Source organism: Sphingomonas segetis (genome assembly GCF_009720245.1).
In the GTDB taxonomy this organism is placed as follows: Bacteria; Pseudomonadota; Alphaproteobacteria; order Sphingomonadales; family Sphingomonadaceae; genus Sphingomicrobium; species Sphingomicrobium segetis.
The window spans coordinates 1-52401 of sequence record NZ_WJSQ01000001.1; the positions used below are offsets into that span (position 1 = coordinate 1).

Here is a 52401-nt window from a genome sequence, read left to right on the forward strand (position 1 = left end):
CTGCGGCGGCAGCTGGGCCTCCGGGCGGCCCCCGACACTCGCGCGCTCGAGATAGGCGCGCTGCATCTTGCGGTGCGCCTCGGCCACGCCGGGATCGGCGGAACTCAGCGCCAGCTCCTGCTCCTCGGCGGCGCGGCGGGCGAAATAGATGCGGTCGTCGTCTGCCATGGCGCGCCTCCTGCAGGGAACGTCGACAGTAGCAGAACAGCCGCGAAAAGTCTTGCGCCTCAGGCCTGCCGGGCAGTCGCCACGGCCGTGGCCCGCGCGATCGCCTCGACCAGCGCGCGCCGCGCTTCGTCGGCATCTCCCCAGCGGCCGACGCGCACCCACTTGTCCGGCTCCAGGTCCTTGTAGTGGGTAAAGAAGTGCTGGATCTGCTTCATCACGATCTCGGGCAGATCCTCGTGCCCGGCGACCTCGGAATAATAAGGGAAGGTCGAATCGACCGGGACGGCGATCAACTTCTCGTCCCCGCCGTGCTCGTCCTCGAGGAACAGCACACCGATCGGGCGCGCCCGGACGACCGAGCCGGGAATGAACGGCGAACGCGCGACCACCAGCGCGTCGATCGGGTCGCCGTCGGGCGAGAGGGTGTGGGGGACGAAGCCGTAGTTGGCAGGGTAGCGCATCGGCGTGTGGAGGATGCGGTCGACGAACAGGGCGCCGGATTTCTTGTCGAACTCATATTTCACGGGCTCGCCGCCGACCGGCACTTCGATGATGACGTTGATCGTGTTCGGCGGGTCGTCGCCGATCGGGATGAGGTCGATGTTCATGGGCTTGTTCTCAGGGCAGCTGGCCGCCGCTCCTAAACAGCGCCAGGCCAATGAACAATGCCGCGACGCCTGCCGCCGCGCTGCCCACGACATAGACGGCCGCCATTCCGTAGCTGTGGCGCTCGACCAGCACCGCCGCGTCGAGCGAGAAGGTGGAGAAGGTCGTGAAGCCGCCGAGGATGCCGGTCGTGAGGAACAGCCGCAGGTGCTGAGGCACGCCGGCGCGATAGGCGAAGTAGCCGGCAAGCAGCCCCATCGCGAACGAGCCGGCGACGTTGACGATGAAGGTGCCGGACGGGAATCCGGGGCCGAACAGCTTCGCCGCGCCGATGTTGACGCCGTGGCGCATGGCTCCGCCGATGCCGGCGCCGAGAAATACGATCAAATACAGCATAGACCTCCACCTGCAGCACGAGTGCGCCCGCAGGAGTCATCGGCCGGTCGGCGGTTAAAAGGGAGACCCCATTCCCTGCGGTCAGGTTAGCAGGCGAATGGTTACGGGCAAGCTACCTGGCGCAGGTTGGGATGATTTGCCGAACCTTGGTGCAGCTTCGCCACGTCCGGAGCGCCCCGCAACCAAGAAATGGCAGTTTCCCGGGCTTGGCACGCTTCATGAATAGAGTTGAGCAGGAGCCGCGAGGCGACTGAAAAAGGGACCAATCAACATGTCTGCATCATCCGCAAAGCGCACCATAATCGCCATTTCCGCTGCACTCACGCTGAGCGCCGCGACAATCGGCGCGACCGTCAGCCCTGCGCTGGCCGGCACTATCCAGTTCGCGAGTGTCGCACGTGGATAAGTTGGAAGCAGAGATGCCGACCGATCTTCTCGCGAGCTTGCTGATGGAGCGGGCCAGCGTCCCCTCGCCGGCTCGCAAAGCGGACGGCCTGCCGGCGAAGATCCATGCGGTGATGGTGCTGACCGCCCTGTCGACCTTCGGGACGCTGGTTATGGGTTACCAGTTGCTTTTTTCTCATCAGTTGTTCGCATGACCGCGCCCGTCGCCGCGCCGAACCGCAAGCCGGAGCGGTATTCGACTGCCCACAAAGGGATCGCGATGTCGAAGTCGCTGAACAGACTTGCAGCCAACCCGTGGGCACTATCGTGCGCCAGCTTCCTGCTGACGGCGATCCTCATCCGGTCGGATTGGATCAATCTCTTCTGAGCGAAGAGCGAGCTCGATCTGCCAGGGTCTGAAATGGGTGGGACGCCGACGTCTGAATTCAGCTCACCTCCGACCGAACAGTTTCTCGATTTCGCCGTGGCCGAGTTTCACCCAGGTCGGGCGGCCGTGGTTGCATTGGCCCGAGCGCGGGGTGATTTCCATTTCGCGCAGGAGGGCGTTCATTTCGGCGACCGAAAGGACCCGGCCGGCGCGGACCGAGCCGTGGCAGGCGATGGTCGCGGCGACGAGGTCGAGCTTGTCGCGAAGGCTGAGCGGGCCACCGAGGTCGGCGATCTCGCCGGCGAGGTCGGCGAGCAGGCCGGCAATGTCGGTTTTCCCGAGCGCAGCGGGCACCGAGCGAACCAGCATCGAGCTGGGTCCGAACCGCTCGGCCTCCAGGCCAAGCTCGGCGAGGTCGGCGGCGGCGCCCTCGAGACGGTCGCAATCGGGCTCTTCCAGCTCCACAACCTCGGGAATGAGGAGCGCCTGGCGAGCGACGGTCCCGCCGTCACGCGCCGAGCGCATGCGCTCGAGCACCAGCCGCTCGTGCGCGGCGTGCTGGTCGACGATCACGAGGCCGTCCTCGGCCTCGGCGACGATGTAGGTTGCGGCGACCTGGCCTCGGGCGACGCCGAGCGGGAATCTCGGGACGGGTTCGTCCGCAGCCTCGGCACGCGCGGCGGGGGGTTGGGTGAAAAGGCGGTGGTCTTCGGCCACGCCCGTCATTCCCGCGAACGCGGGAACCCAGTTTTCTTGTTTGGCTGGGTCCCCGCCTTCGCGGGGATGACGATTGAGGGCGGCATCGTAAATCGCGCCCGTCGTCCACATCACCGGAGCGGCGGCCTGCTCGCGGGCGGCGCTGCGTCCGCTCTCCTCGTCGAGCGCGTGGCGGAGACCGCCGACGATCAGCCCGCGCACCGCCGAAGGATCGCGGAAGCGGACCTCGGTCTTGGCCGGGTGGACGTTGACGTCGACCTCCTCGAGCGGGACCTCGAGGAACAAGGCCGCGATCGGGTGGCGGTCGCGGGCGATGAGGTCGCGGTAGGCGCCGCGCAACGCGCCGACCAGCAGTCGGTCCTTCACCGGCCGCGAGTTGACGAACAGGAACTGCCGGTCGGCGACGCCGCGGTTGAAAGTCGGAAGGCTGATCACACCCGTCAGCCGCATCCCCTCGCGGGCGCAATCGATGCCGATGCCGTGCCGCTCGAGCTCGTGCGTCAGGATCTCGGCAACGCGCGCCGGCGGCTCGGCGGGCGCGAGCGTAAGGATCCTCCGGCCGTCATGGTCGAGCGTGAAGCCGGCGTCGCTCCGCGCCATCGCCAGCCGCTTCACCGTATCGAGACAGGCGGCGTATTCGGCGCGTGGGCTGCGCAGGAACTTGCGGCGCGCCGGGACCTTGTCGAACAGCCCCTGGACCCGCACCCGCGTCCCCGGCGGGAGCGCAGCGGGCTCCTCTCCTGACGCCTGCCCGTGGTCGATCTCGATCCGCCACCCGTCCGAACCACGCGCGCGGCTCTCCAGAGTCAGACGCGACACGCTCGCGATCGACGGCAGCGCCTCGCCTCGGAAGCCGAAGCTCGTCACGCGGTCGATCGCGTCACCCGGGAGCTTCGAGGTCGCATGGCGCTCGAGCGCGAGGCGCATTTCGTCGGGCGCCATGCCGCGGCCGTCGTCGGCCACTTCGATCTGCTCGAGCCCGCCGGCATGGAGCCGGACCGCGACCTGATTCGCCCCGGCGTCGAGTGAATTTTCCACCAGCTCCTTGAGCGCGCTCGCCGGGCGCTCGACGACCTCGCCCGCGGCGATACGATTGATGAGCTCGGCAGGCAGCCTTCTTATTGACATGTTAACCATTCCTAGCTCATTCCGAGGCCGCCGGCGAAGCACTGATTTTTCGGAAAAAATTCAGAGCGCATTCAATGGGAAGTATTCAATTCGGGGTTAAGCGGCGGGAGCTGTTTTCCGCGGCTTGAGGGACTCTAGGCGAGACGGGGTAGGAATGTTCTGGAATCGTTGGTTCAAGTGGATGTCGCACGACATGGCGATCGATCTCGGAACCGCCAATACGCTCGTATATGTCCGCGGCCGCGGGATCGTCCTCAACGAGCCGTCGGTCGTCGCCATCGAGACGATCAACGGGGTCAAGAAGGTCAAGGCGGTCGGTGAGGACGCCAAGCTGATGATGGGCAAGACGCCCGACCAAATCGAGGCGATTCGCCCGCTGCGCGACGGCGTCATCGCGGACATCGACGTCGCCGAGCAGATGATCAAGCACTTCATCCACAAGGTGCACGGCGGCAAGATGCGCGCCTGGCGCTTTCCGGAAATCGTGATTTGCGTCCCCAGCGGATCCACGTCAGTCGAAAGGCGGGCGATCCGCGACGCCGCCTCGAACGCCGGCGCCAGCGCCGTCTTCCTTATCGAGGAGCCGATGGCCGCAGCGATCGGCGCCGACATGCCGGTGACCGCGCCGATCGGCTCAATGGTGGTCGACATCGGCGGCGGCACCACCGAGGTCGCCGTCCTCTCCCTGCGCGGCCTCGCGTACACCACGTCGGTGCGCGTCGGCGGCGACAAGATGGACGAGGCGATCAGCTCCTACGTCCGGCGCAACCACAACCTCCTGATCGGCGAAGCCACGGCCGAGCGGATCAAGAAGGAGGTCGGGATCGCCAAGCCGCCGGTCGACGGGATTGGCAAGACGGTCCACATCAAGGGCCGCGACCTCGTCAACGGCGTGCCCAAGGAAATCTCGATCAACCAGGGCCAGATCGCCGAAGCACTGTCGGAGCCCGTCGGGACGATCGTCGAGGGCGTGCGAATCGCGCTCGAGAACACCGCTCCGGAGCTCGCCGCGGACATCTGCGACCAAGGCATCGTCCTCACCGGCGGCGGCGCCCTCCTCCAGGGCCTCGACGAAGTGCTTCGCGACGAGACCGGCCTTCCCGTCACCGTCGCCGACGACCCGCTGACCTGCGTCGCGCTCGGCACCGGCCGCGCGCTGGAGGAAGAGCAGTTCCGCGGCGTGCTGCAGACCGCATAGCGGAGGGCTGAGCGGTGGCGACCGCGCGCCCCGGCTGGTCGCGTCGAGCCCAGTACGGGCTGTTCTTCAGCTTCCTGGCGGTGATCGCCGGGATCGTGATCGGCCTCATCCTTCTGGCGGTTTCGCTGATCGCGCCCAAGACGTTCGACGGGCTGCGCGGCGTCGCGCTCGACGTCACCGGGCCGGTCGCCACCGCGCTTCATGAAGTCAGCGTCACGGCGCAGGGCCTCGTCACCGGCGCCGACGATTACTGGGACGCCGCCCGCCAGAACGGCGAGCTCAAGCGCGAGCGCAAGGCTATGCTTCAGCGGATGGTGGAGGCCAAGGCCATCCACCAGGAGAACCTCCAGCTAAAGGCCGCGCTGCAGCTGCGCCAGCGCGTCCGCGACACCGTCGCGACCGGGCGGATCGTCGGCTCCTCGTTCAACAGCCCGCGTCGGTTCGCGATCCTTTCGGCCGGATCGAGGGACGGAGTCGGAGAAGGCATGCCGGTGCGTTCGGCCAGCGGGCTCGTCGGGCGGATCGTCGATGTGGGCGACTTCGCCTCGCGCGTGCTCCTCGTCTCCGACCGGACGAGCATCGTCCCCGCCCGCCTGCTCCGCAACGGGATCCCGGTGATCGTGCAGGGGCGCGGCGACGGCACGGTCGAGATCCGCCCGCTCGAGGTCGGACGCAATCCGTTCCGGCCCGGCGACATCATCATCACATCAGGGACCGGCGGCCTCTACCCGCCGTTGGTGCCCGTCGCCCGCGTGGTCACGCTGAAGGACGACGGCGGGATCGCGCTTCCGCTGTCCGATCCGGCGACCACCAGCTTTGCCATCGTCGAACCGGCATTCGAGCCGACCGCGATCGCCGCCGAGGCCGAGCCCGCGGCCGATACGGCGCCCTGATGGTCCGCGCGGCGCTTTCCTCGCCCAAGAGGTTTGGCCATGCGCCGCGCCCGCTGGCGCTGTTCGTGCCCGCCGCGACGGTGATTGCAGCCTCGCTCCTGTCGGCGCTCCCGATCGTCTCGACGAGCGGCTGGTTCCCCGATTTCGGCTATCTCGCGCTGATTAGCTGGCGGCTCCTCCGGGCCGACCCGTGGCCCGCCTGGTGGGCGGCTCCGCTGGGGTTCGTCAACGACCTGTTCACGGGATATCCGATAGGCTTTTCAATAGCTTTGTGGAGTGCCACGATGCTGGCGCTCGATCTCGTCGACCGCCGCACCTTGTGGCGCGACTATTGGATCGAATGGATGGTTGCGGCGGTGCTGATCGCGCTCAACGAGTGGCTTCACTGGCGCGTGGCGCGGCTGATCGGCGCAGATATCCCCTTCTCGATGATGCTCCCGCAGCTGCTGATCTCGGTCTGCGCCTTCCCCTTGAGCGCCTGGGCCGTTTCGCGCGTCGACCGCTGGAGGCTCGGCCGATGAAGCCGATCCGGATCACCAGCACGCACCAGTCGATCACCTTTTCCCGCCGCATGATCGTGCTCGGCGGGGCGCAGGTCGCGGTCGGCGGATTGCTCATCGGCCGGCTCGGCTGGCTCGCCGTCGCGCAGAACGAGAAATACCAGCTGCTGAGCGAGAGCAACCGCGTCCAGCTGATCCCCGTACCGCCGCGGCGCGGCTGGATGATCGACCGCTACGGCAAGCCGATCGCGATCAACCGGGCCAGCTTCCGCGTCGACATCATTCCGCAGCAGCTCGACAAGGGACGCGATATCGTTCCGGAGCTCGCCCGCCTGCTCCAGCTCGATGAGGAGGAAGTCGCCCGGATCAGGACCGAGCTTGCCGAATCACGGGGCTTCCAGCCGGTCCAGGTCGGCGAGAATGTCACCTATGAGCAATATGCCGGCGTAACCGTCCGTCTTCCCGATCTACCGGGCGTCCAGGCGACGCGAGGCTATTCGCGTTACTATCCGGACGGCCCGGCCGTCGCTCACCTCGTCGGCTATGTCGGCAGCGCCAATGCCAAGGAATATGAGGCCGAGGACAAGAACCCGCTCCTCATCATCCCCGGCTTCAAGATCGGCAAGCAGGGTCTGGAAAAAACGCTCGAGCCCTATCTCCGCGGGACCCCCGGCGGCCAGCGCGTCGAGGTGACCGCCCGTGGCAGACTGGTCAAGGAGCTCGACCCCAAGCCCGACCGGAGCGGCGAAACCGTCCAGCTGACGATCGACGAAGGGCTGCAGCAATATGCCGCCCGCCGCATGGGCGATCAGTCGGGCGCCCTCGTTGCGGTCGATGTGACGAGCGGCGACGTGCTCGCCTATGTGTCGATGCCCGCCTTCGACCCCAACAGCTTCAGCGAGGGCATCGGCCGGACGGAATGGAAGATGCTGTCCGAGGACGATCACCTCCCGCTCCTCAACAAGGTGGCGCAGGGGCTCTACCCGTCAGGATCGACGATCAAGCCGGCTATGGCGCTCGCATTCCTCAAGCAGGGGGTCGATCCCAAGCGGCGCGTGAACTGCCCGGGCGGCTACCAGATCGGGAACCGCTATTTCCGGTGCGACGCGGTCCACGGGCCGATGGACATGCATTCTGCGGTGGAGCGCAGCTGCAACACCTATTTCTGGGCCACGGGCCTGATCACCGACCCCCAGGCGACGACCGACATGGTCAATTACCTCGGCTACGGCGAGGAATTCGACCTGCCCATCCCGACCCAGCGCTACGGCACTATGCCAAGCCCGGAATGGCTGGAAAAGAAATACCACCGCAAATGGCAGGGGTACGATACTGCCAATACGTCGATCGGCCAGGGATATGTGCTCATCAACCCGATACAGCTGGCGGTCATGCCGGGACGGCTGGCATCCGGAAAGCTGATTCAGCCGCGGCTGCTGATGGGCAAGCCGCGAAAACCAATCCCGGCGCTCGACGTCGATCCGGAGCATCTGGAATTCGTGCGCAAGGCGATGGGGTCGGTCGTCAACGATCATGGCACCGCGGTGGGTTCGAAGCTGCCGCTCGACGGCATCCTGATGGCCGGCAAGACCGGAACCGCCCAGGTCTTCCGCCTTGGCGAGCGCGGCCACCAGTCGAATTGGGCATTGCGCGACCACGCGCTGTTCATCGCCTTCGCACCGGTCGACAAGCCGCGCTATGCCATCGGGTGCATCATCGAGCATGGCGGGTTCGGAGCTTCCGCAGCGGCGCCGATCGTTCGCGATTCGATGACCTATCTGTTCGACAAGCAGAAGGCCTTCGCGGCGCTCGCTCCGCTGGAGGAGCAATGGGGCGGGACGCTGGCTGAGCGCAACGCTCGCCAGCTCGCCGATTTCAAGTCAGCCTCGCGCGCCACGCAGGCATGATCACCTCGGCGATCATCCCGCGGCCGCTGGCGCGGCTGCCGTGGCGCTTGATCTTCCTCGTCGCCTCGATCGCCTCGTTTGGGCTCATCGTGCTCTATTCGGCCGCCGGCGGATCGGTGCAGCCCTGGGCGATCAAGCAGGGTGTCGTCTTCCTGTTCTTCCTCGGCGTCGCGGTCGGCATGTCGTGGATGAGCGAGGCGACCATCAAGTCGCTCGCCTTTCCGGTTTACGGCGTCACCCTGGTCATGCTCATCGGCGTCGAGGCGCTCGGCTTCGTCAGCAAGGGCGCGCAGCGCTGGCTCGACCTCGGGCCCGTCCGCCTGCAGCCGTCGGAATTCATGAAGCCGGCGATCGTGCTGACGCTGGCGCGCTTCTACGAGCTCGTGCCCGCCGCCGAGATCCGCAAGTGGCGCGCGATCTGGCCGGCCGCGGTGCTGCTCGGAGTCCCCGCCTTCCTGATCCTCGTCCAGCCCGACCTCGGCACCTGCATCATGGTCGTCCTGTGCGGCGTGACCGTGATGTTCCTTGCCGGACTGCCATGGTGGGTGTTCGCGGCGCCCGCGGGCATGATCGCGGTCGCGGCGCCGATCGCCTACCAGTTCATGCACGGCTACCAGAAGAAGCGCATCGACACTTTCCTCAATCCCGAAAGCGACCCGCTCGGCGCCGGCTATCACATCGCCCAGTCGAAGATCGCGATCGGCTCGGGGGGGATCTGGGGCAAGGGCTTCCTCCACGGCAGCCAGAGCCACCTCGACTATCTGCCCGAGGGGCATACCGACTTCGTCTTCGCGACCATGGCGGAGGAATGGGGGTTCGCCGGCGGCGTCCTGCTGATCGCGGCTTTCGGGTTGGTGATCCGCTGGGGGATGAAGGTCAGCGCCAATTCGCGCACCCGCTTCGGCCAGCTCGCCGCGGCAGGGCTGTCGGCGACGATCTTCTTCTACGTGTCGATCAATCTCATGATGGTCATGGGCCTGGCGCCGGTGGTCGGCGTGCCGCTGCCGCTGGTCAGCTTCGGCGGCTCGGCGGTGATGACGGTGATGCTGTGCCTCGGGCTGCTGATGGCGCTGGAACGGCAGCAGCGCACCCGCTCAGGCCTGGCCGGATAGTCTTGAAGCCGGGCGGTTGCGCCCCATTTAAGCGCATGCTACCGGCGCCGCCGCTCAAGGCGCGAATGGAGCCGCCGGAGCTTCCGCCTGACGGCAGTGGACGCATAGCTCAGTTGGTAGAGCAGCTGACTCTTAATCAGCGGGTCCTAGGTTCGAGCCCTAGTGCGTCCACCATTTTTTCTCTCGTGTTATCAGTAATTTGTGGTTTCGATGCCGTAACCATTCCCTACGTTTTGCCGTGCCTTGGGCTTCCTTTCATCTGAACGTAGGGGAAAACGTAGGGCGATTATTCGACGAGCAGAGTCGGTCCAGCGGTGAAGCGGCACTAGCCCCGCTGATGCCGTCAATCACACAGTCAGCGGGTCTAAGCATCACACCCCAGCAAGTATTGGGGAGAGCACTGGTCGAGGCGACCCCCCGGTGTTGCCTAAACATCCCGATCCGCACATCCTATCGCTGCTCGGTCGTGAAGGTGCGTTCGTGGGGGGCAGCGATGTCTAGCGCTGATGTTGATGTGGCCGATGCAGCGGAGAAGAACGACCGGGACATTCCGCCGCTACAAATGCCGAAGAAGCAGGAACTCTGCACCGTTCAGCTTCGCAGATTTCTCAAACGGCATTTCAAGGTTTTCGATTTTTTCTTTTTCGGCCTGCACCTTGCGTCCAAGTCCGATGAAGCGCGGGCAAGGGCAGTCAAGGCGTTGGCGTCCGTCGATCCAGAACGGTATGCCGCCGATCTGAAGGCCATCGAAGAGGAGCCGTCCCCTACTCAGAAGAAACTCAACGAATTCGGTGACCTGCAAGGCGAAAACATTGTCATCCGAACGGTAGACAATTTCCTCAGCTATCTCTCCGAAATCATCCAGCAAGCGATCATCAAGCGTCCCGAGATTTTGCGCTCCGAGGAGACGATTAAGGTCGAAGATGTTCTAAGATTTTCTCGCTACTCCGACTTGATTGCATATCTCGTCGAGAGAAAGGTCAATGACCTAAGCTATTCGAACATAAAGGACGTTGAGCGGTTCGTTCGCAAGCGAACCGGCCTTCAAATGTTTGAGAACGATGAAGAGCGAACGCTGCTGATATTGGCTATCGAGATACGGAATATCTACACGCACAACCGGAGGGTGGTTTCCGAAACGACGCTGCGCAAACTGCATGGCCTAAAATATGATTGGAAGCTTGAGAAGGGTAAGCACTTCGGGACGGGATACGATGAAATCGTCGTCCTTTCGAACAACCTGATCTTGGTCGCCCGTCGGCTCGATGAGTCATTCTCGAAGAAGTTCGGCATTCGGAGAAAGCGATACGGATCATACGATAAGTCGACGAAACGGCGTTGAACTATAGGGATCACGATTATGGGGGTTCTGAGAAAGGCTTGGTCTGGGATCAGCCATGCTTTCACTCTGCAATCGTTGCTGCTGCTTCTGTTCCCAACGGGCATCGTCGTTGGGTTGGCCCTATGGCTGTCAACGCTCACTGCGATTGTGCGATTGTTTGCGCCGCTGTCCTACCTTCTGGTTGCGTTGCTCGCGATCATATTGGCGCTCGCCGTCGCCGTCGCACTCGTCAGTGTGGCCAAGCAACTGGGCTGGAAGCCGAACAGGCGACCGACACGGGCGAAGCTGCCGACCAGAGACGCGCCACTGCCGGATGTGGCGATGTATGTGGCACGGCAGTCTGCCTGGGGCATAGCAAACGTGGTCGGCAACACGCCCATGCAGATCATCCATAACGAACTGATGGATCGCATCTGCGAAGAAGAGTTGACGGTTTGGGGGCGGATTGGGCAGATGGCGATCGACCGGATTAGCACGCACGATTTGCAGATTTCCCAGATGCATGCCGGTAACGGCACAATCACCCGAGGGGGTGAGTGGGGTGTCACCGTGTTCACCGATGTCCAGCTGAACTGGAAGCAGGTTCGACGGACGTGGCCGAAGCCGTCTCGGTGGGATCGGCTCTTGACCGCCTTGAACGTAGGACCCGCGAAGAAAACGTAGGGAAAAACGTAGGGAATTGCCATCTTTCCAGTCCCCTTAGGGCCCTTTATGTCCCTTCTCGCAATGCCAAATTATCCGCAGAAATCTCAGAAAACTGCTGATTTTTCTCCGATGGACAGGAAACTCTTAATCAGCGGGTCCTAGGTTCGAGCCCTAGTGCGTCCACCATTTTTTTCAGATACTTGGCGAAAGTCTGAAACGTGATCGTGGGGCCGAAGCAAGCACCACGGAAGCACGGAATATCGGTTTCGCACGGCCTGCATTGATTCGTGCGGAGCGGAAGCCTTGGAAAGCTCACAACGGTCACTCATGACCAAAGCGTGAAAATGTCATGGGTACACCAGCGGGCAAATGTCTGCCTGCGTGAACCTTACCGGCAAGAACTCATTTTCTGAGGAATTCGTCGGGCCATTCCGTATCAGCATAGCTTATGATCAGCTTCGATGAGGCGATTGAGCTCGTCGACGTCCTGGATTTCTAGGTGATCCGCTTCTCTGCCTCGGCGAGATCGTCCGCGGAATTGATGTTGAAGAAGGGATCCTTCTGACCGGCGGCCCATTCGACCTCGATCGCGCCGACCAGCGCCGAAAAGCCCTTCAGCGACCGGCCTCCGCTCAAAACATAATCATCGACTTTCTCGAGCGTCGACGCGCGCCACAAGCCGCACACCGGATGCGCATGCCCGCCGCTGCTCGCGATCGCGCAGCCGAAGTCCTCGATTGCGGCACGGAGACGGTCGAGCAGGTCGGGCGGCAGGAACGGCATGTCGGCGGGGATGGTGAGCAGGAAAGGATAGCCTTTGGTGCGGACAAACTTCAGGCCCGCTGCGAGTCCACCAAACGGCCCTTCGACGGCGTCGTCCTGGACAATCTCGGCATTCACCGATGGGGCCTGCGCGAAATCGCGGACCGCAACCGCAACGACGTTCGACCAGCATTGAGCGCGATCGAGTGCCCAGTTGATGAGCCGCCTTTTCCCGAGCTGGCGCAGCGGCTTTGCGCCGCCGATGCGCCGCCCCTCGCCGCCAGCGAGTATAACCACCGCAACGTCCGTCACGTGAACAGCAACTTCGCGCCGGCCACCGCCAACACCGCTCCAAGCGTCCTCAGCAGCCATGGGCGGGGCAGCCGCTCGACGCCGAGCCAGGTTCCGAGCAGCGCGCCGGTGAAAACCGACCCCAGGAATATCGGGAGCTCATGCGGCAGGCGACCGACCGACGCCGCGTTTCCCGCGAGACCGGCCGCCGAATTGAGTAAGATGAACGCGGCTACCACGCCGGAGGTGCGCCTCGGTTCTTCCCAGGCGTTGAGAATGACAAGGGGACTGAGGAAGATTCCGCCGCCGGTTCCAGTCAGCCCCGCCAACAAGCCGAGGACTCCCCCGGCAGGTAATGTGACCCAGTAGGACGGCGCGCGAACTTCGCGCTCGGCAAGGAACTTCGGCTGCCACAGGAGCCGCAGCGAGCCCAGCCAGAGCAAGATTCCGATCAGCGGTTTATAATAGATTGCTGGCAAGTGGATTCCGCCACCGACGAACGCGGCCGGAAAGGCGGTCAGCGCGAAAGCTCCCAGCAGCTTCCAGTTGGTCAGCCCCCGGGTCCAGTACCGCCACGTGCCGAAGCCGGCGACGAGCAGATTCAGCGCCAGCGCCGTCGGCTTCATCGTCTCCGGCGCGACCGAGAACAGCGCCATCGCGGCGATATAGGCCGACGCGCCGCCGTGGCCGACGGACGAGTAAAGCGTCGCGCCAAGTGCAAACAGCAGCGCCAATGCAAGAACTGTGGTCGAGTCCATGGCCGGTTCTAATGCGTTTGTTCCGTCGACGGAAAATGCTCGACGGTCAGGCCCCGGATGCAGCCAGTAGCTCGAGACGCCGAAGCTCGAGGATCTCGATCTGGTGGACCGAGCAGAGACGGATCAGGTGATCCCGCCGGAAGCTGGACAGGACCCGGCTCACCGTTTCCTTTGTCAGGCCGAGATAGTCGGCGATATCAGACCGGCTCATCGGCAACTGCACCATGGTGCCGACCGAGTCCGAAGTGCCGGCGGCCCGCCCGGCGAGGACGATGAGGAAGGTCGCGAGCCGCTCGATCGCCGTCTTACGCCCGAGAAGCATCATCTGCTGATGCGCCGAAGCGAGCTCGTGCGCGGCCATTCGATAGAGCTCACGCTCCATTGGCGAATGATCCTCGACGAAGCCGTCGAAACGGGTTCTTGGGAACCAGCACAATTGGGATGCCTCGACCGCCTCGGCGCTGAACACATGCTCGTCGTCCATGCTGATTCCCAGGAAATCTCCGGGGGAGACGAAACCGGCGACGTGACACCGGCCATCGGCGAGCAGGTTGTAAAGCTTCAGCGTGCCCGTGGTCAGGGTAAACACGCGCGAGACGGGATCGCCCTCGTGGAACAGCACCTGGCCGGAGCTGAGCCTGACCGTCCTTCCAAGACTCTTGAAACTGGTTAGGTCAGCGCAGTCCAGCACGCCGCAGACAGCCTTGTCCCGAACTTTACAGCCCGCGCACGGGTGGTCGGCGGGGAGATCTTCAAGATGACGTTTTGCAGGCGTAAGCATGCGACCGTCCTCTCCGGTGACGTGGATCACCTGATAAGGTGATCTGGCTCACTCCGGCATAAGGAGAGTCCCCTAGCTAGTGCTGACAGACGGGATTCCAGGTCTCTCTTCGTCTCTGCGGCGATGGTGGTGATCGTGCGGCTCGTGCTGCTCGCAATGGTGATCGACGCGCGCGTGCATGATCGTCGAGATGAAGGCATAGCCGGGATCATCGGTGCGCTGGATGTTGCCGACGACGGTCGTCCAGCTCTCGCCGTCCTCATAAGCCATGAACCTGCTGACGGTGTCGGCGACGAACCGCGGCAAGTCCATTCCCGCGCGTGCCGCTTCCGTCTGGAGCAACGGCGCAAACTCTGGTTCCCGGATGAAGACATCCTCGGGGAAGTCGCTTTGCGCCGTCATGGCCAGCTTGATGACTTTTCCGAGCAGCATCATTGCACCAGCGGGCTGTCGGCCGCGGCGAGCTCAATGCCTTGGATCGAGGCTCCGGCTGCCAGCAATTGAAGATATTGAGCAACCGCGCGGTGCTTCGAGGCGGTGCGAAGGCGGTTCTCAATCCAGGGCTTGGCCTGTTCCAGCGGCAGCTGCTTTGCAGCGACGCGGCGATCAAGGCGGACAAGGTGGAAACCGTGGCGCGATTCCACGACGCGCATCGAACCCACATCCATCGTAGCCATCGCCCGCTCGAGCTCCGGATTCGTATCGCCCTTCGTCACCTGACCAAGCGAGCCGCCCTGCTCTTTTGACGAGCAGGCCGAGTGCGCCTTCGCCAGTTCGCCGAACCGGCGCGGGTTGCGTCCGAGTTCCTCGTGAAGGACTTCGGCTTTGGCTCTCGCCTCGGCGCGAGCGGCTTCATCACCCTGGCGGGCCGGGAAGAAGATGTGGGCGGCCTCGTACAGCGGCGAGGTCATGAAGCGGAGCGTATTGCGGCGGTAATAGCGCGCGATTTCTTCTTCCGTGGGCTCCGGGACGCGGATCTCCTGCTCGATCAGATTGGCGATGCGCTCGTCCTCGTTCGCGCCGGCGATTTCGCGCTGGCGAGTACGCTGAACGAGCAGCTCGCGGACGACGAGCGCGGTAGCGGCCTGCCGTTCGGCGTCATCCCGCGACCGGCTTGGATGGTGCTGCATCTCGCGACCGATTGCGTCCTGGTCGATCGCCACTCCGTTCACGCTGATCATCTCAAGCCGCCTTTTTCCGGCGCACGGGTGCGGGGCTAAGAACCGGCCGCGCGACATATGGCGGAAGGTCCTCATCGGCTTCCCGGGCGACCGCGCGGCGTTTGGTCCGAACCACCTGGTAACGGCGCGCGAGATAGCCGAGCGGAACGCTCCACACGTGCACCAGCCGGGTAAACGGGAAGATCAGGAAGATCGTGAAGCCGAGGAACATGTGCAGCTTGAAGACCAGCGGCACGCCCGCGATCAGCTCCGGCTGCGGGTTCAGGACGACGATACCCTGAACATAATTCATGAATTGCACCATCATGTGCCCGTCCAGGTGGCCGAGGCTCAGCGGGATGGTTGCCATTCCGAGCGACAGCTGAGCGAACAGGAGCAAAAGCACGGCGATGTCGCTGACGCTCGAGGTCTTGCGGATCCGGCTGTCGAACAGACGGCGGTGGAGAAGCATCACCAGCCCGATGAAGCAAGCGGTGCCGCAGACGCCTCCGACGACGATCGCCATCATTTGCTTGAACGAGTGGCTTATGCCGAGGAACTCGAAAATGACGACAGGAGTCAAAAGGCCGACCGCATGGCCGCCCAAAATCCCGAGGATTCCGACGTGGAACAGGATCGAGCCCCACACGAGCTCCTTGCGGCGGAGGAACTGGCTCGACTTCGATTTCCAGCCGTACTGGTCAGTGTCGAACCGAACGAGGCTGCCGATAAGGAAAATCGAAAGCGCAATGTACGGGTAGACGCCGAACGCGGCGGTGTTGAGGGAATCCTGCATTCCTACGCTCCCGCTCTCGCCAGTTGGGCCGCTCGACTGCGAACGGAGTCACCCGAATAGGAGCAATCCTTAAGCGCCGACCCGGCGGTGAAATCGACAGGGTCCTCGGCCCATTCGCGGTCGAGCTCCTGGAGGTCCTTCGGGTCCTCGGGCTCGCTGGCCAGGATCGCTTCCACTTCCGCATCATCGGCCTCACGGTGCGCGAGCGTTACCAGCGCTCCGAGCAGAGCGGCATAAGTAGAATGCCGCTCTTCCAGGCGGATTCTCAGCGCCTCGATAATCTCGATCGCGTCCGTCAGGTAGCGGCGCGCGTGGACTTCCGGAATCACGCTCAGGAATTCGAGAAAGAGAGGCAGATAGTCCGGCATCTCGGCCGCATCCAGCTCGAACCCGTTCATCCGGTAGATCAGCGCAAGATTGACCATCGCCTGGCCGCGATCGCGACTCTCCCCATGGCTGTGCTCGTAAAGGTGGAGCGCCAGCCGCTTGGAGCGGTCGAACAGGCCGATCCAATATTCCTGCGCATCCATGATATCGCTCCGACGCAGCCGCTCGATGAAGACGTTCACACCCTCCAGCTCAGCGGCCGGGATCGCCCGCTCCTCGCCGATCGCCTGCTCGACCTCGTCGAGCGCCGACTGAAGTTCGGGCGTCGGATAATCGAGCAGCGCTCCAAGCGCTTTCAGCGTAATCATGCCGCCCTCTGCTTCTTGCCTGGGATCGGAACATGGCCCGGCTTCTTTGGCGAGCCGAAGAGGCTCGGTTCGGTCCGTCCGCCGCCGCTGCAGCCGTTGCCGAAGCTGAAGCCGCAGCCGCCGCGGATTTCGTGCGCGTTCTCGCTGACCTCGCGGTGCGAGGTCGGGATCACGAACCGATCCTCGTAATCGGCGAGCGCGAGGTAACGGTACATTTCGTCGACCTGCGTTTGGCTGAGCCCGGCTTGATCCAGAACCGCCATGTTGGCGCGCCCGTCGACTTCGCGATCGCGCATGTGGATTCGCATCGCAAACATCTTCTTGAGCGCGTCGACGACGGGCTCTTCCTTGCCGGCAGTCAGCAGGTTGGCGAGATATTTCACAGGCACGCGGAGCTTGGCGATGTCCGGAATCTCGCCGTCGAAACCGATGTGGCCGCGTTCGGCGACATTCTGGATCGGCGACAGCGGCGGCACGTACCAGACCATCGGCAGGGTCCGGTACTCAGGGTGGAGCGGGAAGGCGATCTTCCACTCCATCGCCATCTTCCAGATCGGCGACAGCTTCGCCGCTTCCAACCAGTTATCGGCAATGCCGTCGAGCTTCGCCTGGGCGATCACTTCGGGGTCATTGGGATCGAGGAAGATCTCGAGCTGCTTTTCGTAAAGGTCCTGCTCGTCCTCTGTCGACGCAACCTCCTCGATGCGGTCGGCGTCGTAGAGTATGACCCCGAGATAGCGGATGCGCCCGACGCACGTTTCCGCGCAGACCGTCGGCAAGCCGGCTTCGACGCGGGGGTAGCAGAAGATGCACTTTTCGGCCTTCCCGCTTTTCCAGTTGTAGTAGATCTTCTTGTACGGGCAGCCGGAGATGCACATCCGCCAGCCGCGGCACTTGTCCTGGTCGATGAGGACGATCCCGTCCTCCTCGCGCTTGTAGATCGATCCTGACGGGCAGGCCGCGACGCAGGTCGGGTTGAGGCAGTGCTCGCACAGCCTCGGCAGATAGAACATGAAGGTCTTCTCGAACTGGCCGTAAACCTCCTTCTCGATGTCGGCGAAGTTCGAATCCTTCGACCGTTTCGAAAATTCACCGCCGAGGATTTCCTCCCAGTTCGGGCCCCATTGGATCTTCTCCATCCGCTCGTCCGTGATCAGCGAGCGCGGCCGCGCGGTCGGGAAGGTCTTCATCTCCGGCGCCGATTGCAGATGGTCGTAGTCGAAGGTGAAGGGCTCGTAATAATCGTCGATCTCCGGAAGGTCCGGATTGGCGAAGATGTTGGCCAACACCCGCCAGCGAGCGCCAATGCGCGGCTCGATCTTGCCGTCCTTCTTGCGCCGCCAGCCGCCGTTCCACTTCTTCTGGTTTTCCCATTCCTTGGGGAAACCGATCCCGGGCTTGGTCTCGACGTTGTTGAACCAGGCGTATTCGACGCCTTCTCGGCTGGTCCACACGTTCTTGCAGGTGACCGAGCAGGTGTGACAGCCGATGCACTTGTCGAGGTTGAGGACCATGGCAACCTGAGCGCGAACTTTCATGACTCGATACTCCTCAGGCGGCCGCAACCGGCTCAGCCGGCTCGTCCATCCAGTCGACCTTGCTCATCTTGCGAAGCACCACGAACTCGTCACGGTTGGAGCCGACGGTTCCGTAGTAATTGAAGCCGTAGGCCTGGTGCGCGTAGCCGCCGATCATGTGCGTCGGCTTGACGATCGCGCGCGTCACGCTGTTGTGAATCCCGCCGCGCATGCCGGTGATCTCCGACCCCGGCACGTTCACGATCTTTTCCTGAGCGTGATACATCATGCACATGCCGGACGGGACGCGCTGGCTCACCACGGCGCGGGCGTTCAGGGCGCCGTTGACGTTGAATGCCTCGATCCAGTCATTGTCCTCGATCCCGACGCGTTTCGCGTCTTCCTCGCTGATCCACACGACCGGCCCGCCGCGATTGAGCGTGAGCATCATGAGATTGTCGGAATAGGTCGAGTGGATGCCCCACTTCTGGTGGGGCGTAATGAAATTCAGCACCAACTCGCCATTGCCGTTGCCGCGCTTGCCCAGCACCGGCTCGATGGCCTTGGTGTCGATCGGCGGCTTGTAGGTGGTGAAGCCCTCGCCGAACGCGCGCATCCACGGGTGGTCCTGGTAAAGCTGCTGTCGACCGGTGAGGGTTCGCCACGGGATCAGCTCGTGAACGTTCGTCCAGCCAGCGTTGTAGCTGATCGTCTCGCTTTCGATCCCTGACCAGGTGGGTGAAGAGATGATCTTGCGCGGCTGCGCCTGGACGTCGCGAAAGCGAATCTTCTCGTCCTCGCGGGCACTCGCGAGATGCGCGTGCCCGCGACCGGTGAACTCCGATAACGCTTTCCACGCCTTCACCGCGACTTCGCCGTTGGTCTCCGGCGCTAGGCTCAGGATCATTTCGCAGGCGTCGATGTCGGTGTCGATCTTAGGCCGTCCGTCTTCATCCTTGCCGTTCAGTGCGGCCAGGAAATCGACCTCATGGTCGGTGTTCCAGCTGATCCCCTTGCCGCCATTGCCGAGCTTCATGAGCAGCGGCCCGATCGAGGTGAAGCGCTTATAGGTCTCCGGATAGTCGCGCTCGACGGTCACGACTGCCGGCATCGTCTTGCCGGGCAGCGGGTCGCATTCGCCCTTCTTCCAGTCCTTGACGTCGAGCGGCTGGCCGAGCTCGCCGGGCGTGTCATGCTGCAGCGGGACGAGCACCACGTCGGTTTCTTTGCCAAGGTGGCCTTGGCAAACTTCCGAAAAGCTCTTCGCGATTCCCTTGAAGATCTCCCAGTCGCTGCGCGCGCCCCAAGCCGGGTCCACCGCTTTCGACAGCGGGTGGATGAACGGGTGCATGTCGGACGTATTTAGGTCGTTCTTCTCGTACCAGGTGGCGGTGGGAAGGACGACGTCGGCATAGACCGCGGTCGTCGACATCCGGAAGTCGATCGCCACGAGCAGGTCGAGCTTCCCTTCCGGCGCTACGTCGTGGAACACGACTTCGTCCGGCCGCTGCCCGCCGTCTTCGCCCAGATCTTTCCCCTGTACGCCATGCTGCGTGCCGAGCAGGTGCTTAAGGAAATATTCGTGCCCCTTGCCGGACGAGCCGAGCAGGTTCGAGCGCCACACGAATAGATTGCGGGGGAAGTTCTTCGGATTGTCCGGGTCCTCGCAGCTCATTCGGAGCTTGCCGTTCTTGAGCTCGCGAGCGACCTTCGTAGCGGCGGCCTCGCCCTTCAGCTTGCGGCCGATGTCGAGCGGGTTGGTTTCGAGCTGCGGTGCCGATGGAAGCCAGCCCATGCGTTCCGCGCGAACATTGAAATCGATGAGCGTTCCCGAAACGTCGATGTCGCTGGTCGGCGATGCGATCTCATCGGTCGCCAGCTTCTCGTAGCGCCACTGGTCGGAGTGGGCATACCAGTAGCTGGTGCCATTCATGTGCCGCGGCGGCCGGTGCCAGTCGAGCGCGAATGCAAGGGGAGTCCAGCCGGTCTGCGGGCGAAGCTTCTCTTGCCCGACATAGTGCGACCAGCCGCCGCCCGACTGACCGACGCAGCCGCAGAACACCAGGAGATTGATGATCCCCCGGTAGGTCATGTCCATGTGGTACCAGTGGTTGAGACCGGCCCCGAGGATGACCATCGACTTACCGTTGGTCTTCTCGGCGTTGGTGGCGAAATCGCGCGCGGTGGCGATAATCTGGTCGCGCGGCACGCCGGTGATCCTCTCAGCCCAGGCCGGAGTGAACGGCACATCGTCGTCAAACGAGGCGGCGACATCGCCGCCGAGACCCTGGTCAACGCCGTAGTGCGCGATGATGAGATCGTGGGCGGTGGCCACCAACGCCTCGCCGTCCTGCAACTTCAATCGCTTCACCGGCACGTTGCGGCGAAGAACGTCGCCGTGATCCGTACTTGTGAAATAGGGACTCTGCGGGCCTGAACCGAAATAGGGAAAGTCGACGCCGACGATTGCTTCCCAACGGTCGGCGAGGCTCAGCGCCAGCTTGACCTCGCGGTCCTTACCGTCGCGCTCCTCGAGGTTCCACTTGCCCTTTTCGCCCCAGCGGAAGCCGATCGAGCCCAACGGAGTGACGATCTCGCCGCTGGTCTCGTCGATCGCAACGGTCTTCCATTCGGGATTGTTGGCCTCGTCGAGCGAACCGTCGAAATCGGACGCGCGGACGAAGCGCTCGGGGACATAGCCGTCGCCGCGCTTCACCAACCGGACAAGCATCGGCATGTCGGAATATTTGCGGCAATAATCGCGGAAATATTGGGCCTGCCGGTCGACGTGATATTCCTTGAGCACGACATGACCGAGCGCCATTGCAAGCGCGCTGTCGGTGCCCTGCTTGGGCGCCATCCACAGGTCGGCGAATTTTGACGCTTCGGAATAGTCGGGGCAGACCACGACCGACTTCGCGCCCTTGTAACGGACCTCGGTGTAGAAGTGCGCGTCGGGGGTGCGGGTCTGGGGGACGTTCGAGCCCCACAGCATCAGGAAAGTCGAATTGTACCAGTCGGCGCTTTCCGGAACGTCGGTTTGCTCGCCCCAGGTCTGCGGGCTGGACGGCGGAAGATCGCAATACCAGTCGTAGAAGCTGAGGCAGACTCCGCCGATCAGCGACAAATACCGTGCGCCGGCCGCGTAGCTGACCATCGACATGGCCGGGATCGGCGAGAAGCCCGCGACACGGTCGGGCCCGTAGGTCTCCGTCGTATAGACGTTGGCGGCGGCGATGATCTCGTTCGCTTCGTCCCAGGTGACGCGGACGAAGCCGCCCATGCCGCGCGCCTTCTTGTAGCGGGCAGCATATTCCGGGGTTTCGACGATGGTCTTCCACGCTTCGACCGCGTCGGCGCTTTCCGCGCGCACGGTCCGCCACAGCTTGACCAGCTTCTTGCGGATCATCGGGTGCTTGACGCGGTTCGCGCTGTACAAATACCAGCTGTAGCTGGCGCCGCGCGCGCAGCCGCGCGGCTCATGGTTGGGAAGGCCCGGCCGGGTGCGAGGGTAATCGGTCTGCTGGGTTTCCCAAGTGACGATTCCGTCCTTGACGTAGATCTTCCACGAGCAGCTTCCGGTGCAATTCACGCCGTGGGTCGAGCGGACGATCTTGTCGTGGCTCCAGCGGCCGCGATAGCCGTCCTCCCAGCTGCGGTCCTCGTTGGTGACGACCCCGTGGCCGTTCGAGAAGGTGCCTACGTTCTTCCTGAGGAACGTCAGCCGGTCGAGAAAGTGGCTCATCAAAATCCCCGGAATGTGCCGCGCCGCCGTCGAACAAGTCGGTCGTGTCGGCCATCGATTCAGATCATGGTTCGCAATGCAGATGCGGTGGCCGCGGGAGAATACGGAATATCCCTGATGCTCGCCGTGGCGGCGGCGCTATTCGGCTGCCACCACGCCAGCGTAGAGGTGCGGTCGGATCGCCTGCGTTGCGATACCTGCGGGCGCATGAGCTGGCGGCGGGCCCGCTCCCAACCCTTCCATTTCCGGCAGCTGAGGCAGGTTACGAAGCTGCGGGACCCTGCGCCGCTCCATGCGCCGGACGGCGAGGTGCATCCACAGCATCGCCCCGGAAACAAGGAGAAAGAGCAGCATGAAGCAGCTGGTCCACACCCCGGTCAGGTCGGCCATAGCGCCGAAGGCGATCGGAAGAGCAAAGCCGCCCAGTCCGCCGATCATTCCGACCAGACCTCCGACTGAACCGACGTTGTCGGGGTAATAAACGGGAATGTGCTTGTAGACCGCGGCCATTCCGAAGCTCATGAACAGGCCGAGGACGAAGGTCAGCACGGCGAACGGAGCGACGCCCATCGCAAGGGTGAACTCGATCGGACCATCGATTCCCTGAACGACGTAGCGTGTGGTCGGATAGCTCAGCAGGAACGTCGTGATCATCGACACGCCGAAAGTCGCGTACATGATATTGCGCGCGCCGAACTTGTCCGAAAGCCAGCCCCCGACAGCCCGGAACACGCTTCCCGGCAGTGAATAAGCGGTGGCCAGGAAGCCGGCGGTCGCGACCGACAGCCCGTATGCGCCGATGTAATAGCGGGGCAGCCACAGCGCGAGCGCGACGAAGGCGCCGAACACGAAGGCATAATAGATCGCGAAGCGCCACACCTGCAGCTTCTTCAACGACTCCAGCTGAGTGGCGAGCGGGATCCTCGCCGCACCGCGCCGTTGGCTCGCAGCGATCGGATCGTCCCTGGTGAACAGGTAGAATGCGATTGCGACCGCGGCGAGCGCGACCGCCCATATTCGCGCGACCGTCACCCAGCCGAGCGCCACCATCACGAACGACGAGAAGTTCGTGATCGCCGAGCCGAACGTGCCCATCCCGAAGATTCCGAGCGCCGTTCCGGTCCGCTCCTTCGGAAACCAGCGCGCGACATAAGCGACGCCCGCGGCGAAGCTGCCCCCCGCCAAACCCATGACGAGAGCGGCGGCAAGGAACTGCGGATAGGTGTGCGCGTACGACAGGCCGAATGCGGCCGCGGCGGCGATGGCCATAATTAGCGACATGACGATCCGACCGCCGAACCGGTCGGCGAGGATTCCGATGAAAAGGCGCGAGATCGACCCCGTGAGGATCGGCGTTCCGACGAGAAGCCCGAACTCCGTATCGGAGAGTCCCAGATCCTTCTGAATTTTGATTCCGATGATCGAAAAGATCGTCCAGACGGCGAAGCAAGCAGTGAAAGCGACGGTGCTCGCGGCGAGTGCCCAGCGGCGCTGCCCTTCCGAAACGCCGGGATGCTCAACCATAGAATTCTCCATCTTTGATGCGCCGGATGAATCTTGCCGGCCGCAAATATGGTGGAGCGGTCAGATCGTTGATTTCGCGCGCCGTTACGATCAGGAATTATACGGAGGAGAGAAGCGAATGAGCGACCCCCGCGACATCAGCGACGCGCCGCAAGTCGAATTGCCCGGCACTGCAGGACAGGTAGCCAGGGACAATCCGGATCTCTGGCGCACATTCCAGGCGCTCGGCGAGCAAACAGGGAAGGCGGGCCCGCTCAACGAGCGCGAGCAGCGACTCGTCAATCTCGCGCTCGCGATCGGGGCGGACAGCGAGGGCGCCACTCATTCCCACTCGCGCCGCGGCGTCGCCGAAGGCCTCTCCGCTGAGGAGCTGGAGCATGTGGCATTCCTGGCGATCACCACGCTGGGCTGGCCGCGGGCAATCCGCGGCCTCACGTGGATACGGGATGTGGCGCGGCGAGGTGCGAAGAGCTGAAATCCAGCTGCACCGTCCATAAAAGCCCCGGCCGAGCAAGATGGGGTGGCCGGGGCTTGATACGGGGGGTCGGGCGAGAATTCGTCCGACCTCGGTTGCAGTACCGAAAGGGGAGCGCTCGGCACTGAGGCATTGCTAGACGCATTCGAGGGCGCTGCGATGATCCAGATCAGATCGATCGCGGCCTAACCGCCAGTTACCGACATATGCCTTGCGACCGCCGGTTTCGGTTCCTGAATTCTGAACTGGTGCCCCTTGGGCTTTCCCGCGAGCAGCTGGCCGAGCGCGCGATCGACTGCCACAGCCCCGCCGCCGCGAAGTAAATCACGCAGCTCCACCTTTTGTTCGTGACCAAGGCAACCATAAACCGTGCCGGTCGCCGCAACGCGGATGCGGTTGCACCCGTCGCAGAAATTGTGCGTTAGCGGCGTGATCAGGCCGAGCCGAACGCCGAGCCCCTCGACCTCGAAATAGCGCGCCGGCCCGCCGGTGCGGGCAATGGACGGAACGAGCTCGAAGTCGCGTGTCAGCCGCTCGCGGACCTCGCTCAGCGGCAGGTAATGCTCGGTCCGGTCCTCTTCGACCTCACCCAAAGGCATGGTCTCTATCAGCGTCAGGTCGAAACCTCGCGAACCGCACCAGCGCAGCATCGGCGCGAACTCGTCATCGTTGAGGCCCCTGAGCGCGACCATATTGATCTTGATCTTGATCCCCGACTCGTCCGCGGCATCAATGCCGTCGAGAACCTGAATCAGGTCGCCTCGCCTCGTGATGTGCCGGAAGCGGTCAGGATCGCGGCTGTCGAGGCTGACGTTGATCCGCCGAATACCCGCATCGAATAGCGGCTGCGCGTGATGCGCCAACTGCGTCCCGTTGGTGGTCATGGTGAGCTCGTCGAGGCCGCCGCCGATTCGTGCCCCAAGCGCAGAAACGAGCTGGTCGACGCCCTTGCGAACGAGCGGCTCGCCGCCGGTGAGCCGGATTCTTTTGACTCCGCGCGCAATGAAAATATCGGCGAGCTCGACAATCTCCTCGAGGTTGAGCACATCGCTCTTCGGGAGGAAGGTCATACGCTCGGCCATGCAATAGCGGCAGCGGAGGTCGCAGCGGTCGGTGACCGACATGCGGACGTAAGTAATCCGCCGGCCAAAGCTGTCGATCATCGGATTGGAGGGATTCACGCTCGTTTCCACGCCTCTTCTTGCCTGGCGCTCTAGTCGCGCGGCGCCTTCAGACGGTGATTTAGATCAACGAGAGGCCGCCTTCCATTCCGTAGCTTTACGGAGATGATCCCTCCCGACACATTCGCCCGGTACGCCGCGATGCGCGTACCTCGCTATACGAGCTATCCCACCGCCCCCAACTTCTCCGCTGCCATCGATGGAACCGAATACCGGCGCTGGCTTCGGTCGCTTAACGGCGGTTCCACCGTCTCCGTTTACGTCCACATCCCTTTCTGCCGCGAGATGTGCTGGTATTGCGGGTGCCATACCACGGTCACGCGCCGGCAGCCGCCGGTGAGCCGCTACGTGGACTCTCTCGTCCGAGAAATCCGGCTCGTGTCCTCGGAGCTACGCTCGCAGCTGAAGATCGGGCATCTGCACTGGGGCGGCGGCTCACCGACCCTGCTTACACCTCGCGACGTCGGAAAGATCAGAGCGGCGCTGGCCGATGCCTTCCAGTTCGACCCCCTAGCGGAAAATGCCGTCGAGGTGGATCCGAGGACCCTGACAGAACCGCTCGCTCAGGCCTTCGGCCATGCCGGCGTGAATCGCGCCAGCCTCGGCGTTCAGAGCTTCGATGGAATCGTCCAGGCCGCCATCAACCGCATCCAAAGCTTTTCGACGACCGCTGCAGCGGTCGACATCCTCAGAAGCCAAGGCGTGCCGGGGATCAATTTCGACCTGATTTACGGATTGCCGTTCCAGACGGTTGAATCCTGCCTCGACACCGTTGAGCAGGCGCTCAAGCTCCAACCGGATCGGTTTTCGGTGTTCGGCTACGCGCACGTTCCATCGTTCAAGCCTCACCAGCGCAAGATCGACGAGGCCGCTTTGCCCGACAACTCCGCGCGGCAGGCGCAGGCCACAGCGATTGCGCAAGCGTTGGTCGCCGCGGGCTACCGGCAGATCGGCCTCGACCACTTCGCGCTTCCCGGCGACAGTTTGGCGATCGCCGCCGGGCGCGGGCGGCTGCACCGCAATTTCCAGGGTTACACCACGGACCGCTGTCCGGACCTCATTGCATTCGGCGCCTCGGCGATCGGCCGGCTGCCGCAGGGGTTCGTGCAGAATGCGGCGAAAATCCCGGATTACGAGCGGCGCATCGGCGACGGACGGCTGGCCACGGTGCGGGGCTGCCCGATTAACGACGAGGATAGCCGCCGAGCAGCGATCATCGAACAACTGATGTGCAACTTCCGCGCGCATCTCGGCACCGTCGACGTGGCTGTCGACCACCTGCAGGCCGACGGTCTGATCCGCCGCTCGGGAAGCTGGATCGAGGTGACGGACGAGGGCCGTCCGCTGGTACGCGCGGTCGCGGCGGCTTTCGACACCTATTTGCCCTCGTCCAGCGCCGCGCACGTCGCGGCCGTCTAGCTCAGCCGCACTTCGAATAGCCGCACTCGAGGCAGTTGTTGCAGCCCTCAACCTTGACCAGCGCCGACGCCCCGCACTGCGGGCATTGCGGCATCGGCTTGGCGGAAGTCTCCCTTTCGAACGCCTCCGCCTCGACGGGCCTGTCGCCAACCCCGCTCAGATGCCGCTCGACGATGTCGCCGATCGCCGCGAGCAGCGACGGGACGTAGCGGCCTTGCATCCACGCGCCGCCGCGCGGGTCGAATACCGCCTTCAACTCCTCGGCTACGAACGCCACATCGGAGCTTCGCCGGAACACCGCGGAAACCATCCGGGTCAGCCCGAGAGTCCAGGCATAATGTTCCATGTTCTTGGAGTTGATGAACATCTCGAACGGGCGGCGCTGTCCGTCCTCCTCGATATCGTTGATGGTCACGTAAACCGCGTGCGGGCTCTCCGGCCATTTCAGCTTGTAGGTGGTGCCGTGAAGCTGCTCCGCTCTTGGCTCGAGCACCTCTTCCATTTTCTTAGGCTTGGTCTCACCGACGCTCAGCACCGATCCCGTCACCGCGTTGGGGCGATAGGTCGTCAGGCCCTTGCAGCCGAGATGGTAGCCTTCGATGTATACGTCGGCGAAGTCTTCGAAGCTGATGTCCTCGGGGCAGTTGACGGTTTTCGAGATCGAGCTGTCGATCAGCGCCTGCGCCGCCGCCTGCATCGTCAAATGATCGGACGGCGACAGCGTCTGGGTGCTGACGAACAAATGCGGTGGTGGCACTGCATCGCCCTTGACCTGTCGCCAGACGCGCATTGCGTAGTCCTCGACCTTCTCCTCGCGCTTGGTGCCGTCCGGCTGCCGGATCTTACGGCTGTAGGAATATGCGAACACCGGCTCGATGCCCGACGAGACATTGCCGGCAAGCAGCGACGTCGTTCCGGTCGGAGCGATCGACGTGAGGCAGCCGTTGCGCAGGCCGTGCTCGGCGATGAGCGCGCGCGTCTCTTCGTCCAGCGACAAAAGGTTTGGCCGCTTGAGCATGGAGGCGTGGTAAAGCGGGAACGGCCCCTTTTCGGCCGCGAGCAGGGCGGAGGCACGATAGGCCTCGCGCTTGATCGTGGCGAGCCATTGCCGCGTCAGCGTAACCGCTTCGCCGCTACCGTAAGCGACTCCGCAGAACAGAAGCGCGTCGGCTAGCCCCGTGATCCCGAGGCCAAGCCGCCGCTTAGCTTTCGCTTCCGCCTCCTGCTCCGGCAAGGGATAGCGCGAGATGTCGATGACGTTATCGAGCATCCGCACCGCAGTGCGCGCGAGTTCGCCGAGCTGATCTTCGTCGAGGAAGGCGCTGTCTTCGAATGGCCGCTCGACAAGGGCCGCGAGATTGATCGAGCCGAGCAGGCAGGCGCCGTACGGAGGAAGCATCTGCTCACCGCAGGGATTGCTGGCGCTGATCGTCTCGCAATGCGCGAGGTTGTTCTGCGCGTTTACCCGGTCGACGAAGATCACGCCGGGCTCGGCGACGTCGTAAGTCGCGCGCATCAGCTTCTCCCAAAGCTCGCGGGCGCGCACGATGCGGGCGGTTTCGCCGCCGAACACCAATGGCCAGTCGGAATCGCTTCCGAGCGCCGACATGAATGCATCGGTCACCAGCACCGACAGGTTGAAGTTGCGGAAGCGTGCGGGGTCGCGCTTGGCTTCAATGAAGGCCTCGATGTCTGGATGGTCTATCCGCAGGCACCCCATCATCGCGCCGCGCCGCTGGCCAGCCGAGTGGACGGTTCGGCACATCGAATCCCAGCAGTCCATGAATGTAAGCGGGCCGGACGCGTCGGCGGCAACGCCCTTGACCGGGCTTCCGCTCGGCCGGATCGTCGAGAAGTCCATTCCGACACCCCCGCCCTGCTGCATGGTCAAGGCCGCCTGCTTCAGGTGCTCGAAAATCCCGTCGAGGCTGTCCGGGATGGTTCCCATGACGAAGCAGTTGAACAGGGTGACCGCCCGGTCCGTGCCCGCGCCGGCGAGCACTCGGCCGGCCGGGATGAACCGGAAGTCCTGGATGGCCTCGCGAAAGCTCTGTTCCCATTTGCCTCGGATTTCCAGAGCTTCGGCGGCAGCGACGGCTCTCGCCACTCGCTCGGCGGTCGCGGCGAAGCTGTCATCGCCCGAGCCTTCGTCGGTCTTGAATCGGTATTTCGCGATCCAGATTTCTTCGGCCAGCGCCACGTCAAAACTCATGATTGCCTCCACCACATATTGTGGGTTGTGGAGTATCCAATCACAAGATGTTCTCGATTGATCCAGATCATCGACGGAAAAAGATTGCGGCGCGAGCGTGCGCTCCGTTGTCGATCATGCGCACCATCACGGCAGGAGTTCCGCCTGCCCGACCCTACTTGCTCGCGGCGATCGGTGCAGGCGCGGAAACGCTATTCCCGGGCTACTTCGCGCTCGTCATGGCGACTTCAGCGGTGTCCATCGCCAGCTTCCTGCTCGGACATTTGCTGGTCGCGCATGCGTTGGTCTATCTCAACTGGCTGTTCTACCTTTCGCTTTGGGCGCTGACGCTGGTGCGGCTCGTCCGCTTTCCGCGAAAAGTCGTCGACGATTTGTTCGATCACCAGCGGGCGCCGGGATTCTTCACTTTGGTCGCAGCGACCTGCATGCTTGCGACGCAGACGACCCTCGTTGCCGGCGGCCATGCGATCGGGACCTACCTTTGGTGGTTCGGTCTCTGCCTGTGGTTCGTGATCATGTATGCCTTCTTCACCGCGGTCACGATCCGGCTGCACAAACCGACCCTGGCCGCCGGAATCAATGGCGCCTGGCTGATCGCCGCGGTCGCGACGCAATCGATCGTCGTATCGCGCGGCGCCCTCGACGGGCTGAGCGCACCCAGCCCGCCAATCCAGTTCCTGTGCATCGCGATGTTTATGATCGGGTGCATGCTCTACCTCGCGATCATCCCGCTCATTTTCTACCGGCTGACGTTCGTGCGGCTCGAGTTGCGCGATTTTTCGCCGCCCTACTGGATCAACATGGGGGCGGTCGCGATCACCACTCTCGCGGGAGCGACGCTGATCCTGCGAATCGGCCACTGGCCGGTGCTGGCCCCGATCGCCCCGTTCCTTCCGGGTTTTACCGTGTTCTTCTGGGCAGCATCGACTTGGTGGATTCCCTTGCTGATCGCGTTAATGGCCTGGCGCTATGTCATCCGCCGGGACGTGCCCAGCTACGAGCCGGCGTTGTGGGGAATGGTGTTCCCGCTGGGCATGTACACCACGGCAACGTTCCAGCTGTCGCGAGCTCTCGGCCTCGATTTCCTGGCCGGGGTCTCGCGAGGCTTCATCGTCTTCGCCCTTGCGGCTTGGCTCGCCGTCTTTCTCGGGTTGCTGCGGCACTTGTGGAAGTGCGCACAGCCGTTGCGCGCCGGGCGCTTGGCGCTCCGCTGAAGCCCTTCGGCTTTACGGATGTAGCCGGGATGGCGAACTCCGTAGTCAGAGGCATGGCCTGAAAATGCCAGCAGTCTTGGTTGTTTCGTCGAGTAAATAATTCCGGGGGGCGAGGCCCTCCGGGCGACGGTTTCTACTGCAATTCGCTTGGAAAGCCTGATTGAGCGGCGTCCTTGAAGCTTCCAAGGTTATAGACCTCAGCGTAGCCCATGTCCCTCAGGGTCTTGCCGGCAAGAGCCGATCGACCACCCGAGGCGCAATAGAGCACGACCGGCCGGTCCTTGCGGAACTCTGGGTCATGATAGCTGCAGTTCGGATCTGCACGAAACTCGAGCATTCCGCGCGACACGTTGACGGCACCTTTGAGTTTGCCCTGCTGCGCAAGCTCGGGAGCATCCCTAACATCGAGCAGGAGGGCATCCCTGCCGCTTATCAGCTCGTGCGCTTCCTCGGCAGTAACCTTCGGGACTTCGTCGTTCGCACTTGAGAGCATCTCTTGCAGTGAAGGCATTCTTGTCCTCCTCTCTCTCCTTCGCTTCGCCTGGTGCTCCTGGGTGACCGCGGGGGCCGCTTCAGCGCGCAGGCGTCGATCTTCACCAACCAATGGCGGGGCCGCGTCTCCAACCCTCAGATAAGTCCGGAATGCAAGAGTAGGCCCGCGACGACCGAAATGGCGAGCACTGCCGTGCTTGTTCCAAGGCCGACCATAGTCCAGCCGCTGGCCTTCCGAGCATAGATCCCGGCGACCAACATTTTGAGCAGCATGTTAGCGATGATGGTGCCGGCGATGGCAAGTGCCGCGAGATTTCGTTCAATCGCGTGGACGGGCAGCCCCGAGAGCGTGACGATCGCAGCGTCGACATCGAAGGTTCCAGTCACGAACAACGAGGTGGCGATGCCCGATTGACCGAAGCCTTGTTGTGCCCATCGCGTTGCAAGTGCGCCTGCAGCAACGATGGCAGCGAAGCCGAACGCCGGAAGCAACTCGATCGGGTTTCGGGTGAGACGCACGTTTGCGCCCGCCTGACTGGGTGCGCGAAACCAGCCGATTACCGCCACGGCGAGGCCGAAAAGGGCGGCAGGTCCAATCACTGCAAGAAATGAGAGCAGTGTCGACGGCGAGAGGATCGCCACTAGCAGGATCACACGCAGATACATGACCGCCGACGCGATAAGGATTCCGGCCGAAAGCGGTCCCTCCTCACCAGCACCGAGGCGCTGGGCGAAGGAAGCAGTGACGGCGGTTGAGGAATACGCACCGCCGATGAGCGCAATCGCAAGGATGCCGCGCCGCTCGCCGATGGTGCGGTTCGCGATATATCCCAGGAATGAGAAGCTCGTAACGAGCACAATCACTAACCAGAGCTGGAACGGGTTCCAGGCATCGAGCGGGCCGACGGCTCGGTTCGGCAGGAATGGGAGAACGGCGGCGGCGATCACTGCGTATCGAGCGAATGCCTGCACATCCGTGGTGTTGAGGCGCGATACGAACTTGTGAGACTCGGTTCGCGTCGCCAGGATCAATGTCACTACCGCGGATGCAGCCACGCCAAGTGCCGCTTGCCCGGTTCCGACCAAAACGCCCAAAGACAGGGCGAGAAGCGCCGCAACGGCGCTGGTCACGTCCTTCCTCGCTCGATCACGGACGAAGCCGATGATCAGCAATGCCGACAGGGCGGCAACGATAGCAGCTGTAACAAGCGGATGGACGACCTTACCGAGAATGCCCGCGAGCGCTCCGGCAATGCCCAACAGTGTGAATGTGCGGACACCCGCGACTCGACTTCCACTCTTCTCGCGACGCAGCCGCCAGCCGCGTTCAATGCCGATCATCAGGCCAACCGCGAGGCCGGCGCCAAGCTCCAAAGCTGGCGATGTCAAATGGGCATCCCCTCGAGCGTCGGGATATCAGTCTAGGGCCGCGCGCACGAGAGGCGCGGCAGCACCGGCGCCCGTGGCGTCGGCCACGAACCCGCGGCAGACGCAGCCGTCAGCGCCTCTACCCTGCCGATCGCCGTGTCCACGTTTGGCTCCTGCATACGAGTCCTCCCAGCTCACAACCCTTGACCCGCAATTCGTTTGCGCCGCGGAGCTCAATCGCCACCCTCACCATCCGATTTTGGTCGGGGAGAAACAGCCTGCCGCGCCATCGCCGCTCGGATGCCGGCACGAAACCCGACATCACGACCGTCCCGTTGAGCTCGGCTGTGCCTCCGCGAGCTGCGTCGCTCTGCGCCTTGGGCGTGCTCCATATCACTGTGCCGCACAGGCCGGTCGGGCAATCGGCGATGCGGATGATCGCCGTCGCTCCCTTGTTAACCCACTCCCCGTGAATGTCGGCGGCAGTTGCGGCGCCTGTTTGGGAAAGCATCAGCAACATTGCAGCGATCATTGCTGCGGCCCTTCCAGGACGGTCACCGGCTTGACGCCGTTCGCGGCCACTGAATCGGAAGTCACGATGATCGTAGTGCCCGGCTCGATGATTCCGGCGACGGCGCGCCGGAAGTCGTCGGATGCGTGGAAGCGCGACCACTCGCTCTTCGCAATTTCATCACCGTCGCTTGGCTTTGCCGATAGCGCCATGCGGACCCAGTGCTGCCCCGCTGCATCGATATTCTTCAGTGCGTATGCCCATGTTCCCGTGACTGGCCCATCCACGCTCACCGGCGCCGACCCGATGACCAATCCGTTCCTGATGACGATCGCGCGCCGGTCAGCGGTGCTAACGAGGATCGAAACCGGTCCGTCCGGGGCTTTTTCCGGTTTCCAGACGAAGCCGCTGTCGAGGCCCGTCGTCTCCGCGCCTTGCGACAAAATGCCAGGTGTTGGAGCTACTCGCGGCAGGCTCTGCTCATGGGTAATCACAACCGTCATGCCGATCTTCGTCTCACCATAGAGCAGCTTGGCAAACTCGGCCGGCAAACGAATGCAGCCGTGCGAGGCCGGATAGCCGGGAAGATTGCCCGCGTGCAGCGCGACGCCCCGCCAGGTGAGCCTCTGCATGTAAGGCATCGGCGCATTGTCGTAGAGCGACGAGTAATGCTCCACATGCTTCTGGAGAATTGTGAAAACGCCGGTCGGCGTGGCGTGCCCGGGACGGCCGGTCGAGACAGTCGATGCGGCGATTGGAACGCCGTTACGGAAAAGAACTGCGCGCTGGGTTCCGACATTGACGATGAGCAGCATTGGGCCGCGGGGGGCCACTTCGGGAGCCCACACATACTGGCCGGCTTTCAACTGGGTGACCGCCTGCACGACGGAGCCGGATTCGAGATCGACCTCTTGCGCCGCGCACGGGGCAGCCGCGGCGAGCAGCATTGCGGAGAAGAGCATCTTCATCGTGTCGCGGTTCCCATCACGAGCCCGATCGGAAGACTAAGCTGCCTGTGAGTGCGGCTCGTTACGCAATGCCCCGTAGGTATTTTTCAGGAACTTGCCCTATTGCACATCCGCCGCGGCGGGCTCCTGCACCCTGACTTCATGCACTGGCCGGCCCGTGCGCTCGAATGCATCGATGTTCTCGATGGTCGTTGCCGCGATCTCCTGCAGCGCTTCGACCGTGAGAAAGCCTTGATGTCCGGTGATCAGCACATTGGAAAGGTGAAGCAGCCGCAAAAACTGTTCGTCCGCAATCGGCTCGCCGGAACGATCCTCGAAGAACAGATTGCCCTCGCCTTCATAGACATCGATCGCGAGGCCGCCCAAGCGCCAAGCTTCAAGGGCTTCGACGACCGCCCGAGTGTCGATGACCGCCCCGCGACTGGTGTTGATGAGCAATGCTCCGGGCTTCATCCGCGCGAGCTCGCGGCGGCCAATCAGATGCCGCGTGCTGTCATCGAGCGGACAATGAAGGGTCACAATGTCCGACCGCTCCAGCAGTTCGTCGAGCTCGACGTAAGCGAGAATGCCGCGGCAATCCTCCCGCCGCACCGGATCACTCCCCAGGACGGTGCAACCAAAACCGCGGGCGATCCCCGCGGCGACCGATCCAATGTTGCCGACGCCGACGATCCCGAAGGTCTTACGCGCAAGATCGAAGCCGATCAGTCCATCGAGCGAAAAGTTGCCCTGCCGGATGCGCTGGTAGGCGATGTGGACCTTGCGATTGAGGCTGAGCAGCAGCGCGAACGCATGCTCGGCCACCGCATTGGGCGAATAGGCGGGAACCCGCGCAATGGTGATGCCGTGGCCTCGAGCAGCCTTCAGGTCGACATTGTCGAAGCCTGCGCTGCGCAGCGCTATCAGTTCCACGCCCATGTGCGCGAACGCCATCATCGTCGTCGCGCTCGCCTGGTCGTTGGCGAACAGGCATAGAGCCGACGAGCCTTTCGCGAGCGCGGCGGTCGCGATCGTCAGGCGACAGTCCAGGTATCGCAGCTCGTGCCGACCGCGGTTCGCGGCGTCGAGGAACTGCCGATCGTGTGGCTTGCTGCTGAAAACCGCGACCTTCACCGCTGCATCCCCTACCGCGTGAGGAAAAGCGGCACAGTGCACCTCTTGAGCAATGACCGGGTTACTCCTCCAAACAGGAACTCGCCCGCCCGGCTGTGACTGTAGCCGCCCATCACGATGTAACTCGCGCCATCGATCGCAGCCTGGTCGAGGATCTCCTGCTCCACTGTTTCCATGATGCGCGGTCGCTCCGACAATTCCGCATGAACTCCGTGCCGCGACAGATATTCGAGGCCAGCTGTTGACGGGAATTGCCGCTCCTTCGCCTCCTCGACGGCGACCAGCCGCACTTGCGAGGCGACTTTCAGCAGCGGGATCGCGGCGCGCAATGCGTTCGCGGCTTCGTGGCTGCCGTCCCAGGCGACGATTGCAGGCCCGAACGGATCGATCGCTGAAGCGTCGTCGCCGACGACAAGAAGCGGCGTCCCGAGGCTTTGCAGCAAGTTGCCGAGGAATGCGATCGAGGGTCCTCCGAACTCCCGCTCATGCGGCTGCCGGCCGGTGACAACCATGTCGGCGAGTGCGGCTCGGTGAATGAGGTTCCGCATCAATTCGCCGGTCACATCTTCGTAACCCCAGCTGACGTCCTCGTTCGCGAGCTGCTGTTGCAGTTTCTCGCGCAGCTTCGCGGATTCGTCCTCCAGTACGGCCATGATCTGCGGGCTGACAAAAACGCTGAACGCGTCAGTGACCGTATATGCTTCGATGGGCGTGACATGCAGGAGATGGAGATGCGCCCCGAACGCCCTGGCGATCGACAGCGCAACTTCGATCCGGTTCCCCAGGCCGTCGTCATTATGAACATGGAAGAGGATCGTCTTGATCCCCGGCGGAGTCATTGCCGATTTCAGGATCGGCTTTGACGACTGCTCCATCACCGATTGGGCGCTTTGCATGTTCGTTCTCCTGCCATTGCTGGACCTTCGCCAGCGCGAATGCGATAATCGGCCATTCCGAGGGCCTGCGAGAATCAGGAGATTCACCTAAGGTCGCTGGAGGGAGCGGCTGGTATTTCGGGCGGAGCAGGAGATTCGGATGGAACAGAAAGCCATCGATATTCTCGGGCAGCACCGCCTGATGGCGCTCGCGACCGTCCGGCCGGACGGATGGCCTCAGGCGACGATGGTCAGCTATGCGAATGATGGGCTGCTCCTCTACTTCGTGATCTCACGCGGCAGTCAGAAGTTCGCCAATATCGAGAATGACGATCGCGTTTCGATCGTCATCGGCCAGGACTTCCATGACCCCTCGACAATAACCGCGCTGTCGATTGCGGCGCACGCTTCCGAAATCAGGGACGCCGCGCAGCGCAAGGAGGCAATCCGCATGCTTCTCGAACGGCATCCGGGCCTGCGGAAGCTGGAGCGGCCGAAACCATCACATTCAGTTGTCATGCGCGCATATCCGGCGATCGTGACGATTCTCGATTATTCAAAAGGGTTTGGCCACGCTGACGTTCTCACAGTTTCGCCTGGCGGCGTCGCAATGACGCCCGCCCGCGATGACGACTGGGGGTTCGGTTCGGAGCTCAAGCCGATATCCTGACTCAAACGGTTCCGAGCACCGGTCCACAAGAACGGCGGCATGGACTTCGAGCGGCCCGAACTGCGCTCGGTACAATTAGCAGCGATGCGCTGCGATGTTCGAAGATATGACTCTTAATCGGCAGGTCCCAGGTTCGAGCCCTAATGCGTCCACCATTTCCTTCGGCTAGTCGGGCCGAGTGCGCGGCCAGTCTTTCAGCAATGTAGCGAAGCGCGCGGCGGCGCAGTTGCTTCGGCTTGTGCCCGGGTCGGCGGCGCTGCGGATCAAGCGCGATCTGCGGGACGGCGCCTGGCTCGCGGAGGCCGAGGCGGTCGTGGTTTCCTATCCCAAATCGGGCCGCACGTTCGTGCGGGCGATGCTCGCGCGGCTTTTCCAGCGGCGGTTCGGGCTCGACGAGCGCGGGCTGCTCGAATTTCCCTTGCTGAGGCGGGCGCCGGCCGCGGTGCCTCGGGTGCTGTTCACCCATGCCGGCGACGCGATGCGGCGCGCGGACGAAATCGACCTAGATCCGTCGCATTATGCCGGCAAGAAGGTCGTGCTGATCGCGCGCCATCCGGGCGACATCGCGGTGTCGCGCTACCACCATCTGAAGCACCGCAGCCGCGACAAGGCGCGGCAGCGGCTCGCGCGGCAGCCGCTCGACGGCTTCGTCTGGGCGGCGGAAGGCGGCATTCCCTCGATCGTCGCCTTCCTCAACCGGTTCGCTGCGCTGCCGGCTGTCACCGTGATCCGCTACGAAGATTTCCTCGCGCAGCCCGAACGCTCGCTTCGGATGCTTACCGATGCGCTTGGCCTTCGAGTGGACACCGAGGACATTGCCGACGCGGTCGACTTCGCGCGCTTGCCGAACCTCAGGGAACGCGAGCGCGAGGGCTATTTCACCTCGCCGCGGCTGCGCCGCGCCCACAGGGGGGACGAGCAGTCGGGCAAGGTGCGCAGAGGCACCAGCGGCGGCTATCGCGCGCAGCTCGACCCGGAGACGGCGGCGCGAATCGACGAATTCATCCGCGAGAAGCTCGATCCGCGGCTGGGCTATTCAACCGGGGGGTAGCGCCGGCCTCGGCCGCAACGCTTCCCAGCCGAGACGCCGGGCTTCGCGCCCACCGAATGCCTCCGCAAGGTTGCGGACATCTCTGGCGATGCCGGCCACATCGCCGCGCTTCAGACGCCGCCAGACGGACAGCCGCAGCGCGTACGCGAGGCCCGGCCGATACGCCCGGTTGCGAAGATATTCGGGGTGACGACGGACCAGCTCGATATTGGCCGGAATCATGTCGTCCTGCGCAGAGATCGACCCGGCATCCCAATATTTGACCCACAGCACTTCATCCGTGGAGGCGCAGTTCGCCATCTCCGACACGCGGATCAGGAAGTCGAAGTCCTGGAGGCGCCGCAGAGTCTCGTCGAACAACCCGGCTTCGAGCGCGATCTCGCGCCTTACCGTGATCGCCGGGGTCGCTTTCCACAGCCGACGGGTGAACAGTGCCGAGCGGAATAGCTCGCGCTCGTCAATGACCGGGTTGCGGCGCACGACCTCAGCCTTGCGCGAACCGGGCGGCTGCACCTTGACGAAGCTATCGACGAGCAGGTCGAGCTTCGGCCGCCGTTCGAACTCGGCCGCGACCCGGGCAAGCTTGCTGGGCAAATAGCGATCGTCGCTGTCGAGGAAGGCGATCAGCGGCGCGCGGGCAGCCCGGATGCCCTCGTTGCGGGCGGCATTTCCGCCGCGATTGCGGTCGAGGTGGACGACGTGAATCCGTTCGTCGACGAACGACTCCGCGACCTCAGCGCTGCCATCTGTCGAGCCATCATCTACGACGATCAGCTCGAATTCCCGCAACTCCTGGTCGATCGCGCTGCGGATTGCGCGCGGCAGCACGTCGGCGCGATTGTGCACCGGCAGGATGACCGAGACTGCGGGAGTCACGGCGCGACTGCGGCTACCGGCGGCTCGACGAGCGACGGTGCGCGCTGCTGGTGCCACCAGCAGCCGAACATCGCGATCGCGTAGAGGATCCGGCCATGGTCGGCCGCGCCCCGGCGATGCTCTTCGAACAGCTGTTCGACGCCGCGCGCGTCGAGGAAGCCGAGTTCGTCCACGCCCGACGACTGCCACGCCTCGCGCGCGAAATCGCTGAACCCGCCCATGAACCAATCGGCGAAAGGAAGCTGGAATCCGATCTTCGGCTGCGCCAAAGCGCCTCGCGGCAGCCACGGCTCGACTGCGCGGCGGAGCACATGTTTGCCGGTGCTGCCCTTCAGCTTGAGGCCCGCGGGGATGGTCAGCGCCCATTCCACCAGCCGGTGCGACAGGAACGGCACGCGTGCCTCGAGCGAATGCGCCATGCTCGACCGGTCGAGCCGCTGGCACAGCGACGCCGGAAGATGGACCGTGAGGTCGCCGAGCATGAACTCCTCGAGGTCGGAAAGCGGGGGCCGTTGCGCCGGCGGAAAGGTGTCACGCGCGCGCTGCCCGAAGCTGTCGCGCGGCTCATGCCGGTCGAAGAAGTCGCGGTTGTAAATCCGCTTGCGGATATCGGGCGTGGTAATGAAGACGGCCGCAAAGAAACGCTCGTAGCCGTCGCCGAGCCGCGCGCCCTCGACGAACTGGCGCGCGAGCTGGCGGCCGTAGTTCCACTTGCGCCACGGCAGCTCGGGCAAGGCGTCGACCAGGGCCCCTGCCCCCACGGCTTCGACAAGCGGCTTCCAGCGGGCCATCCGCTGCGCCCAGCGCTGGCGGTTGTAGCCGAGGAACACCTCGTCCCCGCCCTCGCCGCACAGCACGACCTTCACATGCTCGGCCGCGGTGCGCGACAAATACCACAGCGGCACCGCGGAGGTGGCGGCGGTGGGCTCGTCGAAGGCTGCCTGAACGGCGGGAAGCACGTCCGCCGCGGTCTGCGGCTTCATCGGCAGCACGACGTGCTCGATGCCGAGATGCTGCGCGATGCGCGCGGCCGCGGCGGTTTCGTCGCGCGGGGATCCGGGAAAGCCGACGGTGAACGCCTTGAACGGTGTGGAGGAGGTCCTCGCCATCGCCGCGGCGATCGCCGAGGAATCGATGCCGCCCGAAAGGAAGGCGCCGACCGGCACGTCGGACAGCATGTGCTTGCCGACGCTGTCGAGCAGCCGCCTGCGCGTCTCCTCGATCCAGTCGCTTTCGGAGACGCCGGTCCCGACCTCAATTCGGGGCTGCCAGAAACGCGTGGTTTCCGCCCACCCTTTCAGGCCCATCCGGAGCAGATGTCCCGGGTCGAGGGGGCGCACCTGCCTGAAAATGGTCCGCGGCGGGAGGGTGTGGCCGAAGCAGAAGAAGTCGTCGACGCCCTCCGGATCGACGTCGAAGCGATGATCTGAAAGGTCCCGGAGCGCGGAGATTTCCGAGGCGAAGGCGAGGCCGCCGTTCTGCTCGGTCACGAAGAGCGGCTTGATGCCGATTGGATCGCGCGCGAGCGTCAGGCTCTTGTCGAGCTTGTCCCAGATGGCGACCGCGTACATGCCCTCGAGCCGGATCCACGCCTCGTCGCCCCAGCGGAGCCACGCGGCCAGGATCGTTTCGGTATCACTATGATCGGTCTGGAAGGCGTAGGCGCCCTCTAGCTGGCGGCGAAGCTCGGGGTGATTGAAAATCTCACCGTTGAAGACGATCGCGTACCGCCCGTCGGGGCTGAAGATCGGCTGCCGGCCGCCTGCGACGTCGATGATGCTGAGGCGGCGCATCCCGAACCCGAAGTCGCCGTCGGTAAAATACCCGGCATCGTCAGGACCGCGGTGGCGCAAGCGGTCGCAGGCGGCGACGAGCGCGCGCTTCGGCACCGGCTTGCCGCCGCGCCTGTACCATCCGGCAATTCCGCACATTGGTCTTTCCTGGCCTGGACCCTAATGGCTACGGTGGGCATGAACGACAAGACAGAGCGAAAGATGCGCGTGTGGGCGCTGCTGGGGCCGCACCGCGGCGACAACAACCAGGTGCTCGCGCTCGCCGAGGCGCTCGGCCTGCCGTTCGAGGAGAAGTGGCTTCGCTTCAACCAGCTGAGGCGGCTGCAGCCGGCGTTGCTCGGTGCGACGCTCAGGAGTGTCGCGGCAGGTTCGCGAGCGCAACTCGAGGGCGAGCCGCCGGACCTGACGATCTCGACCGGGCATCGCAGCGTTCCCGTGATGCGCGCGCTGCGGAAACGCTCCGGCGGCAAGATGCGCGCGGTGCATCTCGGATATCCGCGGATTTCGCCGAGATATTTCGACCTTGTCGTGCCAACACCCGAATATCCGGTGCCGGACGCGCCCAATGTCGTTCGCATCCCGTTCGCACTCAGTCCTCTCACGAAGACGCCTGTGGAGCCTGATGAACTCACCGCGCTGACCGCCCTGCCCCGCCCTCGCCGGCTGTTCGTCCTCGGCGGACCGACGCTCTACTGGGAACTGCCGCAGGCGCAGATGCTCGGCGCGCTTCGCCGGCTGCTCGAAATCGCTGAGCGCGGCGGCGGCTCCGTGCTCGCCATCGGAAGCCCGCGGACGCCGCAGCGCTTGCTGAACGCCGTCGCCGAAATGCTGGGGCGAGCGAGCGTGCCGGCATTCATCGCGCCGCGCGAGGGGCCGCCCTCCTATCGGGCGATGATCGAGGCGGCGGACCAGATCCACGTCACCGCCGACAGCGTCGCGATGGTCGCCGACGCGGTAAACACTCGGAAGCCGGTGGGCATCGTTCCGATCGCGAAGAGCCGGCTCGGGTGCATCGCCATGGCGGCTGCCGACCGCGTTCGCCCGGGCAAGCGACTTCATCCGCGCGACCTGCGCTTCTTCTGGGCCTCGCTCGAAGAACACGGGTTCGGCGGCTCCGTCGACGTGCCGCTGGCGAGCGAGCCGCCCGATTTCACCGCCGAGATCGTCGCGCGAGTCAGGCGGCTTTTGGAGCTTCCGCCCGAGCCGGCCAGAGCTGCCCGCGATAGCGATCGATGAGCGCTTCCGAATCCCTCCGGATGTGCCCAAGCCGGACTTCCTTCCGAACCTGATCCGTGGTCACCGCACCCGCATCCACCGCATCCGCCAACAGCGCGTAGAAATAGGCTTCCTGATTGCGGTCGGGGTGGCGCGTGTAATTGGGTGCGAGCTTTCGGACGATCGGCAGCGCGAAGTTGAGCAGGCCGCGCTCGCGGAACGTGAAATCGATCGGGAGCCCGGTTTTCCACGGCTGAGTCCGGCGCTTCGTATTGTGGAGCAGCTTCGTTGCGGGCGTCAGGGTGTCGAAGTGATTCCACTCGGGCTCGAGCAGCCCGATCGCGTCGAGATTTTCGCGCTGGAGGTTGATCCAGTCGAGATAGTCGACCTCGTGCGCCCACAGCGCCTCCAGGTCGGCGGCAAAGCGCCAATGCTCGAGCCCCGAATTGTCGAGCAGCATGACCGAGGTCGCGAGCGGGTCGGTGATCTTGTGGTAGCCGGGCCGCGGCCTGCACCAGATCGCCTTGCCCTCGAGGTCGCGGCCGAACAGCTCGGCGACGTCACCGACCGCGAACACGTCCGGGTCGGTGACAAGCGCCAGCCCCTCGTAGCCGAGCAGTCCGGGAATTGCGAAGCGCACCGGCGTGAACGACTGAAGGTCATCCGGGTCCCATTCGCGCACGTGCCCGCCGCGGAGCAGCGTATGCCCGCGCTCCTGAAGCTCGGGGAAGTCGCTGGCATTGACGATCCGGACGTCGAACGCATCCGGGGTGCGGCTGTTGCGGCGGAAGCTGTGCGCCGAAACCAGCGCGCCCAGCATCTGCTTGTCGTTGGTGTGGATGACGACGGTCGGCTTCATGGCAGCCCTTATCTAGGGTCGGAACCGAGCGGCGCAAAGGCGGTCAGTGCGCGCCCTCCATGCTCTGGACGCGAACCATGGCGAGTGCGGCAGCGATCATCACGAGCGCCGCGGCGAGCATGGTCCAGATCGGCTCGTCGGGGAAAAAGGCCTTCATGATCGATCCCATGATGGTCGCGACCAGCAGCTGCGGCACGACTATGAAGATGTTGAAGAGCCCCATGTAGATGCCGAGCTTGCGCTGCGGCAGGCTGCTGGCGAGGATCGCGTAAGGCATGGCGAGGATCGACGCCCAGGCGATGCCGATCCCGATCTCGGAGACGACAAGCATCTGCGGATCCCTGATCACCAGGAAGCTCGCATAGCCGGCCGCGCCGCACAGCAGGCACAAGATGTGAGTCCGCGCCTTGCCGATCGAGCGGGCGAGCCAGGGCAGCAGCGCGAGCGCGGCGATCGCGGCGACGCCGTTGTAGACGGCGAAAAGGACTCCGACCCAATTGCCGGCGTCCTGATATCCGGCGCTTGCCGGATCGGGAGACAAATAGAAGTTGCGCGCAACCACGGGCGTCGTGTTGATCCACATGATGAACAGTGCGGACCAGCTGAAGAACTGGGCGACTGCGAGCCGTTTCATGATGTCGGGCATGCCCGAGAAATCGCCGACGATGTTCGCGAGCATGTTCGAGGCGCGGCCCTGCCGGGCGAGCACGATGCCCGCGGCGTTCGCGACCCCGTAGGCGATCAGCAGGCCGCCGAGCAGGTAGACTTCCTTCTCGAGCCGCCATCCGGTCACCGCGAAGACGATGCAGATGCCGAGCGCAATCCACAGCACGCTGGTGCCGAAGCTGCGGTTGGCAAGCGCCTGAATGGTTTGCTGTTCGGACGCTGGCGCGCCGTCACTGAACGAAGACATTTCCTCGGGCGAATATTCGCGGGTGCTGACGACCGTCCAAAGGACCGCGAGGAACAGCGCCGCGCCGCCAAACCAGAAACTGTAACGGACCGTGTCGGGAATGCCGCCGATGCCTCCCGTGTTCGACGCGCCCAGTCGATCGAGAACCCACGGGAAGATCGAACCGACGACCGCGCCCGCGCCGATGAAGGCCGTCTGCACCGCATAGCCGGCCGTATGCTGATCCTTGCGCAGCATGTCGCCGACGAACGCCCGGAACGGCTCCATCGAGATGTTGAGGCTGGCGTCGAGCATCCACAGCAGGATCGCGGCCATGAACAGTGTCGAGGACAGCGGCATCAGGACGAGCGAAAGGGCCGCAAGGATCGCGCCGGCGAGGAAATAGGGCCGTCGTCGTCCGAAGCGGCCGAGCCAGGTGCGGTCGGACATGTGGCCGATGATCGGCTGGACGAGCAGCCCGGTGAGCGGCGCCGCGATCCACAATGCCGGCAGGTCGTCGAGGCTCGATCCCAGCGACTGGAAAATGCGGCTCATGTTGGCGGTCTGGAGTGCGAAGCCGACCTGGATGCCGAGGAAGCCGAAGGAGATATTCCACAAGGCGCCGGCCGACTTGCGCGGCTTCTCGATGGCTTCAGGCCGGTTCATTCGATTCCCCTCCCCTGGCCCGCGCGGGCACGAGCGCTCGCCCGATAGGCTCTCGGCGTCATACCGAAGCGCTCGCGGAAACGCGCGGTGAAATGTGCAGGGCTGGAGAAGCCCACGTTGAATGCAATCTCGGAAATCTCCGCTCCGCTTCCGACCAACCTGCGCGCCGCGAGGTGAAGCCGGTGGATGCGCGAATAGTCGCTGAACGTCATGCCGAAGAGCTGACGAAAGCGCCGCGAAAAGTAAGTCGGGGAGAGGCGGCAAAGGGTCGCTGCCGATTCCAGACTGAGCGGCTCGGAAGGCATGGTGCGCAAGCGCTCCAGAGCCGGCAGCAAGCGTTCCGAGCGCGCTGGCGCATCCGAACATGCGACAGGCACACTCGGCTCTGCTTCGGCGACGGCCAGCAGCAGAAGTTCGATGATCCGCTCCACTGCCGTGTTGGAAGTTTCCGAACTCACGGCATCGACGAGCCATTCGCCCAGCATCGCGATACGGCCGCGGCTTCGACGATCCGGCACGGCGCAGAACGGCCGCGCGAGCGCCGACAGGTCGGCGGACAAGCCGAGGCTCTCGACGATGTAGGGATCGATCTGGACGAGCAGCCAATCCATCGCGCCGCGTTCCAGCGCGTAATCGTGATGGCGCATGGACGGAACGAAGACGATCGACCGGTCGTGGAGCCGGTGGCGGTATCCGTCCGCCGCGAATTCGCCGCGCACCCGACCGAACAGGACCAGCTCCGCGACGTCGTGGAAGTGCATGAAGCTGCCGATCCGGGACGCGTCGGGAGCCACTGTCACGCGCTCCGCGATCACGGAAGCGCCGACCGGAAGCTCAACCGGTTCGCAGATTGGACGCAGCACCATCCAGCAAGACCGTTATAGTTTCCGCTACAGGAGGCAAGTGCGCCCGAAGGGCAATCACCACAACTTCAGGATAGTTTATGACAATTCCGCAACAGTTGGCGGGACTGACGCAGCGCAGGCTCGGCTCTATGCTGTCGGGATGGCGACGTTGCTCCGGACTGCTCCGCTCGCGGGCGAGCTCGAAGATTGCGGGTTCATCCGCCTGCCTGGCGTGTTCGACGCGAAGTTCATGGATTCGCTCCTGCTCCGCGCACATGCGACGCTGTTTCGCGAGAGCGGTGACGCGCGCGATGCCGTGAAATCGAACGGCTCGCTGATCCACCTGGCCGACAATCCCGAATATGCGGACGTGATCGCGTCTCCAGCTTTGCTCGAGCGGCTTCGCTTGTGCGGCGCGACCGACCCCCGGTTCACAGGGGGATTCCTGATCTCCAAGCCGGGCGGCGGCCCGCCGCTGTTCTGGCACCAGGATTGGTGGGGCTGGGACGACGACAGCGCGTACCAGCCGCGCGGGCATCAATGGTTCGCGATGATCTACCTTACCGACACGAGCATCGAAAACGGGTGCCTGAGACTAATCCCTGGAAGCCACCGCAGGGACCATCCGCTGCACCACCTCGACACGGCCCATTCCGAAGGGATGCAGGCGTTCAAAGACCCGTCGAACCCGGCTTATGCCGATCATCCGGACCAGGTAGCGGTGCCGGTTCGCGCCGGCGACGTCCTCATCGGCGATGCGCGCCTCATCCACGGAGCGTTCGCGAACCGTACCGGCGAAGAGCGGCCCCTGCTGACCTTGTGGTTCATGCCGCATTGGAGTTCCATGCCTCCAGAAATGCGAGCGCTTGCCTACAAGGGTTTCATGCGCGGCGACGATATTCCGGCGAGCGCGGCGCATCCACGCACATTCCTCGACTGGCCCGAGCCATTGAAGCAGCGGATCGCGCAGCTGCTCCCGCCGGACGATGGCGGAGTTCCGCCATTGCGCTGGAACCGCATTCCCGACTTCGCGCGGCTGCAAGCGTGAAGCCTCTGATGGCTATTATCTTGGGGGCCTCCCTGCTGGCCCCCAGTGCGGGCGCGGCGGCAAGGGCGGTCGCCCCCACCGCTGCCGCCGCGCCCGCACGACTTGAGGAGGAGACTTTCTACCACATCTTCACGCGCTCGATGCGCGACAGCAACGGCGACGGCGAAGGCGACCTGAGGGGCATCGAGCAGAGTCTGCCGTACCTTCAGCGGCTGGGGGTGACGTCCATCCTGCTGACCCCACTCTACCCCTCGCCCTTCTATCACAATTATTTCGCGAGCAGCTTCGAAGGAGTGGACCCCGAATTCGGGACGATGGACGATTATCGAAGCCTTGTCGCGGCGATCCACGGGCGCGGCATGAAGCTCTACCTCGACCAGGAGTTCCAGTACGTCGCCTACGACCACCCGTGGTTCAAATCGGCGCTCGGAAACCCGCAATCGCCGTACAGCGACTTCTTCATCTTCAGCGGCCCGAACAACTCGAAGCCGGAATCGGCGGTGTTCGGGATCACCATCGCGCCGCGCTTTCCCGGCGCGGAGACCGGCATCACCACCCTGAATCTCAAATCGCCCAAACTCAGGGCCTGGGCCACGAGCTATTTGCTGAGCTGGGTCGATCCGAACGGCGACGGCGATTTTTCCGACGGCGTCGATGGATTCCGGATCGACCATATGATGGACGATCTCGACAACAAGCACATCCTCACCGGCCTGTTCGACGGTTTCTGGAAGCCGGTCTTCGCCACGCTCAAGGCACGCAACCCGAAGCTGCACCTGATCGCCGAACAATGGGACTGGGGCGACGGCGGCGATTTCCTGCGGCGCGGCGGGGTCGACGCGGCATTCGCTTTCCCGCTCACCAGCGCAATCCGCAGCTTCGACAAGGCCAAGATCGTCAAGGCGATCGAGCAGCTCGACAAGGCCATTCCGGCTGGCAAGACCGAACTGGTCTTCGTCGAAAATCACGACATGGCGCGGATCGCGTCGGATCCCGGAATCACGGCCGAAAAGCTGCGCACCGCTGCGACGCTGATGACGTTGCTGGCAGGAACACCGTCCATCTATTACGGGCAGGAGCTTGGAATGAGCGGGACGCCGCGCGAGATTCGGTCCGACGAACGCGAGATCGGCATGCGCGAAGCGTTCGAGTGGGACGCCAGGGTCGAAGCTCCGCACGCCGCCATCTGGTATAAAGGCCCAAAGAATTACTGGACCGAGCGCTTCGCCAGGGACAACGACGGCGTTTCCGTCGCCGAGCAAGATGCCGACCCCGGCTCGCTCCTCAATCACTATCGGCGCCTGCTGAAGCTCCGCGCGTCGGATTCGGCGTTCCGCTCCGGAACGCAGCGTGTGATCCCGACCAACGGCAAGCTCCTGATCGTCGAACGAGCGGATGGCGGCGAGAAAGCGCTGATTATCGCCAATCTGTCCGGCGAGGCAGCAGAATATCTCGTTTCCGGCCGCGATCTGCTCTCCGGCTCGCGCATCGACGGCGTACAACTGCAGCCGTATCAGGCGGCGGTCATCCGGCCCTAGACAGGTGACTGCGCTGGTATAGGTTCGTTCCGTTCTGGCCGCGGCTGCGGCGGGGGAGCGCCGCGGATGAGCCTTTCGGCAATCGATCTCATTGTCGTCATCGCCTATGCGATCGGCATCTTCAGCCTTGCCCAGTGGGTCTCGCGCGAAAAGGCGGGACATACCAAGGACACGTCCGACTACTTCCTCGCATCGAAGAACCTGCCATGGTGGGCGATCGGGTCGTCGCTGATCGCGGCCAACATCTCGGCCGAGCAGATCGTCGGCATGTCCGGGTCGGGTTATGCAATCGGGCTCGCGATTGCCTCCTACGAGTGGATGGCCGCGGCGACGCTCCTAATCGTCGGCAAGTTCTTTTTGCCGATTTTCCTCAAGAACCACATCTACACGATGCCGCAGTTCCTCGAGCGGCGGTACGGCGGGCTGATCCGCACCTTGATGGCGATCTTCTGGCTCGCCCTCTACATCTTCGTCAACCTGACCTCGATCATCTGGCTCGGCTCGATCGCGGTGAACAAGGTTGCTGGCGTCGACCAGGATGTCGCCCTCGTCATGCTCGGCGCGTTCGCCTTGCTCTATCAGCTGCGCGGGGGCCTGAAGGCGGTCGCGCTGACCGATATCGTCCAGGTGACCCTGCTCGTGCTCGGCGGCCTCGTCGTCGCCTTCCTGACGCTGACGGAGATCGGCGGCGGCGACCTGTTCGCCGGCTTCCACAGGCTGGTGACGGCCGCGCCCGACCACTTCCACATGATCCTGGAGAAGGACGATCCGCACTACATCGATTTGCCCGGCCTTTCAGTGCTGCTCGGCGGGATGTGGATCGCCAACATCGCTTACTGGGGCTTCAACCAGTACATCATCCAGCGTGCGCTCGCGGCGAAGAGCCTCGATGAAGCGCAGAAGGGCGTGATCTTCGCCGCTTACCTCAAGCTCATCATGCCGCTGATCATCGTGCTTCCGGGCATCGCCGCGGTGGTGCTCGCCCCCGACCTCGCCAAGCCCGACCAGGCCTATCCGACGATGATGCGGCTGCTTCCGCCGGGCCTGCTCGGGCTCGTGTTCGCAGCGCTGATTGCGGCGATCGTCGCTTCGACCGCGTCCAAGATCAACTCGATCGCGACCATCTTCACGCTCGACGTCTATGCCAAGCGCCGCCACGAGCGCACCCGCGCCGAGGACGATTGCGGGAAAAGCAAAAGCGAGGAAAAGCACCTCGTCCTCGTCGGGCGGATCACCGCGGTGACCGCGATCGTCATCGCGATCCTCGCCGCGCGGCCGCTGCTCGGAAGCTCGGAACAGGCGTTCCAGTTCATCCAGGAATTCACCGGCTTCTTCACACCGGGGATTACGGTGATCTTCCTGCTCGGCCTGTTCTGGAAGCGCGCCAACGAAGCCGGCGCGATCGTCGCGGCTGTCACCTCCGTCGTGCTGTCGACGATCATGAAATACACGTTGCCCGCCGCCGCGTTGCCGCAGGGCGTCAACGATTATCTGACGCCGTTCATCAACCGCATGGGGGTCGTGTTTCTCGTCTCGCTGTCGCTCGCGGTGATCGTCAGCCTCGCCACCCGGCAGCGCGAGGGCGCCGACACCATCGACACCGCCGACGTCCGCTACCGCACCAGCGCCGGCTTCAACGTCGGAGCGCTCGGCGTCATCCTGATCCTGATCGCCCTGTACGCGACCTGGTGGTGATTAAAGGACGCTGGACTCCCGCACGGTCAGCCTGACCGGGAGCACCTGGTCCTTGGCGGCGCCGATTTCGATCGACTGGACAAGCGTGTCGATCAGCGCCTCGGCGGCGCGGCGAGCGTCCTGGGTGACGGTCGTCAGCGGCGGGCTGGCGAGGCTCGCGGCGGGAATGTCGTCGAAGCCGACGACCGCCGTCTCGGGGACGCTGCGGCCAGCCTGCTGAAGCGCGTGCATGGCGCCGATCGCGGCGATGTCGCTAGCCGCGAAAATCGCGTCGAAATCGGCATTGGCGCCAATCAGCTGCGCGGCCGCTGCCCGTCCATCGCCTTCGCTTGGCGCCGCATCGGCGCGAAGCTGCTCGTCGGGCTGCAGTCCGGCCGCACGGAGCGCCCTCGAATATCCGCGCCACCGCTCCTGCACTTCGGGGAAGCCCGGGCCGCCGGTGCCGATAAACGCGATCCGCCGCCGGCCCTGTCGAAGCAGATGCGTCGTCGCTTCGAACCCGCCCTGCTCGTTGTCAGACGAGACGGTCGCGCCGATCTCGCCTTCGGCCGCCGAGCCCCAGCGCACGAAATGGGTGCCGCGCTCGACCAGTTTCTCGAGCCTCGGCCGGTGCTGGAGATAGTCGCCGTAGCCGAGCAGGATGATTCCGTCGGCCTTGCGGCTGTCCTCATAATCCACGTGCCAGTCCGACGACAGCTGCTGGAAGGAGATCAGCAAATCATAGCCGCGGTCGGCGCAGCGGCGAACCATCGGCCCCAGGAGCGACAGGTAGAAGGGGTTGATCTCGCTATGGTCGGGCAGTTCCTCGAAGAACAGCAAAGCGAGCGTCTTCGCCTGCTGCCGGCGCAGCCCCGAGGCGTTCTTGTCGACCTTGTAATTGAGCTGTTCGGCCGCGGCGAGTACGCGCCGGCGCGTTGCCTCGCTGACCGACGGATTGCCGGAGAGCGCGCGCGAAACAGTGGGCTGCGAAACCCCCGCGATCGCCGCAATGTCGAAGGAGGTCGGCCGCCTCTGCGTCATCGTGCGGCGAGTCTTAACGTGCTGAATACGTATGTATAGCGGCCCCTGCCGTTCCGCTTCCGAAATCCTCTGATACTCTCATCCTTGGGAGAGGGGTCCTCGTACCCCTTTAGAACTGTGCCCGGCTCGCGCAGCCGGATCGAAGGGGGACAGGTTTCATGATCAGCACGACTTCGCGTTGGCGGTTCGCGGCGGCGGTGAGCCCGCTCGCGCTGATGATTGCCGCAACGCCGGCCTTCGCGCAGGACACGACGGATGACGCCCAGCCGGTCATTACCGGAGAGGCGACCGCGGCGCAGCCGGAAACCCCGCCGCCGAGCGACACCGCAGCCAACGCGGAGAACAGCGATCAGCCACAGGCGCAGTCGAGCGCCATCGTCGTCACCGGCTTCCGTGCGTCGTTGCGCAGCTCGACCGCAAAGAAGAAGAACTCCGAAACGGTGGTCGAATCGGTCACCGCCGAAGACATTGGCAAGCTGCCGGACAACAGCATCGCCGAATCGATCGCCCGCCTTCCCGGCCTCGCCGCACAGCGCAACAACGGTCGCGCGCAGATCATCTCCATCCGCGGCTTCGGCCCCGATTTCTCGACCACGACCCTGAACGGGCGCCAGCAGACCACCACCAACGACAGCCGCGCCGTCGAATTCGACCAGTATCCGGCGGAAATTCTCGCCGGCGTCGATATCTACAAAACCGCCGAGGCCGACCACACCGCGGGCGGGCTTGTCGGAAGCATCGACCTGAGGACGATCCGTCCGCTGGATTACGGTCAGCGCGTCCTCGCCGTCGGCATCCGCGGTGCTTACGTCGATCAGAAGCTGCTCCCGAAATCGAAGGACAAGGGTGGCCGCGTGTTCGCCACCTTTGTCGACCAGTTCGCCGACGACCGCGTCGGCCTCGCTCTCTCGGCGGCCTATACCAACGAGCCGTACCAGACTCGCGACTGGAACGCCTGGGGTTACTCCGATTATCCGAGCGGCAACCAGGGCATGTACGGCGTGAAGACCTGGTTCGAGACTGACCAGCTCAAGCGCTTCGGCGGCACCGCCACCCTGCAGGGGCGCCTCAGCGACAATGTGACGATGACGCTCGACGGCTTCTACTCGCACTTCGTCGACGACATCGATCAGAAGGGTCTCGAAATGCCCTTCAAGTTCAGCCCGTTCAACCAGGTGCTCGATGAGACGTCGTCGGACGGCATCGTCACCTCGGCGACCCTGCAGGGACTGCCGCTGGTCGAGAATTATGCGACCGACAAGAAGGCCGACCAATATGCGCTCGGCTGGAACACCTTGTGGGATGGCCACAACGGCTGGCGGGCGCTGGCGGACCTCAGCTGGTCAAGAACCGACCGGACGGAGCATCGCATCGAAACGACCGCGGGCGTCATGTACGGGCGCAACCAGCCGACGGACGTTGGTTGCCTACTGGTGAATGGGTGCGCCACCGTTTCCTTTACGAACACCGATCACGGACCCGAATATGTCAGCAATTTCAATGCCGCCAACCCGGCGCTGGTGCTGACCGACGTCGAGGGCTGGTCAGGCGGCAGCTTCGTCCAGGCGGGATACGACAAGGTCCGCTCGAGCAAGGACGACCTCAAGGAAGCGCGCGGCGAGATCGAACGCGAGATCGGCACCTTCCTCAAGTCCATCAAGGTTGGCGTCGATTACACCGACCGCGCCAAGACCCTGGGGCAGGTCGAAGGCTTCCTGGCACCGCCAGTCGGACAGGTCCAGGCGGCCATTCCGACGAGCATTTTGGAGCCGACGTTCACGCTCGACCGCGGATTCGGCCCGATCCTTTCCTGGGATCCGCGCGCAGTCGAACGAGAGGGTATCCTCCGTTTCATCGACAACACCCAGCCGAACTCCGGCTACGATGTGACCGAGAAGGTCTGGACTCCGTATGTCATGGCGTCGCTCGACAGCCAGCTTGGCGCCGCGAGGCTGACCGGCAACGTCGGCTTTCAGGCCGTCCACACGGATCTGACGTCGACCAGCCTCGCATTTCCCGAGGCAAAGGACGATTACTGGATGTGGCTGCCGAGCGTGAACCTCAACTTGCGCTGGGACAACGGCTGGGTGGTGCGCTTCGCCGCGGCGAAGCAATATATGAGGCCGCGGCTTACCGACCTCAATAACGCAATCAGCTTTCATTACGATTCGACGCTCGACATCTACAACGGCAGCGGGGGCAATCCCTTCCTTCGCCCGTTCCAGGCGAAAGCCGTCGATCTCAACCTGGAGAAATATTTCGGGTCGAAGGGCTACGTCGCGCTGCAGACCTTCTACAAGCACATCGATACCTACATCGCCGGCGGCATCGACGAGAATTTCGATTATTCGCAGTTCCCCCCGCCGCCCAACGAACCCGTCCCGCCGACCGCCATTGGCCGATTCAGCGGCAATGTGAACACGCACGGCGGGCATATGTACGGCGCCGAGCTTGCCGGCACGCTGCCGTTCGACATCTTCTCGCCGTCGCTCGACGGGTTCGGACTTACCGGCGGCGCTGGGTACACCAAGACCAGCATCACCGATTTCAACGGCAACAAGAGCGTCATTCCTGGCTATTCGAAGTGGGTCGCCAATCTCACCGCCTTCTACGAGAAGTACGGCTTCAGTGTTCGCGGGAGCATGCGCTATCGCTCGAAGTTCCAGGGTGACTTCGTGCTGTTCAGCGGCGGGCTCGACCGCCAGTTCGTGCTGTCGGAGACGATTTTCGACGCGCAGGTCGGATACGACTTCCCGACGACTTCGCGCCTGGCGGGACTGTCCGTTTACGTTCAGGGCCAGAACCTGACGGACGAACGGCAGGCGACGATCGCACTGGCCGACAATCCCAATTCATGGCTCAAGTATCAGACTTACGGCCGCCGGTTCCTTGCAGGCGCAACCTATAAGTTCGGCCAACGCGCTGCGCCTCCGCCGCCTCCACCCCCGCCACCGCCGCCGCCGCCGCCGCCCGTCGCGACGCAGACCTGCGC

46 protein-coding genes, 1 tRNA gene and 1 riboswitch are annotated in these 52401 nt (G+C 63.9%); of the genes, 20 read left to right on the forward strand and 27 right to left on the reverse strand.

The annotated features are described in order from the left end of the window. Positions 1-227 precede the first annotated feature (227 nt). Entirely contained in the window at positions 228-776 is a 549-nt protein-coding gene (gene ppa / locus GH737_RS00010) for an inorganic diphosphatase (RefSeq protein ID WP_155262811.1), read from the reverse strand. Positions 777-786: 10 nt separating this feature from the next. Further along, positions 787-1170 (reverse strand): fluoride efflux transporter CrcB, encoded by a 384-nt coding sequence (crcB, locus tag GH737_RS00015; protein ID WP_155262812.1) that lies wholly within the window; start codon positions 1168-1170, stop codon positions 787-789. A 23-nt stretch (positions 1171-1193) separates the two neighbouring features. Beyond that, positions 1194-1255: riboswitch (Fluoride riboswitch) on the reverse strand. Positions 1256-1589: 334 nt separating this feature from the next. Between crcB and GH737_RS00020 the strand changes: the two genes are divergently transcribed. After that, the gene (locus GH737_RS00020; RefSeq protein ID WP_155262813.1) at positions 1590-1769 is read left to right on the forward strand and encodes a hypothetical protein; all 180 of its coding nucleotides are present in this window, start codon (positions 1590-1592) and stop codon (positions 1767-1769) included. Continuing rightward, positions 1766-1942 (forward strand): hypothetical protein, encoded by a 177-nt coding sequence (locus tag GH737_RS00025; protein WP_155262814.1) that lies wholly within the window; start codon positions 1766-1768, stop codon positions 1940-1942. Before GH737_RS00020 ends, GH737_RS00025 begins: the two co-directional genes overlap by 4 nt. A gap of 63 nt (positions 1943-2005) precedes the next feature. Here the strand turns inward: GH737_RS00025 and mutL are convergent, their stop codons facing one another. Continuing rightward, positions 2006-3787, reverse strand: a complete 1782-nt coding sequence (mutL, locus tag GH737_RS00030; protein WP_155262815.1) for a DNA mismatch repair endonuclease MutL — start codon at positions 3785-3787, stop codon at positions 2006-2008. Positions 3788-3941: 154 nt separating this feature from the next. On the opposite strand from mutL, the gene GH737_RS00035 reads away from it, so the two are divergent. From GH737_RS00035 to GH737_RS00065, 8 genes are all read left to right on the forward strand, one after another. Further along, a complete protein-coding gene (locus GH737_RS00035; protein WP_155262816.1) occupies positions 3942-4985 on the forward strand; it encodes a rod shape-determining protein in 1044 nt (347 codons plus the stop codon). A 14-nt stretch (positions 4986-4999) separates the two neighbouring features. Then, complete coding sequence (gene mreC / locus GH737_RS00040) at positions 5000-5878, forward strand: rod shape-determining protein MreC (protein WP_155262817.1); 879 nt, start codon at positions 5000-5002, stop codon at positions 5876-5878. Then, on the forward strand, positions 5878-6399 hold the full coding sequence (gene mreD / locus GH737_RS15060) for a rod shape-determining protein MreD (RefSeq protein WP_196232882.1): 522 nt from the start codon (positions 5878-5880) through the stop codon (positions 6397-6399). Before mreC ends, mreD begins: the two co-directional genes overlap by 1 nt. Then, positions 6396-8285 carry a penicillin-binding protein 2 gene (gene mrdA / locus GH737_RS00045; protein WP_196232883.1) on the forward strand — a complete coding sequence of 630 codons (1890 nt, stop codon included), beginning with the start codon at positions 6396-6398 and terminating at the stop codon, positions 8283-8285. The genes mreD and mrdA overlap by 4 nt, the downstream gene beginning before the upstream one ends. Continuing rightward, positions 8282-9397, forward strand: a complete 1116-nt coding sequence (gene rodA / locus GH737_RS00050) for a rod shape-determining protein RodA (protein ID WP_155262819.1) — start codon at positions 8282-8284, stop codon at positions 9395-9397. The genes mrdA and rodA overlap by 4 nt, the downstream gene beginning before the upstream one ends. Positions 9398-9495: 98 nt before the next feature. Then, positions 9496-9571, forward strand: a tRNA-Lys gene (locus GH737_RS00055). A gap of 292 nt (positions 9572-9863) precedes the next feature. Then, complete coding sequence (locus GH737_RS00060) at positions 9864-10739, forward strand: hypothetical protein (RefSeq protein WP_196232884.1); 876 nt, start codon at positions 9864-9866, stop codon at positions 10737-10739. A 75-nt stretch (positions 10740-10814) separates the two neighbouring features. Continuing rightward, entirely contained in the window at positions 10815-11402 is a 588-nt protein-coding gene (locus GH737_RS00065) for a hypothetical protein (RefSeq protein ID WP_196232885.1), read from the forward strand. Positions 11403-11879: 477 nt separating this feature from the next. On the opposite strand, the gene mobA is transcribed toward GH737_RS00065, so the two are convergent. The 10 genes from mobA to GH737_RS00115 all read right to left on the reverse strand — a co-directional run bounded on the left by mobA (position 11880) and on the right by GH737_RS00115 (position 23413). Beyond that, the gene (gene mobA / locus GH737_RS00070; protein ID WP_196232886.1) at positions 11880-12458 is read right to left on the reverse strand and encodes a molybdenum cofactor guanylyltransferase; all 579 of its coding nucleotides are present in this window, start codon (positions 12456-12458) and stop codon (positions 11880-11882) included. Beyond that, the gene (locus GH737_RS00075; RefSeq protein ID WP_155262823.1) at positions 12455-13195 is read right to left on the reverse strand and encodes a sulfite exporter TauE/SafE family protein; all 741 of its coding nucleotides are present in this window, start codon (positions 13193-13195) and stop codon (positions 12455-12457) included. Before GH737_RS00075 ends, mobA begins: the two co-directional genes overlap by 4 nt. 46 nt (positions 13196-13241) lie before the next feature. Then, the gene (locus GH737_RS00080) at positions 13242-14006 is read right to left on the reverse strand and encodes a Crp/Fnr family transcriptional regulator (protein ID WP_155262824.1); all 765 of its coding nucleotides are present in this window, start codon (positions 14004-14006) and stop codon (positions 13242-13244) included. A 42-nt stretch (positions 14007-14048) separates the two neighbouring features. Then, positions 14049-14408, reverse strand: coding sequence for a hypothetical protein (locus tag GH737_RS00085; RefSeq protein ID WP_155262825.1), 360 nt, complete (start codon positions 14406-14408; stop codon positions 14049-14051). Then, positions 14408-15157, reverse strand: coding sequence for a peptidylprolyl isomerase (locus GH737_RS00090; RefSeq protein WP_230558539.1), 750 nt, complete (start codon positions 15155-15157; stop codon positions 14408-14410). The genes GH737_RS00085 and GH737_RS00090 overlap by 1 nt, the downstream gene beginning before the upstream one ends. Before the next feature lies 1 nt (position 15158). Continuing rightward, positions 15159-15932 carry a respiratory nitrate reductase subunit gamma gene (gene narI / locus GH737_RS00095; protein WP_155262827.1) on the reverse strand — a complete coding sequence of 258 codons (774 nt, stop codon included), beginning with the start codon at positions 15930-15932 and terminating at the stop codon, positions 15159-15161. Between the two features lie 2 nt (positions 15933-15934). Beyond that, a complete protein-coding gene (gene narJ, locus GH737_RS00100) occupies positions 15935-16627 on the reverse strand; it encodes a nitrate reductase molybdenum cofactor assembly chaperone (protein ID WP_155262828.1) in 693 nt (230 codons plus the stop codon). Beyond that, on the reverse strand, positions 16624-18165 hold the full coding sequence (gene narH / locus GH737_RS00105) for a nitrate reductase subunit beta (protein ID WP_155262829.1): 1542 nt from the start codon (positions 18163-18165) through the stop codon (positions 16624-16626). The genes narJ and narH overlap by 4 nt, the downstream gene beginning before the upstream one ends. Positions 18166-18178: 13 nt before the next feature. Then, complete coding sequence (locus GH737_RS00110) at positions 18179-21889, reverse strand: nitrate reductase subunit alpha (protein ID WP_155262830.1); 3711 nt, start codon at positions 21887-21889, stop codon at positions 18179-18181. 138 nt (positions 21890-22027) lie between these two features. Continuing rightward, a complete protein-coding gene (locus tag GH737_RS00115; RefSeq protein WP_155262831.1) occupies positions 22028-23413 on the reverse strand; it encodes an MFS transporter in 1386 nt (461 codons plus the stop codon). A 118-nt stretch (positions 23414-23531) separates the two neighbouring features. On the opposite strand from GH737_RS00115, the gene GH737_RS00120 reads away from it, so the two are divergent. Then, a complete protein-coding gene (locus tag GH737_RS00120; protein WP_155262832.1) occupies positions 23532-23888 on the forward strand; it encodes a carboxymuconolactone decarboxylase family protein in 357 nt (118 codons plus the stop codon). Positions 23889-24073: 185 nt separating this feature from the next. Here the strand turns inward: GH737_RS00120 and moaA are convergent, their stop codons facing one another. Then, positions 24074-25051, reverse strand: a complete 978-nt coding sequence (moaA, locus tag GH737_RS00125; protein ID WP_155262854.1) for a GTP 3',8-cyclase MoaA — start codon at positions 25049-25051, stop codon at positions 24074-24076. Positions 25052-25174: 123 nt separating this feature from the next. Between moaA and hemN the strand changes: the two genes are divergently transcribed. Further along, positions 25175-26488, forward strand: coding sequence for an oxygen-independent coproporphyrinogen III oxidase (gene hemN, locus GH737_RS00130; protein ID WP_155262833.1), 1314 nt, complete (start codon positions 25175-25177; stop codon positions 26486-26488). Position 26489: 1 nt separating this feature from the next. On the opposite strand, the gene GH737_RS00135 is transcribed toward hemN, so the two are convergent. Then, the gene (locus GH737_RS00135) at positions 26490-28700 is read right to left on the reverse strand and encodes an adenosylcobalamin-dependent ribonucleoside-diphosphate reductase (RefSeq protein WP_155262834.1); all 2211 of its coding nucleotides are present in this window, start codon (positions 28698-28700) and stop codon (positions 26490-26492) included. Between the two features lie 116 nt (positions 28701-28816). Here GH737_RS00135 and GH737_RS00140 point away from each other — a divergent pair, with 116 nt between their 5' ends. Beyond that, on the forward strand, positions 28817-29914 hold the full coding sequence (locus tag GH737_RS00140) for a tellurite resistance/C4-dicarboxylate transporter family protein (protein ID WP_155262835.1): 1098 nt from the start codon (positions 28817-28819) through the stop codon (positions 29912-29914). Positions 29915-30047: 133 nt separating this feature from the next. Here the strand turns inward: GH737_RS00140 and GH737_RS00145 are convergent, their stop codons facing one another. The 6 genes from GH737_RS00145 to GH737_RS00170 all read right to left on the reverse strand — a co-directional run bounded on the left by GH737_RS00145 (position 30048) and on the right by GH737_RS00170 (position 35262). Then, complete coding sequence (locus GH737_RS00145) at positions 30048-30425, reverse strand: rhodanese-like domain-containing protein (RefSeq protein ID WP_155262836.1); 378 nt, start codon at positions 30423-30425, stop codon at positions 30048-30050. A 116-nt stretch (positions 30426-30541) separates the two neighbouring features. After that, the gene (locus GH737_RS00150) at positions 30542-31795 is read right to left on the reverse strand and encodes an MgtC/SapB family protein (protein ID WP_338061756.1); all 1254 of its coding nucleotides are present in this window, start codon (positions 31793-31795) and stop codon (positions 30542-30544) included. 118 nt (positions 31796-31913) lie between these two features. Continuing rightward, complete coding sequence (locus GH737_RS16040) at positions 31914-32306, reverse strand: DUF2147 domain-containing protein (RefSeq protein ID WP_155262838.1); 393 nt, start codon at positions 32304-32306, stop codon at positions 31914-31916. Continuing rightward, positions 32303-33253, reverse strand: a complete 951-nt coding sequence (locus tag GH737_RS00160; protein WP_230558540.1) for a L,D-transpeptidase — start codon at positions 33251-33253, stop codon at positions 32303-32305. The genes GH737_RS16040 and GH737_RS00160 overlap by 4 nt, the downstream gene beginning before the upstream one ends. Before the next feature lie 99 nt (positions 33254-33352). After that, positions 33353-34366 (reverse strand): 2-hydroxyacid dehydrogenase, encoded by a 1014-nt coding sequence (locus GH737_RS00165; RefSeq protein WP_155262839.1) that lies wholly within the window; start codon positions 34364-34366, stop codon positions 33353-33355. Positions 34367-34377: 11 nt separating this feature from the next. Continuing rightward, complete coding sequence (locus GH737_RS00170; protein ID WP_155262840.1) at positions 34378-35262, reverse strand: universal stress protein; 885 nt, start codon at positions 35260-35262, stop codon at positions 34378-34380. Positions 35263-35401: 139 nt separating this feature from the next. On the opposite strand from GH737_RS00170, the gene GH737_RS00175 reads away from it, so the two are divergent. Both GH737_RS00175 and GH737_RS00180 read left to right on the forward strand, forming a co-directional pair. Beyond that, the gene (locus GH737_RS00175) at positions 35402-35911 is read left to right on the forward strand and encodes a pyridoxamine 5'-phosphate oxidase family protein (RefSeq protein WP_155262841.1); all 510 of its coding nucleotides are present in this window, start codon (positions 35402-35404) and stop codon (positions 35909-35911) included. Positions 35912-36089: 178 nt separating this feature from the next. Beyond that, complete coding sequence (locus GH737_RS00180; protein WP_155262842.1) at positions 36090-36962, forward strand: sulfotransferase domain-containing protein; 873 nt, start codon at positions 36090-36092, stop codon at positions 36960-36962. Here GH737_RS00180 and GH737_RS00185 read toward each other — a convergent pair. Next, positions 36948-37838, reverse strand: a complete 891-nt coding sequence (locus GH737_RS00185; RefSeq protein ID WP_196232888.1) for a glycosyltransferase family 2 protein — start codon at positions 37836-37838, stop codon at positions 36948-36950. The two genes, GH737_RS00180 and GH737_RS00185, sit on opposite strands and share 15 nt — an antisense overlap. Further along, positions 37835-39769: an asparagine synthase (glutamine-hydrolyzing) gene (gene asnB / locus GH737_RS00190; protein WP_155262844.1), complete on the reverse strand. Its 1935-nt coding sequence runs from the start codon at positions 39767-39769 to the stop codon at positions 37835-37837. The genes GH737_RS00185 and asnB overlap by 4 nt, the downstream gene beginning before the upstream one ends. Before the next feature lie 39 nt (positions 39770-39808). On the opposite strand from asnB, the gene GH737_RS00195 reads away from it, so the two are divergent. Next, on the forward strand, positions 39809-40867 hold the full coding sequence (locus tag GH737_RS00195; RefSeq protein WP_196232889.1) for an ELM1/GtrOC1 family putative glycosyltransferase: 1059 nt from the start codon (positions 39809-39811) through the stop codon (positions 40865-40867). Here the strand turns inward: GH737_RS00195 and GH737_RS00200 are convergent. Genes GH737_RS00200 through GH737_RS00210 form a run of 3 tightly spaced genes read right to left on the reverse strand, consistent with a single transcriptional unit; the run spans position 40806 to position 44129 of the window. Beyond that, complete coding sequence (locus GH737_RS00200) at positions 40806-41705, reverse strand: glycosyltransferase family protein (protein ID WP_155262846.1); 900 nt, start codon at positions 41703-41705, stop codon at positions 40806-40808. The genes GH737_RS00195 and GH737_RS00200 overlap by 62 nt on opposite strands. Before the next feature lie 43 nt (positions 41706-41748). Beyond that, complete coding sequence (locus tag GH737_RS00205; RefSeq protein ID WP_155262847.1) at positions 41749-43263, reverse strand: MFS transporter; 1515 nt, start codon at positions 43261-43263, stop codon at positions 41749-41751. Beyond that, a complete protein-coding gene (locus GH737_RS00210) occupies positions 43260-44129 on the reverse strand; it encodes a helix-turn-helix transcriptional regulator (RefSeq protein ID WP_155262848.1) in 870 nt (289 codons plus the stop codon). Before GH737_RS00210 ends, GH737_RS00205 begins: the two co-directional genes overlap by 4 nt. Positions 44130-44268: 139 nt before the next feature. Here GH737_RS00210 and GH737_RS00215 point away from each other — a divergent pair, with 139 nt between their 5' ends. The 3 genes from GH737_RS00215 (at position 44269) to GH737_RS00225 (ending at position 48389) form a co-directional block, all read left to right on the forward strand. Then, a complete protein-coding gene (locus GH737_RS00215) occupies positions 44269-45156 on the forward strand; it encodes a phytanoyl-CoA dioxygenase family protein (protein ID WP_196232890.1) in 888 nt (295 codons plus the stop codon). A gap of 8 nt (positions 45157-45164) precedes the next feature. Next, entirely contained in the window at positions 45165-46694 is a 1530-nt protein-coding gene (locus GH737_RS00220; RefSeq protein ID WP_155262850.1) for an alpha-amylase family glycosyl hydrolase, read from the forward strand. Between the two features lie 66 nt (positions 46695-46760). Beyond that, positions 46761-48389 (forward strand): sodium/sugar symporter, encoded by a 1629-nt coding sequence (locus GH737_RS00225; RefSeq protein ID WP_155262851.1) that lies wholly within the window; start codon positions 46761-46763, stop codon positions 48387-48389. Here GH737_RS00225 and GH737_RS00230 read toward each other — a convergent pair whose 3' ends face one another. Further along, entirely contained in the window at positions 48390-49409 is a 1020-nt protein-coding gene (locus GH737_RS00230) for a LacI family DNA-binding transcriptional regulator (RefSeq protein WP_155262852.1), read from the reverse strand. It lies immediately after the preceding gene. Between the two features lie 158 nt (positions 49410-49567). On the opposite strand from GH737_RS00230, the gene GH737_RS00235 reads away from it, so the two are divergent. After that, positions 49568-52401 (forward strand): TonB-dependent receptor (locus GH737_RS00235; protein ID WP_155262853.1); only part of this gene is annotated, 2834 nt, incomplete at its 3' end.

Bases quoted from the DNA above. Each gene is read 5' to 3' on its own strand.
- GH737_RS00035 (WP_155262816.1), top strand. From the start codon at position 3,942: ATGTTCTGGAATCGTTGGTTCAAGTGGATGTCGCACGACATGGCGATC.
- GH737_RS00200 (WP_155262846.1), bottom strand. From the start codon at position 41,705: ATGAAGCCGACCGTCGTCATCCACACCAACGACAAGCAGATGCTGGGC.
- GH737_RS00025 (WP_155262814.1), top strand. From the start codon at position 1,766: ATGACCGCGCCCGTCGCCGCGCCGAACCGCAAGCCGGAGCGGTATTCG.
- GH737_RS00120 (WP_155262832.1), top strand. From the start codon at position 23,532: ATGAGCGACCCCCGCGACATCAGCGACGCGCCGCAAGTCGAATTGCCC.
- mrdA (WP_196232883.1), top strand. From the start codon at position 6,396: ATGAAGCCGATCCGGATCACCAGCACGCACCAGTCGATCACCTTTTCC.
- ppa (WP_155262811.1), bottom strand. From the start codon at position 776: ATGAACATCGACCTCATCCCGATCGGCGACGACCCGCCGAACACGATC.
- moaA (WP_155262854.1), bottom strand. From the start codon at position 25,051: ATGATCGACAGCTTTGGCCGGCGGATTACTTACGTCCGCATGTCGGTC.
- GH737_RS00075 (WP_155262823.1), bottom strand. From the start codon at position 13,195: ATGGACTCGACCACAGTTCTTGCATTGGCGCTGCTGTTTGCACTTGGC.
- GH737_RS00215 (WP_196232890.1), top strand. From the start codon at position 44,269: ATGGCGACGTTGCTCCGGACTGCTCCGCTCGCGGGCGAGCTCGAAGAT.
- GH737_RS00225 (WP_155262851.1), top strand. From the start codon at position 46,761: ATGAGCCTTTCGGCAATCGATCTCATTGTCGTCATCGCCTATGCGATC.
- GH737_RS00210 (WP_155262848.1), bottom strand. From the start codon at position 44,129: ATGGTGCTGCGTCCAATCTGCGAACCGGTTGAGCTTCCGGTCGGCGCT.
- mutL (WP_155262815.1), bottom strand. From the start codon at position 3,787: ATGTCAATAAGAAGGCTGCCTGCCGAGCTCATCAATCGTATCGCCGCG.
- hemN (WP_155262833.1), top strand. From the start codon at position 25,175: ATGATCCCTCCCGACACATTCGCCCGGTACGCCGCGATGCGCGTACCT.
- GH737_RS00220 (WP_155262850.1), top strand. From the start codon at position 45,165: ATGGCTATTATCTTGGGGGCCTCCCTGCTGGCCCCCAGTGCGGGCGCG.
- GH737_RS00110 (WP_155262830.1), bottom strand. From the start codon at position 21,889: ATGAGCCACTTTCTCGACCGGCTGACGTTCCTCAGGAAGAACGTAGGC.
- GH737_RS00135 (WP_155262834.1), bottom strand. From the start codon at position 28,700: ATGAGTTTTGACGTGGCGCTGGCCGAAGAAATCTGGATCGCGAAATAC.
- GH737_RS00170 (WP_155262840.1), bottom strand. From the start codon at position 35,262: ATGCAAAGCGCCCAATCGGTGATGGAGCAGTCGTCAAAGCCGATCCTG.
- GH737_RS00145 (WP_155262836.1), bottom strand. From the start codon at position 30,425: ATGCCTTCACTGCAAGAGATGCTCTCAAGTGCGAACGACGAAGTCCCG.
- GH737_RS00195 (WP_196232889.1), top strand. From the start codon at position 39,809: ATGAACGACAAGACAGAGCGAAAGATGCGCGTGTGGGCGCTGCTGGGG.
- GH737_RS16040 (WP_155262838.1), bottom strand. From the start codon at position 32,306: ATGATCGCTGCAATGTTGCTGATGCTTTCCCAAACAGGCGCCGCAACT.
- GH737_RS00090 (WP_230558539.1), bottom strand. From the start codon at position 15,157: ATGATCAGCGTGAACGGAGTGGCGATCGACCAGGACGCAATCGGTCGC.
- GH737_RS00175 (WP_155262841.1), top strand. From the start codon at position 35,402: ATGGAACAGAAAGCCATCGATATTCTCGGGCAGCACCGCCTGATGGCG.
- narJ (WP_155262828.1), bottom strand. From the start codon at position 16,627: ATGATTACGCTGAAAGCGCTTGGAGCGCTGCTCGATTATCCGACGCCC.
- GH737_RS00085 (WP_155262825.1), bottom strand. From the start codon at position 14,408: ATGCTGCTCGGAAAAGTCATCAAGCTGGCCATGACGGCGCAAAGCGAC.
- asnB (WP_155262844.1), bottom strand. From the start codon at position 39,769: ATGTGCGGAATTGCCGGATGGTACAGGCGCGGCGGCAAGCCGGTGCCG.
- narH (WP_155262829.1), bottom strand. From the start codon at position 18,165: ATGAAAGTTCGCGCTCAGGTTGCCATGGTCCTCAACCTCGACAAGTGC.
- GH737_RS00020 (WP_155262813.1), top strand. From the start codon at position 1,590: ATGCCGACCGATCTTCTCGCGAGCTTGCTGATGGAGCGGGCCAGCGTC.
- mreD (WP_196232882.1), top strand. From the start codon at position 5,878: ATGGTCCGCGCGGCGCTTTCCTCGCCCAAGAGGTTTGGCCATGCGCCG.
- rodA (WP_155262819.1), top strand. From the start codon at position 8,282: ATGATCACCTCGGCGATCATCCCGCGGCCGCTGGCGCGGCTGCCGTGG.
- GH737_RS00140 (WP_155262835.1), top strand. From the start codon at position 28,817: ATGCGCACCATCACGGCAGGAGTTCCGCCTGCCCGACCCTACTTGCTC.
- GH737_RS00160 (WP_230558540.1), bottom strand. From the start codon at position 33,253: ATGAAGATGCTCTTCTCCGCAATGCTGCTCGCCGCGGCTGCCCCGTGC.
- GH737_RS00115 (WP_155262831.1), bottom strand. From the start codon at position 23,413: ATGGTTGAGCATCCCGGCGTTTCGGAAGGGCAGCGCCGCTGGGCACTC.
- crcB (WP_155262812.1), bottom strand. From the start codon at position 1,170: ATGCTGTATTTGATCGTATTTCTCGGCGCCGGCATCGGCGGAGCCATG.
- GH737_RS00205 (WP_155262847.1), bottom strand. From the start codon at position 43,263: ATGAACCGGCCTGAAGCCATCGAGAAGCCGCGCAAGTCGGCCGGCGCC.
- narI (WP_155262827.1), bottom strand. From the start codon at position 15,932: ATGCAGGATTCCCTCAACACCGCCGCGTTCGGCGTCTACCCGTACATT.
- GH737_RS00230 (WP_155262852.1), bottom strand. From the start codon at position 49,409: ATGACGCAGAGGCGGCCGACCTCCTTCGACATTGCGGCGATCGCGGGG.